This window comes from Burkholderia sp. lig30, assembly GCF_000687455.2.
In the GTDB taxonomy this organism is placed as follows: domain Bacteria; phylum Pseudomonadota; class Gammaproteobacteria; order Burkholderiales; family Burkholderiaceae; genus Burkholderia.
On record NZ_JGVW01000096.1, the window covers coordinates 1 to 57,308 of the forward strand.

Consider the following 57,308-nt stretch of genomic DNA (forward strand, 5'->3'; position numbering starts at 1 on the left):
CTGCCTGCGCGCGCAGGCAGCGCGTGCGCGTTACTGCGCGGGCGTGTCGAGCTGCTTCTTCAGCGCGGCGAGGCGATCCTCGACCGACGGGCCCTTGTTCAGCGCGGCGAGCTTGTCGTCGAGCGCCTTGCCGCTCGCGGTGTCGGCCGAATTCAGGCGCGCGTCCGAGCGCGCGTTCTCCAGCGCGACCTTGTCCTCGAGCTTCTGGAAGTCTTCCGACAGGTTCTTGCCGCCGATGCCGCCGAGCGCGGTCGCTGCGACGTCCTTCGCCTGCGCGATTTCCTGTTTCGCCTGAAGGATGTTCGAGCGCGCGTTCAGCTCGTTGCGGCGCTGGCGCATGTCGGCGATCTGCGCCTTGAGCTTGTCGACCGACGGCTCGAGCGTCGCGAGCTCGGATGCGAGCGCGTCGCGTTCCGATTCCGCGTTGGCCTGCGCGGCGAGCGCCTCGCGCGCGAGCGATTCGTCGCCGGCCTGCAGTGCGCGCTTCGCGCCGTCCTCATACTTCTTCACCTTGTCGTTCGCCGCATCGCACTTGCTGCGCTGGGTCGCGACCTGCGCCTCGATCTCGATCAGCGAATTCTCGGCGCGGCTGACGCTGTCGTCGAGCTCCCGCACGATCTGGCGTGCATCGCGCGACGGATCCTGCACCGAGTCGGCCGCGTCATTCATCAGGCCTTTGATCGTGCGCGAAATAGAGTCGAAAAGCGACATGAAATCCTCCGTGTATGAAAGGCGCCGCGTCGCGGCGGCTTGGCGCATCGGCAGGTGGTTTCCCGCTTGCCGATGCCGGCGGATATTACACCACCGGTTCCCTTAAATACGGCTTAAACGCGCGATATCAAGTGGCGCCGCGGCGCACCCGGACGGGCTCCGGGTGCGGGTGTCTTTCAGGATTGAAAGGCGTGGTGCGGTCGGCGGGCGTGTGGTGTCCATGATAGGCCGCGAGGAGGGCGGAATGCCTCGCAGCGACACGCGATGCGGGAATTTTTACAAAAAATCGCGAAGCTAATCGGTTGATTTCATTAAAATGCGCTGTCACGTCGCGGGAACGGATCGCCGCGCGGCGGGGTCTGTCGACGTGACACGTTGCACAACGCATCCTCTCTCGATTCATTCGCGCATGCGTGCCGCATGCGTCCGAGGGCGCTGCGCGCCCGCCATTCCGACATGCCAATTATCAAACGACCGTCTTCCTCCCGCGCCACGAACGACCATCATTACACGTTGCGCCGCTCGCCTTCGGGGGCCTTTTACACCGACGATGACGACCGCGACGCGCACCGCATGCCGCGCGGCGGCGATGACGACGGCGGCCGCTCGTTCGGCTCGCGCGTCGCGCTCTGGTTCGCGGGCCTGTTCGTCACCCTTGTCGTCGTTGGCGCGCTGATCGTCGGCTACGCGCTCGTCGTCATGGCGCCGCAGCTGCCGCCTCTCGACGCGCTGACGAACTACCAGCCGAAGGTGCCGCTGCGCGTCTACTCGGCCGATCACGTGCTGCTCGCCGAATTCGGCGAGGAGCGCCGCAGCCTCGTGCGCTTCCAGGAGATTCCGGACGTGATGAAGAAAGCGGTGCTCGCGATCGAGGACTACCGCTTCTACGAGCACGGCGGCGTCGATTTCCTCGGCATCATGCGCGCCGGTGTCACCGACCTGCTGCATGGCGGCTCGCGGCAGGGCGCGAGCACGATCACGATGCAGGTTGCGCGCAACTTCTTCCTGTCGAGCGAAAAGACCTATACGCGCAAGATCTACGAGATGCTGCTCGCGTACAAGATCGAAAAGGCGCTGACGAAGGACCAGATCCTCGAGCTGTACATGAACCAGATCTATCTGGGGCAGCGCTCGTACGGCTTCGCGGCTGCCGCGCGGGTGTACTTCGGCAAGGACCTGAAGGACATCACGCTCGCCGAGGCGGCGATGCTCGCCGGCTTGCCGAAGGCGCCGTCCGCGTACAACCCGGTCGTCAATCCGAAGCGCGCGAAGGTGCGTCAGGAGTACATCCTCAAGCGGATGCTCGAGATCGGCTACATCACGCAGCCGCAGTACGAGCAGGCCGTCAGGGAGGAGATCCACACGCGCACGTCGGGCAACCAGTATGCGGTGCACGCCGAGTACGTCGCGGAGATGGTGCGGCAGATGATGTACGCGCAGTACAAGGACGAGACGTACACGCGCGGGCTGACCGTCACGACGACGATCAACGCGGCCGACCAGGAAGCCGCCTACCAGGCGGTGCGACGCGGCATTCTCGATTACGAGCGCCGTCACGGCTATCGCGGGCCGGAAGGCGCCATCGCGCTGCCGGCGCCGGGCGACGATCGCGACGAGGCGATCGACGACGCGCTCGCCGATCATCCGGACAACGGCGACCTGCAGTCGGCGGTGGTGCTGGCGGTCGCGCCGAACGCGGTGCAGGTGCAGTTCGTCGGCGGCGCGACCACGACCATCGGCGCGGGCGGCCTGCGCTTCGTCGCGGGCGCGCTGTCGCCGCGCGCGGCCGACGCGCAGCGCATCAAGCCCGGCTCGATCGTGCGCGTGATGAAGGACGCGAAGAGCGACTGGCAGGTGGTGCAGCTGCCGCAGGTCGAGGGCGCGCTCGTCGCGGTCGCGCCGCAGGACGGCGCGATCCGCTCGCTGGTCGGCGGCTTCGACTTCAACAAGAGCAAGTTCAACCACGTCACGCAGGCGTGGCGTCAGCCGGGCTCGTCGTTCAAGCCGTTCATCTATTCGGCATCGCTCGACAAGGGCATGGGGCCGGCGACGATCATCAACGACGCGCCGCTGTACTTCCCGCCGAGCGTGCCGGGCGGCACCGCCTGGGAGCCGAAGGACGACGACCAGCCCGACGGCCCGATGTCGATGCGTACCGCGCTGCAGCGCTCGAAGAACCTGGTGTCGATCCGCATTCTCGCGTCGATCGGCACGCAGTACGCGCAGGACTACGTGACGCAGCGTTTCGGTTTCGATCCCGCGAAGACGCCGCCGTATCTGCCGATGGCGCTCGGCGCCGGCCTCGTCACGCCGCTGCAGCTCGCGACCGGCTACGCGGTGTTCGCGAACGGCGGCTACAAGGTCGACCCGTACCTGATCGCCGAGGTTGACGACGCGCGCGGCCAGGCGCTGCAGAAGGCGCAGCCGGTGATCGCGGGCAGCACGGCGCCGCGCACGATCGAGGGCCGCAACGCGTACGTGATGAGCAGCCTGCTGCACACGGTCGCGACCGCGGGCACCGGCGCGGGCACCAACGCGCTCGGCCGCGGCGACCTGCAGGGCAAGACGGGCACGACCAACGAGGCGAAGGACGGCTGGTTCGCCGGCTATCAGCAATCGCTCGTCGCGGTCGCGTGGATGGGCTTCGACCAGCCGAAGAGCCTCGGCGGCCGCGAGTTCGGCGCGCAGCTCGCGCTGCCGATCTGGGTGAACTACATGCGCACCGCGCTGCAGGGCGTGCCGGAGCAGCCGATGCCGCTGCCGGATGGCGTCACGACGATCGACGGCGAACTGTATTACGCCGACCGGACGCCGGGCGAGGGCTTCGTCGCGAGCGTCGACATCAACCCGGCGGCCAACGCGATGAGCGCGAACGACGCGCTCGGCTCGGCCGGCTCGGCGGGCCTCGCGCCGCCGCCCGTGACGGCGTCGGAGAAGCAGCAGATCATGGACATGTTCGAAAGCAACAAGCCCTGATCGGGCAGGACCGGGCGCGCAGGCGCCCGGTTGCCGGACGCAGCGGCGGCCGCCTTGGGCGGCCGCTTTTTTTTGATGCCGGGACGGGCGCGATCGGTAAAGCCTTCCGCATCAAGGACTTGGCATGTCGCTCCCGGCGTTATCAACATCCCTGTCAACAAAAATTGTGGATAACCCGCGAGCCTGCGCGGCGCTGCCGCTGGTGCGGTACGCGCTCGCGCAATGAGGAATTTCCATTCAAAAACAATGGCTTGGCCTGCTTCTCGGCAAGTTCTCCACAATCCTGTCAACAAAAATTGGGGATAACCCTGCGGCGATGGCGCCGCGCCGCCTCATCTTGCATCGCGCAAGCAAAAAGGCATCCAATCAATGGGTTATCGCGCTTTTCAGAAAGTTTTCAACAGGTTATTCAACACGAACTGGGGATAACCCTAGCGTCCCAGTCATCGCGGTGTGCGCGCATGCGCGAGGTGCATGCCGAGCGTGACCGGGTCGGTGTTCGTGCCGGACAGCAGCACGCCGACCCGCCGGCCCTGCAGCGTTTCGCGCAACGGGCCGAGCAGCGCGGCGATCGCCGCCGCGCACGCCGGCTCGACCGCCAGCTTCAGCTGCGAGAACAGATAGAGCATCGCCGCGCGCAACGCGTCGTCGGAGACGGTGACGATCCGGTCGACGTGCCGCCGGCACAGCTGATAGCTGTATTCCTCGGTATGCGGCGCCATCAGCGAATCGGCGATCGTGTGCATTGCCGTCATCGTGACCGTGTGGTTCGCGGCGAAGCTGCGGTACATCGCGTCGGCGCCTTCCGGTTCGACGCCGAACACGTGCACGCGCGGATTCGCGAGGCGCAGCGCGGTCGACACGCCGGCCGCGAGGCCGCCGCCGCCGATCGGCACGATCACCGCATCGAAGTCCGGCACCTGCGTCGCCCATTCGTAGCCGAGCGTCGCGGTGCCGAGAATCGTGTGATAGCCGTTGAACGGATGGATGAAGAAGCGGCCTTCCTCCGCTTCGATGCGCCGCACGAGGTCGAAGGCCTGCGCCGCGCTCGCCGCCAGCACGACTTCCGCGCCGTACTGTCTGCATTGCGCGATGCGAGTCGGGCTCGCGGTGTTGAACATCACGACCTTCGCGCTGCTGCCCAGCCGCATCGCCGCATACGCGACCGCCGCCGCGTGGTTGCCCGCCGACACGCAGGTCACGCCGGCGCTCCTGCGCGCCTCGTCGAGCGCGAGCAGGTGCGTGAACGCGCCGCGCGCCTTGAAGCTGCCGCTCGCCTGCAGCAGCTCGAACTTGAAGTTCACGTGCGAGCCTTCGAGCGACGGCAGGTCGGTACGCTCGAATATGGGCGTGCGGGCGACCCATGGCGACAGCGCGAAGTGTTGCGCGGCGATGTCGTCGAGCGTGGGGATCGGCTCGCCGTCGATCGTATGAGCGGTGCTCTGTTGTGTGGTCGCCATGGCCTTGCGTGTGGGTGGGCCGGCCCGCGCGCAGGCCGGCGTGGCGTGGGGCCGGCTCAGTGATCGCCGGCGTCGACGGACATGCTGCGGATCAGCTTGCGCAGGAACCGTTCGCACTCGGCAAGCTGCGCGAGTTCGACGTATTCGTTCGGCTTGTGCGCCTGCTCGATGTTGCCCGGCCCGCACACGACGCTCGGAATGCCGGCGCGCTCGAACAGGCCGGCTTCGGTGCCGTACGCGACCTTGCGCTTTTCCTGGTCGGCGGTCAGCGCGCGCACGAGCTGCGTGATCGCGGCGTGTTCGGCCGAGTCGAGGCCGGGCGCGGCGGAGATCTTCGAGAATTCGATCGCGGCGTCTGGATGCTCGCGGCGCATCTGCGGCAGCAGCGTTTCGTTCGCGTAGGCTTCGATGCGCGCGAAGATCCGCTCGGGGTCGAGGGTCGGCAGGTTGCGGAACTCGAACGCGAAGCGGCATTCGGCCGGCACGGTGTTGATCGCGTTGCCGCCTTCGATCGTGCTCGTCTGCGCGGTCGTGAACGGCACGTCGTAGAGCGCGTCGAACGGGCCTTCCGTACGGAAGCGGTCGGCGACGTCGCGAATGTGGCAGATGAGGCGCGCCGCGTACTCGATCGCGTTCAGGCCCTTTGGCGTCAGCGACGAGTGCGCCGCATGGCCGCGCACGCAGCAGCGGTAGGTGTTGATGCCCTTGTGCGCGATGATGGGCCGCATGCCGGTCGGCTCGCCGACGATGCAGCCGGTCGGCATCACGCCGCGCGCCTGCAGGTCGGCGATCATCAGCGGCGCGCCGGCGCAGCCGACTTCCTCGTCGTACGACAGCGCGAAATGGATCGGCTTCGCGAGCCGGGCCGCCTGCATCTCGGGCAGCAGCGCGAGCGCGGCGCCGATGAAGCCCTTCATGTCGCAGGTGCCGCGACCGTACAGGCGGCCGTCGCGGATCTCCGGGCGGAACGGGGCGCTGTCCCACGCCTGGCCATCCACCGGCACGACGTCGGTGTGACCGGACAGCACGATGCCGCCGTTCGTCGTGCCGTCATGCGCGGGCACCGTCGCGAACAGGTTCGCCCAGCCTTCGCGTGGATCGTGCGTGAGCGTCGACGCGATGCCCTTCGCGGCGAGCGCGTCGCGGACCGTCTCGATGAGGCCGAGGTTCGGCACGCGGCTCGTCGTGTCCATCGACACGAGACCCCTGACCCAGCCCAGGCTGACGGGGGAGGCGGCGCCCGGGCCGGCGGCGGATGCCGCCGTCGCGTCGAGGGTGGACATGGCTGAACTCCGTCTGATGAATGGGAAAATCATACTCAAAAACGATGCGGCCCGCCTGCGCGGGCCACGGTGCAGCGCAACATGCGCGCCGATCGTACGGAGTCCTGCGGCCGTCGCCCGCTCGCGCGCGAAGCGCGGCGGGGCCTAGCGCGGCGCGGCGGCCGTGCCTTCGCGGATCGGGTGGCCGAGCGCGCGCAGCGTCTCCTTGACCGTCGACACGCGGACCGCGAGGTCGGGCGTGCGCGTCTCGATGCGCAGCTTGTCCTGGCCGGCGAGCTTGATGTGGCGGTGCTTCTGGACCATCTCGATGATGCGCATCGGATCAATCGGCGGGTTCGGCACGAACTGCAGCCCGATCGCAACCTCGCTCGCGTCGATCTTGACGATGCCGAGCGGCTTCGCGGCGAGGCGCAGCCGGTGCGTCTCGACGAGCGCATGCGCTTGCGGCGGCATCTTGCCGAAGCGGTCGATCAGCTCTTCCTGGATGCCGTCGATCGCGTCGCCGTGCTCGCAGTTCGCGAGACGCTTGTAGAGCGACAGGCGTTCCTGCACGTCGACGCAATAGTCGGCAGGCAGGATCGCGGGCGCGTGCAGGTTGATCTCGGTCGTCGCCGCGAGCGGGGCGGTGAGGTCGGGCTCCTTGCCGTTCTTCAGCGCCTTCACCGCGTCGTTGAGCATCTCCGTGTAGAGCTGGAAGCCGATCTCGTGGATCTCTCCGGACTGCTTGTCGCCGAGCACCTCGCCGGTGCCGCGGATCTCGAGGTCGTGCATCGCGAGATAGAAGCCCGAGCCGAGCTCCTCCATCTGCTGGATCGCCTCGAGGCGGCGCTGCGCCTGCTTGGTCAGCGCCTGCGGATCGTGCACGAGCAGGTACGCGTACGCCTGGTGGTGCGAGCGGCCGACGCGCCCGCGCAGCTGGTGGAGCTGCGCGAGGCCGAACTTGTCCGAGCGGTGCATGATGATCGTGTTCGCGCTCGGCACGTCGATGCCGGTCTCGATGATCGTCGTGCACAGCAGCACGTTCGCGCGCTGCGCGACGAAATCGCGCATCACGCGCTCGAGCTCGCGCTCGTGCATCTGGCCGTGCGCGATCGCGATGCGCGCCTCGGGCACGAGCGCTTCCAGCATCGCGCGGCGGTTGTCGATCGTCTCGACCTCGTTGTGCAGGAAGTAGACCTGGCCGCCGCGCTTCAGCTCGCGCAGCATCGCCTCGCGAATTACGCTTTCTTCCTCGCGCCGCACGAAGGTCTTGATCGCGAGGCGCTTTTGCGGCGCGGTCGCGATCACCGAGAAGTCGCGCAGGCCTTCGAGCGCCATCCCGAGCGTGCGGGGGATCGGCGTCGCGGTCAGCGTCAGCACGTCGACCTCCGCGCGCAGCGCCTTCAGCGCTTCCTTCTGGCGCACGCCGAAACGGTGCTCCTCGTCGATGATCACGAGGCCGAGCCGCTTGAACTGCACGTCCGACGACAGCAGCTTGTGCGTGCCGATCACGATGTCGACGCTGCCTTCGTTGATCTGGCCGATCGCCGCGTTGACCTCCTTCGCGGACTTGAAGCGCGACAGCTCGGCGACCCGCACCGGCCAGTCGGCGAAGCGGTCGATGAAGGTTTGCGTGTGCTGCTCGGCGAGCAGCGTCGTCGGCGACAGCAGCGCGACCTGCTTGCCGCCCATCACCGCGATGAACGCGGCACGCAGCGCGACCTCGGTCTTGCCGAAGCCGACGTCGCCGCACACGAGCCGGTCCATCGGCTTGCCGCTCGTCATGTCGCCGATCACGGCCGCGATCGCCGCGGCCTGGTCAGGCGTTTCCTCGAAGCCGAAGCTCTCGGCGAACTTCACGTAGTCGCGTGGCTCCAGCCCGAACGCGTGGCCCTCGCGGGCGGCGCGGCGCGCGTACAGGTTGAGCAGCTCGGCGGCGGTGTCGCGGATCTGCTGCGCGGCCTTGCGCTTTGCGCGCTCCCACTGGCCCGAGCCGAGCGCATGCAGCGGCGCGCTGTCCGGATCGGCGCCGCTGTAGCGCGAAATCACGTGCAGCTGGGCGACCGGCACGTAGAGCTTGCTGTCGCCCGCATATTCGAGATGCAGGAATTCGGTCTCGCCTTCGCCGAGATCCATCGACACGAGGCCCATGTAGCGGCCGATGCCGTGCTGCGCATGCACGACCGGGTCGCCTTCCTTCAGCTCGGACAGGTCGCGCACCATCGCGTCGACGTTGCTCGCCTGTTCCTGGCGGCGGCGTCCCGCACGGCGGCCGAGCGCGCCGTACAGCTCCGTCTCGGTGACGATCGCGTAGCCTTCGCCCGGCACCGCGAAGCCGCCCGCGAGCGGCGCGACGCCGAGCGCGAAGGTCTCGTCGCTCGCGAGCCAGCCGGCGAAGTGGTCGCTCGACGCGGGCTTCAGCCGGTGCTCGGCGAGCAGCTGCGAGATCGTCTCGCGGCGGCCCGCCGATTCGACGGTCAGCAGCACGCGCTTGCCGGAGCTGCCGACGAACGCGCGCAGCGCGGCGAGCGGATCGTCGGCGTGACGGTCGATCGACAGCTCGGGGAGGGCGCTCGCCCAGCCGCCCTCGGGCTGCGCGGGCAGCACGACGCGCGCGAACGGCTTCGCGAACGTGTAGAAATCGTCGTCCGACAGGAACAGCCGCTGCGGCTCGAGGATCGGCCGCTCGCGGTCGTGCGACAGGAACGCGTGGCGCTGCCGGGTGTCGGCGGTAAAGCGCCGGATCGCGGTGTCGAGGTCGCCCGAGAACACCAGGTGCGCGCCGGCGGGCAGATAGTGGAACAGGGTCGCCGTGTCGTCGAAGAACAGTGGCAGGTAATACTCGATGCCGGCCGACGGCACGCCGTTGCCGATGTCCTTGTAGATCGTCGCGCGGCTCGGGTCGCCTTCGAAGGTCTCGCGCCAGCGGCTGCGGAATGCGGTGCGCGCCGCTTCGTCGAACGGGAATTCACGGCCCGGCAACAGGCGCACGTCGCGCACCGGATAGAGGCTGCGCTGCGTGTCCGGATCGAACGCGCGGATCGAGTCGACCTGGTCGTCGAACAGGTCGATCCGGTAAGGCAGCGGCGAGCCCATCGGGAACAGGTCGATCAGCGAGCCGCGCACGCAGTATTCGCCGGGGCGCACGACCTGGCTCACGTGCTCGTAGCCGGCGAGCGTCAATTGCGCCTTCAGCTTCGCCTCGTCGAGTCGCTCGCCCTGCGCGAACGCGAACGTGTAAGCGGCCATGAAGGACGCGGGCGGCATCCGGTACAGCGCGGTCGTCGCCGGCACGAGCAGGATGTCGCAGCGGCCTTCGCCGAGATCGTGCAGCGTCGCGAGACGCTCGGAGACGAGATCCTGGTGAGGCGAGAAGGTGTCGTACGGCAGGGTTTCCCAGTCCGGCAGCAGGCGCACGCGCGCGTCCGGCGAGAAGTAGCCGATTTCCTGCGCGAGGCGTTGCGCGTCCACCGCGTTCGCGCAGATCACGGCCAGAAGCGGCACGTCCTGACGGTAGGCGGCGAGATAGCGGGCGATGGCGAGCGCGTCGGCGGAGCCGTGTGCGCCGTCGAAGGCAAAGCGCTGGCCCGGCTTGACGAGCGCGACGGGCGAGGCGGACGGGGTGGAAGCGTTGTCTGGCATAAGGACGGCAGTGGGGTGCGTGCGGCGGCCGCGGTGCGGCCGTCCGGTCGAGACGAAAGACCTATTATAAAATCCGCTTTTCGATTTCACCTTTCCGGCGTTTCTTCTCGTGACTCCCCGACTCTTTGCCTTGATTCCCTGCGCCGGTACGGGCAGCCGCTCCGGCTCCGCGCTGCCGAAGCAATACCGCACGCTCGCGGGACGCGCGCTGCTGCATTACACGCTCGCCGCGTTCGACGCGTGCAGCGAATTCGCGCAGACGCTCGTCGTCATCGCGCCCGACGACACGCATTTCGATGCGCGCCGCTTCGCGGGCCTGCGCTTCGCGGTGCGCCGCTGCGGCGGCGCGTCGCGGCAGGCATCGGTGCTCAACGGCCTGATGGAGCTCACGGAATTCGGCGCGACCGACAGCGACTGGGTGCTCGTGCACGACGCCGCGCGGCCGGGCATCGCGCCGCCGCTGATCCGCACGCTGGTCGCGGCGCTGAAGGACGATCCGGTCGGCGGCATCGTCGCGCTGCCGGTCGCGGATACGCTGAAGCGCGTGCCGGCCGGCACCGACGCGATCGCGCGCACGGAATCGCGCGACGGCCTGTGGCAGGCGCAGACGCCGCAGATGTTCCGCATCGGCATGCTGCGCGACGCGATCCTGAGCGCGCAGCAGCAGGGGCACGACCTGACCGACGAAGCGAGCGCGATCGAGTGGGCGGGCCATACGCCGCGCGTCGTGCAGGGCAGCCTGCGCAATTTCAAGGTCACCTATCCGGAAGACTTCGACCTCGCGGAAGCGATCCTCGCGCGCACCGCGAATCCCTCCTGACTCTTACTCAATCGGAACACGCATGGATTTCAGAATCGGACAAGGCTACGACGTGCATCAGCTCGTCGAGGGACGGCCTCTCATCATCGGCGGCGTGACGATTCCGTACGAGCGCGGCCTGCTCGGCCACTCGGACGCGGACGTGCTGCTGCACGCGATCACCGACGCACTGTTCGGCGCGGCGGCGCTCGGCGACATCGGTCGCCATTTCTCCGATACCGATGCGGCGTTCAAGGGTGCGGACAGCCGCGTGCTGCTGCGCGAATGCGTGGCGCGCGTGAAGGCGGCGGGCTTCACGATCCAGAACGTCGACAGCAGCGTGGTCGCGCAGGCGCCGAAGCTTGCGCCGCATATCGAAGCGATGCGCGCGAACATCGCCGCCGATCTCGGCCTGCCGATCGAGCGCGTCAACGTGAAGGCGAAGACCAACGAGAAGCTCGGCTATCTCGGCCGTGGCGAGGGCATCGAGGCGCAGGCCGCTGCGCTGCTCGTGCGCACCGTCGCGGGCTGATGCGCGCGGCACGCGGCCGCCCGCCGTTTCGCGGCGGCCGCGCGATGCATCGGGGGCGGCGCGGGGGCATGCCGTCGATGAACGGCTGCCGTCCGCCGGCTCCATGAACGAACGCCACGCGGCAACGGCGCGTGGCGTTTGTTCTTTCCGGCCGCGAACCGGCCGGCGCGCGGGGCTTACTCGGCCTCGGCGGCGATCACCTGCGCGGCGGCATTGATCACGGCGGCGATCCGGCCGACGTCACGCAGCTGCGTAACGGTCATGCCCTGTTCGTTCTTCAGCAGCGCATAGTGCGACTTCACGCAGAAGTGGCACTTGCCGACGATCGACGCGGCGAGCGCATACATTTCGAACTTGCGCTTGTCGACGCCGCCATGCGACGCATACGCGCCCATGCGCAGCTCGGCGCGCTGGGTCTTCAGGTCGGCGTCGTCGGCCATCTCGACATACGGATACCACGCGTTGTTCATCCCCATCAACGCGGCCGCCGTCAGCGCGGCGTTCGTTTCCTCCGGCGACAGCACGCCGGCTTCGCGGATCGCCTTCACGAGCACGGTGCTCTTCGCCGCGAACGCGGCGGCGAGCGCAACGCCCACCGCGTCGGTGCCTTCGAGCGCCGAGCGCGTGATCGTGCCGTCGAGGTTCAGGCGGATGTCCTTCGCGTAGTCGGGAATACGCGCCTTAATCGATTCGATGAATTCCATTGATATCTCCTATGGGTTGGCCGTTAAAAAAGCCCGCAGGCAGGACGTGCGCTGCGGGCTTTCGTGCATCGACGCTTACAGCGTCGCGCCGCCGACTGCGCGGTTGCACGGGCAGAGCTCGTCCGTTTGCAGGCCGTCGAGAATACGCAGGACTTCTGCCGGGCTACGGCCGACGTTCAGGTTGTTGACCGAAACGTGCTGGATCGTGTTGTCCGGATCGACGATGAACGTCGCGCGCAGGGCCACGCCGGCTTCCTTGTCGCGCACGCCGAGCTGGTCGATCAGCTCGCCCTTGACGTCGCCGAACGAGTAGTGGTTCAGCTTGTCGAGGTCCTTGTGCTCGCGGCGCCATGCCAGCTTCACGAACTCGTTGTCCGAGCTGCCGCCGAGCAGGACGGCGTCACGCTCTTCGAATTGCTTGGTCAGCTTCGCGAATTCGACGATTTCCGTCGGGCAGACGAACGTGAAGTCCTTCGGGTAGAAGTAGATGACTTTCCACTTGCCCGGGAACGATGCTTCGGTGATCGTCTCGAAAGCCGACTGGCCGTTTTCTTCGTGGTGGTTGAAGCCAGGCTTCGCGGCTGCAACGGTAAAGGCTTCGAGTTTATCGCCGACGGTTTTCATGCGGATACTCCTGTATGAGTTGGGAAGGACTGCTTGAGTCACGCTACCTCGTTGCTGCAACGTCGATGTGACAGCATGTCGAAAACTATAACTCTATTGACTGATATTTTCAATAGATTTTAACTAACGATCCTCATAGGAATTTTCTAACGCGTCGATAGCGTAAGCCCGGGTTGCATGCCGCGCGTGCGTCATGCGGTCGCGCGGGATTTGCCGCCCGGGAATTCGAGTGTGACTTCGAGCCCGGGTTCCGGCTTGCGGTTGCGCAGGCGCAGTGCGCCGCGATAGCGGTTGACGAGGCGCAGCACGATCGCCATCCCGAGGCCCGTGCCGTCCGCGTTGCTGCGCGCGGCGTCGACGCGATAGAACGGACGCATCACGAGCGGCAGCTGATCGTCCGGAATGCCCGGGCCTTCGTCGCTCACCGACAGCTCGACGCGCGCATGCGACACGCGCGTCTCCAGCGTGATGCGCGCGATGCCGTCCGCCGTGCTCTGGCCGTACTTGCGCGCGTTCTCGACGAGGTTGCCGATCACGCGGCGCATGTCGGTCTCGTCGGCCTCGATCACCGCGGCGGGCGCGAGGCGCGTGCGGATCTCGACGCCGTCCTCGCTCGCGACGCGCGCGGCCACTTCCTGCACGATCGTCGACAGGTCGACCGGCTCGGGCCTGCGCTGGGTCGGGCGCGCGTAGTCGATGAACGCGGCGATGATGCGGTCCATCTGCTCGATGTCGTCGACCATCGCATCCTTGGTTGCCTGGTCGGACGGGCTCATCTCGGTTTCGAGGCGCAGCCGCGCGAGCGGCGTGCGCAAGTCGTGCGAGATGCCCGCGAGCATCAGCGCGCGGTCGGCCTCGAGTTGTTCGAGATCGCGCACCATCTGGTTGAAGCTGCGGTTGGTGTCGGCGGCGACGCCCATGCCGCGCTCCGGCAGCGGCTCGGGCGCCTGGCCGGAGCCGACCTGGCGCGCGGCGAGCGCGAGGCGCGAGAACGGCCGGTTCACGAGGCTCGTGATGAACGCGGAGCCGAACAGCGACAGCGCGAGCGCGAACAGCCCCCAGCCGGCCCACTGCAGGCCGGTGACGGTGTCGAGCTGCTCGCGGTCGAGCGCGACCCAGTAGTCGTCGTCATCGATCTTGAAGCTGATCCACACGCCGGGGATGTCGTTGACCGTCTGCGCGATCACGGTGTCGTCGCCGAGGCGGCTGCGGATGTCGTGCTCGATCAGGCGGTTCAGCGATTCGTCGGGCTGCAGCCGGAACTTGTCGGTTTTTTCGCGCGGATACACGCGCACGCCTTCATTGCTCTCGAGGTCCTGCAGCAGCGCGCGCCGCAGGTCGGGATCGGAATAGAGCAGGGCGGTGCGCGTGAGCTTGACGATCGCGACGAGCTGCAGCGCGACGCGCTGCGCGCGCGGCTCCCGTTCGATCACGCGAAAGCTCTGGAACCACGCCGCGAGGCTGACCGAGATCAGCAGCGCGATCAGCAGGAAAGTGCGCCAGAACAGCCCGCCGAAGGCGAGCGTCAGGAGGCGCCGGTCGATACGCATGAGACGGGCTGGTTAACTGGCGATGCCGGCACCGGGGCGCGTCAGGCCGCGCCGTCGGGGATGAACACGTAGCCCAGGCCCCAGACGGTCTGGATGAAGCGGGGGCTGCCCGGGTCCGGCTCGATCAGCTTGCGCAGACGGGAGATCTGCACGTCGAGGCTGCGGTCGAACACTTCGTATTCGCGGCCGCGCGCGAGCTCCATCAGCTTCTCGCGCGACAGCGGCTGGCGCGGATGGCGCGCGAACACCTTCAGCACCGAGAATTCGCCTGTCGTCAGCGGGATCTCCTGGCCGGACTTGGTCAGCGTGCGGGTGGCGAGATTCAGCGAGAATTCACCGAACTCGAACACCTCGGTCGTCTCCGACGGCGCGCCCGGCAGTTCCGCGGGCGCCTGGCGGCGCAGCACCGCGTGAATGCGCGCGACGAGCTCGCGCGGATTGAACGGCTTCGGCAGGTAGTCGTCCGCGCCCATCTCGAGACCGACGATGCGGTCGACGTCCTCGCCCTTCGCGGTCAGCATGATGATCGGCGTGCGGTCGTTGCTGCCGCGCAGACGGCGGCAGATCGACAGGCCGTCTTCGCCCGGCAGCATCAAGTCGAGCACGAGCAGGTCGAAGCGCTCGCGCACCCAGAGCTTGTTCATCGCGGTCGCATTCTCCGCGACGTACACGTTGAAGCCTTGCTCGCCGAGATAACGGCGCAGCAGATCGCGCAGGCGCGGATCGTCGTCGACGACGAGAATCTTGGAGGGGTTTTTCGTTTCCATGACTGGCATCTTATCGCGAATGGGAAATGGCGCGCGGCCGGGTATTTTGGTGCGTTACAGTCGCTTACAAAATTTACCCGCGTCGCCGCGCGGAGTAAAGGCAGGCTATAGGCTGGTCTGTATCCCGATATAGACTTTCCTTTACTTGGGTCGGAGATTCGGTGGATACTCCATCCCACTCAACTTTCCACGGTTTGCACACTCGATTTTCGCAGGGTGTTTCAAGTACCAGAGGTAGCCGGTTGCCGCGTGACGAAGGGAACAAATCGACCAAACAAGCGAGGACGGTCATGCGATCTGCGCGGATTGCACTGATGCTGACGCTCGCGCTTGGCGGTCTGCATGCGTCGAACTTCGCCCATGCGCAGCGACAGGAGCCTGGTGCTTCGGCGCGCAAGATGTCCCGCGGCAAGGGTGCGCAGCCACCGGATCACGGCGCCGACGCCGCACGCTCGTCAGTGCCGCCGGATCTCGAGCAGCGCCGCCGCGACGGGCACATGACGCCCGAGGAGCGGCACCTGCTGCGCCAGCACATCGAGGACGCGGTTCGCGACCTGTACAAGCGCTGATCGTCACGCGCGCCGCACCGAAAGATTCCGTAGCAATTTACCCGTCAACGCCCGCCCGCCGCGCGCCGTTGAACCGGCACATGCGCGCATCGCGCGACAGTTCGATCTTCTGACGGCGGGAGCCTCCGACGATGAGTCACGACAACGCTGCCGGGCAGGCGCTGCCGCCAGCCATGCGCACGCCCCTCGATGCGGACGACGCACTCTTTTTCCTGACGCGCACCGGCTTTTCGCCGGCCCCGGCCGATGTCGCGCGCATCGTCGGCATGAGCCGCGCGCAGGCGGTCGCCGACGCCCTCGGCAACGTCAGGCAGGAACCCGTCACCGCATGGCCGGCATGGACGGTCGAGCTGCCGCCGTCGCGCGCCGAGCGCCAGGCGCTCGCCCCGGATGCGCGGCGCGATGCACAGCGCGAGCGCAACCAGCGTTACGACGCGTTACGCGCGGCATGGCTCAACGAGATGGTCGTGACGCCGTCGCCGCTCACCGAGCGGATGACGCTGTTCTGGCACGGTCACTTCACATCCGGGCAGGACAAGGTGCCGTTTCCGCAGACGATGGCCGCGCAGCATGCGCTGCTGCGGCGCGAGGCGCTCGGCAACTTTGGCACGATGCTGCACGGTGTCGCGAAGGATCCGGCGATGCTGCAGTACCTCGACGGCGCGAGCAACCGCAAGGGGCGCCCGAACGAGAATTTCGCGCGGGAAGTGATGGAGCTGTTTACGCTCGGCGAAGGCCACTATTCGCAGCGCGACGTGACCGAGGCGGCACGCGCGCTGACTGGCTGGAGCATCGATCCCGACACGCTGCGCTTTGCAGTGCGGCCGGACTGGCACGACACCGGCGACAAGACGATTCTCGGCGTCACCGGGCCGCTCGACGGCGACGGCTTTCTCGACATCCTGCTCGCACGGCCGGAAACGGCGGGCTTCATAGCGGGCAAGCTCTGGCGCGAGTTCGTGTCGGACACGCCGGACCCGACCGAACTGGACACGGTCGCCGCGCGCTTTCGGGCGAGCGGCTACGACATCCGCGCGGCGCTGTCGGCGCTCTGGTCGACCGACGCGTTCTGGGACGCGCGCAACCGCGGCGTGCTCGTCAAGTCGCCGGTGGAGTTCGTGGTCGGCTCGGTGCGGCTGTTCGACGTCGGCTACGGCGATCCGGCGATGCTGGCGAACACGGTGCGCGCGCTCGGGCAGAACCTGTTCTCTCCGCCGAACGTCAAGGGGTGGCCGGGCGGGCCTGCCTGGATCAACAGTGCGACGCTGCTGGCGCGCAAGCAGTTCGTCGAGCAATTGTTCCGCGCGACCGAAACGGCCGTCATGCGCCCGGTGCGGGCGGGGATGCAGGCGAGGCCTGGGCGGGGCGGGATGCACTTCGACCTCGAACGCTGGCTCGCGCAGTTCCGGGCACGGCCGCAGGCGCCGGCCGGCCTGACGACGGAGCTGCAGCTGCAGCACGCGGTGTTGCCGCTGTCGCCGGTCGCGGCGATCGACACCGGATCCACGGGCAGCGCGTATCTCGAAGCGCTGCTGATGGACCCGGCCTACCAATTGAAATGACGACGAAACGACAGGCCGGCGCGCAGCGCATGCGCGGTGGCCGCCCAAGGGATGCACGATGAACCGACGCGATTTCCTCGCACTGACGGGCGCCGCCGCGACGGCGGGCGTCTCGCTCTGGCTGCCGCGCGCGGCGGCCGCGCCGAAGCCGGGCGCGGCCGTCGCGGGCTATGCGAACGTCCTGATCCTCGTCGAGCTGAAAGGCGGCAACGACGGCCTCAATACCGTGGTGCCGTACGCGGACCCGCAGTACTACGCGTTGCGGCGAAGCATCGGGATCAAGCGCGACCAGGTGCTGCAGCTCGACGAGCGCAGCGGGCTGCATCCGTCGCTCGCGCCGCTCGTGCCGCTCTGGCATGACGGGCAGCTCGCGATCGTGCAGGGCGTCGGCTACCCGCAGCCGAACCTGTCGCACTTCCGGTCGATCGAAATCTGGGACACCGCGTCGCGCTCGGACCAGTACCTGCACGAGGGCTGGCTGACGCGCGCGTTCGCGCAGGCGCCGGTGCCGGCCGGTTTCGCCGCGGACGGCGTCGTGCTCGGCAGCGCCGAGATGGGGCCGCTCGCGAACGGCGCGCGCGCGATCGCGCTCGTCAATCCGGCGCAGTTCATCCGCGCGGCGCGGCTCGCCGAGCCGGTCTCGCTGCGCGAACAGAACCCGGCGCTCGCGCACATCATCGAGGTCGAGAACGACATCGTGAAGGCGGCGGATCGCCTGCGACCGCGCGACGGCATGCACCCGTTCAGGACCGCGTTTCCGAACGGCGCGTTCGGCACCGCGGTGAAGACGGCGATGCAGGTGCTCGCCGCATGCGAGACGCCGCGCACGCCGGCGGCGTCTGTGCAGAATGGCGTCGCGGTGCTGCGGCTCACGCTCAACGGCTTCGATACGCACCAGAACCAGCCGGGGCAGCAGGCGGCGCTGCTCAGGCAGCTTGCCGAAGGGATGGGCGCGATGCGCGCCGCGCTGACCGAGCTCGGGTACTGGGACCGGACGCTCGTGATGACGTATGCGGAATTCGGCCGGCGCGCGCGGGAGAATCAGAGCAACGGTACCGATCACGGGACCGCTGCGGCGCATTTCGTGATGGGCGGGCGTGTCGCGGGCGGGCTGTATGGCGCACAGCCCGCGCTCGGGCAGCTCGACGGCAACGGCAACCTTCCGGTCGCCGTCGATTTCCGTCAGCTTTATGCGACCGTGCTCGGCCCGTGGTGGGGCATCGACGCGACCCGCGTGCTGCAGCAGCGCTTCGAGCCGCTGCCGCTGCTGCGGGTGTAGGCGCGCGCCGGCGTCAGCGGCGGCGTGCAGCGCGCCACGCGATCCACAGCTTGCGGATCGGCGTGAGTGCGATGCGTTGATGCAGGACCTGGTAGCCGTCCCGTTCGATTTCGTCGAGGAGCGCGAGCGAGAGTGCGATTTGCGCGCGCAGCGTCCGCTGTGCGCGGCGCGCCGGGGCGGGGATCGCGGCATCGGCGGCCGACAGCGCGTCGCGTGCCCGCGAGGTCTGGAATTGCAGCAGCTCGGTGAAGGCCGGGCTGTAGCGCCGGTTCAGCAGGTCGGCCGCGGTGACGTTGTAGCGCTGCAGCTCGTCGATCGGCAGATAGATGCGCCCGTGCCGCGCATCGTTGCCGAGCTCCTGTACGAACTGGGCGAGCATCAGCGCGTGCCCGACTGCATTCGCCCACGGTTGCGGCTCCACGGGCTTCAGTGCGCTCGCGCGTGCGACGAGCGCCGAGAAGCTCCCGCCGACCTGCGCGACATAGCGCTGCAGATTCGCGAAATCGAGGTAGCGTGCCTGCTCGAGATCCATGCCGAAGCCGCCGACGAGTGCGCGCAGCGTGTCGCTTTCGTCCGCGATCGACGGATGGTGCGCGGCGAGCGCCTGCGTGACGGGGTGCGATGGCTGTCCGGCCGCGAGCGCGGCCAGCTCCTTGTGCCACCACGCGAGCTTGGTGTGCCCGACCGTCGGGTCGCTCGTTTCCTTGGCGGTTTCCTCGAGTTCGCGGCGCAGCGCGAAGAGGGCCGCGAGGCGAGGCTGAACGGCGAGCGGCGCCTGCCGCAGCGCGTAATAGACGCTGGAGCCGGGCGGCGCGGCTTTCTGCTGACAGTAGTCGTCGAAATTCACGTGCGGAAATGGGTCGAAGGCGGTATGAGGGGACGCGCTTGCGCGCACCGCCGGAATCAAGCGCGAAATTCTAGCACCGGCGCGCGCAGCCCGTCGGCTGGTGGAGACAAGGGGGCGCGGATCGGGTAGAATCTCGCGCTTGCCCGTTCTGGGCGCGCCGCCGCTGGCGGCTGGCATGCGCGACGCGCGTGCGGCACCGGAGCGGCGAAGGACATCCGCGTGAGTGGCGAAATTGGTAGACGCACCAGGTTTAGGTCCTGACGGGAGCGATCCCGTGCCGGTTCGAGTCCGGCCTCACGCACCAAATAGTAATCCGTTGGTATCCACCAACTTCCTGAAACCCGCGACAGCATTGAGCTTCGTGGGTTTTTTGTTTCCGTCGTTGTCCGGCTTGCATCGTGGGCAGCCGGTGGTATGTGTGGAGTTTTCGGTGGGATCAGGCCGGCTTATTTTGCTTGGGCTGGCGGTATCTTCGATCCCGCTGGATTCGACGTGAATGCAGTCAACGCAAAATTGAAGGGGATTCGTTAAATCAAGACCTTCAAGCTCGGCTGGAGCAATGCCCTAGCGTTATCGGGGCGTTACATTTTCAGCTTACGGATTGCCAGTTGCCAGCGAACGCAAGTACGTCGGAACCTTCGCCTTACTGGTCGCCTGCAATCGAGTCATGAGCTCGTGATCGACACGATCCAGGCGGTAAGTCTTCGTAATGTCGTGCTGTAATCTGCACCAGAGGTGACTGGCCATCTCGGCGTCGGCCATTGCCCGGTGGGCAGGCCCCGTCTTCGGCAATCGCAGCATCTCGGCCAAGCTTGATAGGCGGTGACTCGGGGCGTGCGGGTAGATTCGTCTTGCCACGAGCATCGTGCAGGCAAAGGACTGCTCCGCCGCCACACCAAGAAGCTCGAGTTCGGCCTGCCAAAACCGTTTATCGAAGCCGGCGTTGTGGGCCACGAGGGGATATCTTCCGACAAACGCTACAGCGTCCTTCATGACTTTCGACGCCGGGGGAGCCAATGCGATCATGTCGTTTGTTATCCCGGTGAGGGCGACGACATCGGACGGAATGCGTCTTCCTGCGTTCATCAGGCACTGGTAACGGTCGATGATTTTCCCGTCACGCAAAAGAATGACAGCAATTTCGGTAGCTCTGTCGCCATGAGTGGGGGAGAGTCCGGTTGTTTCGAAGTCCAGAACTGCAACGGTTTGCATTTTTTGTGTCGAAAATATTTGAATTTAAAGCGTGGTGCTACAAACGCTCACTCGCCATAAATTCCGAGTTTCTCTATTATTGGATTCGTATTGACGAGAACATCGGCCAATGGCCATTTAAACAAAATGGCCTGCATGTGTTCTCCGACCGTTTCGATTTGCCCGCTATCACCGCTCGGATCGTCGGTTGTTCTCGTAATTGATCAGAACATCGGGTTCAACAAACGATCGCTTGGCATGGCCGGTCAGCCTAGGCCAGAACGAGATGGATTTCATCGGCCCGAGGGATTCTGTAAATCCGGGAGTCAGTAGCTTCAATACCCGTTGCTTACCCACATCGGAGAGATACGCCAATCGTCCAAGGAAGGCGGCAGTCAGCAGATCCTCTCGCTGCCGGAATATTTCTCGCCAGCTCTGTTCGACTCCTCCGGCCAGAACTGCTCTTCCGGCCTTCCCGTGCAAAATCGCTTTTAGCATCTCATGCCATAGGTTTATTTATCGAAGCAAGACCAACTCCGCCACCGCTTCTGCCAACCACGTAGTTCGCGCGTTTGGCAGTCAATCGCCAGCGCCAACGTAGCCCAATCGTCGCGACCGGCCCAGACGCGGCACACATCTGTCGACCATCGCTCGTTCGGAGTGTAGCGACCGACGGCATGGCCTGAACGCGAGGCCGAAAGCCAATCGGTCGCTTGCAAACCTGCCAGCCCTTCAGCTGGAAGATCCGCCGCACTGTGTTCTTGTTGAACCCCAGCAGGTGCGCCACGGTCCGGTAGCCAAATGACGGTGATTCCTCGATCAGCGCTTTGATCGGTTCGGCAAAACACGCCTGAACCTTCGGTGCGGACTTGACCGGCCGGTAATACACGGACACCGCGCGGTGCGGCACCTTGAACCAGCGGCACAGCTTCGAGATCGAGATGGTACTACCGTCAGCTTGCAGTCCCTAGCGGATCGTCTTGATCACTTGTCGTCTGCGCCCAGCAGGGCCTGCAATTAATAAGATGGTCAGCCCCGCTTCCGGCAGCGGCACACTCTGGTTTTCGCAATCCGGAATGAGAGAGTCACCATGCGTATTCAGCCAGCGCCAGCGCGCTCTTGCTTTTCTGCCCGTCCAGGCTCGCTGATCGTCGCGATGTTCGGGATTCAGCCCCGACCCTTCTCCAGGATGCCTCACACCAGCGCCAGATCGCGCCGCGCGTGGGTGACCGCGCATGTGTGCGTCGTGGCTCGACCGAAACGAAAAAAACGCCTACCCGGTGACGAGTAGGCGGGGAAGCGGGGACAACCCGTGTTACTGCTGGAGATTGCGCGACACGAATTTGTCGCGCGATCAAAGTGTACGGATAACGAGTGCCGTCATAAATGCGGCTTATAGCAAAGTAGAGTTTCATCAGCCGTTCGACTGCGCGCGTCGAGAACAGTCGCGTGATGTGCGAGGACGTGGTGGCGTATCAGTCGACGCCGACACAAACGAAAAAGCCCGCCTACTTGGGGGGGCGTAGGCGGGCAAGTCCTCGTGGACGCGAGGACGACTTGCGAATGATGCGACTTGCGACATTGCGACAGGCAATCGCGAGCTCGAGTGTAGGGAGCTGTCGGTCGCGCGTAAACGTTGCATATCGCAAAAAACGATTTCGTATTTTGATATAAACGGGCGCCGATCCGTCGCTACTCCCACAAACTCCGGATGGCGACCGCGACGATCACGGGGACGGAGAACACCAGCGGAATCGCGAAATACTGGGCCTCGCGGTCGACGATCCAGCTATAGACCAGCCAGCATGCGCCGGCGGCGAACGTCACGAGACCGACAAGCACGGCGATGATGTTCAGCGTCAGATTGGAGGGGCGGCGGCGCGTCTTGGCCGGCGTGGGCGATTTCATCGTAAGTAAGGATGTGGCGCGAGCGCTTGGCGCATGCAAGGACATAGAAAGACGTAGGAGAGCGCATTCCGCCCGATCGCGCAAGCGGAACGGGCCCGCCGCATGATGGCGCGCCCGCCGGCCCCACGCCCGCAGGTTTCCTAATATGGTTGTACGTGCAACCATTTGCTTCTATCCTCGACATCTCTCTCAAGGGACGGGATCAATCATGAACGACTCGAATTTCCTGCCGGCACGCGTGGCGATCGTCGGCGTCGGCGCGATCGGCGGGTTGCTCGCGGCCGCGCTGTCGCGCGCCGGGATGCACGTGAGCGCGTTTGCGCGCGGCGCGACGCTCGACGCGCTCCGGTCGCACGGCGTGCGCGTGCTGGACGAGCACGGCGCGCCGCTGTCGTCGGTCGCCGTCGACGCGAGCGACGATGCGGCGGCGCTCGGCGTGCAGGATTACGTCGTGATCGCGCTGAAGGCGCAGGCGCTGCCGGGCCTCGCGGCCCGCCTGGCGCCGCTCGTCGGGCCGCGCACGGTGATCGTTGCGGCGATGAACGGCCTGCCGTGGTGGTTCACGCATGGCTTGGCCGGGCCACTCGACGGCACACGGCTCGACGCGGTCGACCCGGACGGCGCGGTCTCGGCGGCGCTGCCGCCTGCGCGGGCGGTCGGCTGCGTGGTTCACCTGTCGGCGAGCACCGAGGCGCCGGGCGTGGTGCGGCGCGGGCGCGGCAATCGTCTGATCGTCGGCGCGCCGGATGCAGCCCTCGAGACGGGCGCCGCGCGCGTGGCGGCGGCGCTCGCCGCCGGCGGCTTCGAGGTCGAGGCGACGCGCGAGATCCGCACCGACATCTGGGCCAAGCTGTGGGGCAACATGAACATGAATCCGCTGAGCGCGCTGACGGGCTCGACGGCCGACCGGCTGCTCGACGATCCGCTGACGCACGCGCTGGCGCTGCGGATGATGGAGGAGGCGGCCGCGATCGGCGAGCGGCTCGGGCTGAGCACCGGCATGAGCGGCCCGGAGCGTATCGCGGTGACGCGCCAGCTCGGTGCGTTCAAGACGTCGATGCTGCAGGACTTCGAGGCCGGGCGCCCGCTCGAGATCGGACCGATTCTCGGCGTATTTCCGGAACTGGGGCGCAAGCTCGGCCTGCCGACCCCGTATTGCGACGCAGTGCTCGGGCTGCTGCGGCAGCGCGCCGCGAACAGCGGGCTGTAGGGCCGGGCCGCGGGCTTGCGCCGGCCCGGTCCGTGCGGCTCAGTCGTCGCGCGCGATCACGCTTGCGACGACCTTGTCGAGCAGCCGTTCGAAGGTCTGGCGCTCGCTGTCGCTCAGGCATGCGAGCAGTCCGTCGTTCCATTTGCGCGCGATCGGCAGGATCTTGCGATACAGCGCGCGGCCGTCGGGCGTCAGCGCGATCAGCACGATACGGCCGTCCTCCTCGCTCGCGCTGCGCGCGAGCAGCCCCTGCCGCAACAGCGCCTCCGCGGCGCGGCTCGCCTGGCTCTTGTCGAGATGGGTGTGGCGGGCGAGATCCATGATCGAGAACGGGCCGAACGCGCCGACGGACGCGATCACGCGTGCCTCGGGCAGCGAGATGTCGAGCCTGTGCCGGTACATCTCGCCGATCCCGCGATCGGAGCGCTTGGTGAGCACATGCAGGCGGTAGGTCAGAAACTGATCGAGCCCGGCTTGTCGGCCTTTCATGTCGGATCCTGAAGGAAAAGGGCGGGATCGATTGTTCCCGTAACGTGTGCCCGGGTCAACGGGCCGCGGTGTGTCGGCGCGCGCCGTACTTCAGGCGCGTGAGCTGCTCTGCCTCGTTCTCGAGCAGGCGCGCGGCGTCGCGGATCGCGGCGTCGAGCGTGATCGGCCCGGGCGCGGGCGAGAAGCAGCCTGAAAAGTGTTCGGACAGGCGCGGCAGCGCGGCGGGGTCGACGGCGCCCGACAGCAGCGACGCCGGCACGCCTGCCGCCTGCGCGTGCCGGCACGCGACGAACGGTGCCTTGCCATGCAGCGTCTGCAGGTCGGAACGGCCTTCGCCGGTAATGAGCCAGTCGGCGCCGTCGAGCGCGCCGTCGAGCCCGATTTCGCGCGCGACGACTTCCGCGCCGGCCTCGAAGCGCGCGCCGAGCATGTGCAGCGCGAAGCCGAGCCCGCCCGCCGCGCCGGCGCCGGGCAGGTCGCGGCCGCGGCCTGCGGAAGCCCCGGCGGGACGCCGGTCGAGCGCGGCTTCGAGCAGCGCGGCGAAGTGGCCGAGCGCAGCATCGAGCGGGCCGACCTGTTCGGGCGCGACGCCCTTTTGGGGGCCGAACACCGCGGTGGCGCCGTGCGCGCCGGTCAACGGGTTGTCGACGTCGGACATCGCAATGAACTCTGCCTCCGCGACGCGCGGATCGAGCCCGGTCGCATCGATCGACGCGATCGCGGCCAGCCGCGCGGGAACCGGTTCGACCGGCTGGCCGGCGGCGTCGGCGCAGCGCAGCCCGAGCGCGGCGAGGAGCCCCGCGCCCGCGTCGTTGGTGCTGCTGCCGCCGAGCGCAACGAAAAACCGGCGCACGCCGTCGTCGAGCAGCATGCGGATCGCCTCGCCGATGCCGCGCGTGCTGCGTGCGTCGACCGGTACGCGCATGCCGGCCGGATCGGTGATGCCGACGATTTCCGCCGTCTCGACGACCGCGGTGCGTGCGTCGAGCAGGCCGACCGCGGCGTTGCGTGCCGCCAGCGCCGCGCCAACCACCGTCAGCGTGCGCCGCGTGCCGCCGTTCGCGAGCATCGCGTCGAGCGTGCCCTCGCCGCCGTCCGCCATCGGGCGGCAACGCACCTGCGCATCCGGCCGCGCGCGGCGGATGCCCGCGGCGATCGCGTCCGCGACTGCGGCCGCGGACAGCGAGCCCTTGAACGAATCGGGCGCGACGACAACGACGGGCGCAGGCGGGTGGTGCGGCATGGCGTCTCCGGGGAGCGATGGCGGGTCTGACGAATCGCCGCCGGCGGCGCCGGCGCGATCCACAGCAGCTTATCAGGATGGCGCGCGCGGATGGATGCGCGGCGCGGCGTCGCGCGATCGGCCGCCGCGCGGCGGCGGTTTGGCGCGCGCGCCCGGCAATCTCGCGGCACGGGCAGCGGTGCGGGGAAAATTGTTTGCTAGAATAGTCGATTCTTCCGGCCAAAGCCGTGCATAGAGCTACCTGCGCGAGCCGCTTGCTTGTCCATCCGGCGACTGCACGGATGGCGCGGCGCCCCGGCGCGGCGTATCACGCCGCCAGGCAGGCACGGCAAGGAAAACCCGATTCGCTCGAATAATTTTAGGACGATTGAAGCCATGGCTAACGTTGTTGAAAACCTCGGCAAGCTTGAACGCCGCGTGACGATTTCCCTGCCGAAGGAAGCGGTGCAGAAGGAAATCGACGCCCGTATCCAGAAACTCGCGAAGAACGTGCGCATGCCGGGTTTCCGCCCGGGCAAGGTGCCGCTCAAGATGGTGGCGCAGCAGTATTCGGGTCAGGTCGAAGCGGAAGTGCTGAGCGACAAGATCGGCCAGGAGTTCTTCACGATCAGCCGCGCGGAGAACCTGCGCGTCGCGGGCCAGCCGAGCTTCGAGCCGAAGCAGGAGCAGGCGGAAGACGCATACGCGTTCGACGCGACCTTCGAGGTCTACCCGGAAGTGACGATCGGCGATCTGGCGACGGCTGAAGTCGAGCGCTCGACGACGACGATCGGCGACGCCGAGATCGACCGCACGCTCGACATCCTGCGCAAGCAGCGCGTGCACTTCCACGCACGCGGCGAAAGCGGCGAGCACGGCGACGGCGGCGCGGACACGGCCGCTCAGAACGGCGACCGCGTGACGGTCGACTTCGTCGGCAAGCTGGACGGCGTCGCGTTCCAGGGCGGCACCGCGGAGGATTTCCCGTTCGTGCTCGGCGAAGGCCGCATGCTGGCGGAATTCGAAACGGCAGCGCTCGGCCTGAAGGCTGGCGAGTCGCGCGAGTTCGACCTGAAGTTCCCGGACGACTATCACGGCAAGGACGTCGCCGGCAAGACGGCGCAGTTCACGGTCACGATGAAGAAGATCGAATGGCCGCACATGCCGGAAATCAATGCCGACTTCGCAAAGTCGCTCGGCATCGAGGACGGCGATCTCGCCAAGATGCGCAACGAGATCAAGGACAACCTCGAGCGTGAAGCGAAGCGCCGCACGCAGTCGATCGTGAAGAACCAGGTGATGGACGCGCTCCTGAAGATCTCCGAACTCGACGTGCCGAAGGCGCTGATCGAGCAGGATCAGCAGCGCCTCGTCGAAATGGCGCGTCAGGACCTCGCGCAGCGCGGCGTGCCGAACGCGAAGGATGCGCCGATCCCGGCCGAGATGTTCACCGAGCAGGCCGAGCGCCGCGTGAAGCTGGGCCTCGTGCTGGCCGAGCTGGTGAAGGCCAACGGCCTCGAGGCGAAGGCAGAGCAGATCCGCGCGGAAGTCGACGAATTCGCGAAGAGCTACGAAGACCCGAAGGAAGTGGTCCGCTGGTATTATTCCAACCAGCAGCGCCTCGCCGAGATGGAAGCGTTCGTCGTTGAGAGCAACGTCGTCGATTTCGTGCTGGGCAAGGCGAAGGTGACGGATAAGGAAGTGAGCTTCGAGGCACTGGCAGGCGCAACGGCGCAAGCGTAAGTGTCGCTCTAGCGGCGTGCCGGCTGTCGGAGCGACGGCCCGCACGCCGTTTTTACGTCAGGCGCACGGTTGCCATTAATATGGCGATTGAGCGGGCGGCTTCCCTCCGTTCAATTTTCATTTCGAACAAGGCTCATTGAATGATCACTCGCGCTGAATTGCTTGACACGCTCGCATCGAACGCGCCGCGGGACTTCGAGGCGCAAGCGCTGGGGCTGGTTCCGATCGTCGTCGAAACGAGCGGTCGCGGCGAACGTTCGTACGACATTTACTCGCGCCTTCTGAAGGAGCGCGTGGTGTTCATGGTCGGCGAGGTCAACGACCAGACCGCCAATCTCGTGGTCGCGCAGCTGCTGTTCCTCGAGAGCGAGAATCCCGACAAGGACATCAACCTCTACATCAACAGCCCGGGCGGCTCGGTGTCGGCCGGCATGGCGATCTACGACACGATGCAGTTCATCAAGCCGGACGTGTCGACGCTGTGCATGGGGCTCGCCGCCAGCATGGGCGCGTTCCTGCTCGCGTCCGGCGCGAAGGGCAAGCGCTATGCGCTGCCGAACGCGCGGGTGATGATCCACCAGCCGCTCGGCGGCGCGCGCGGCCAGGCTTCCGATATCGAGATCCAGGCCCGCGAGATCCTCTACCTGAAGGAGCGGCTCAACCAGCTGCTCGCGCATCACACCGGCCAGGACGTCGAGCGCATCGCGCGCGACACCGATCGTGATAACTTCATGTCGAGCGATGACGCGAAGGCGTACGGGCTGATCGACCAGGTCGTGCAAAAGCGTCCGTAAGCTTAGTGGGGTGCCGCCCCCGTCAAGGGCCGCACCCGCTACGCCCCGAGCATCTGCGGCAAGCACATCCAGCCGGCTCCGGTGGCGCCCCGACTCGTGGGGCGCGGAGCAAACGGCGTATCATGTAATTTACGTGTCCGGAGGCTCATACATTCATGGCGGACAAAAAAGGTTCGAACAGCGAGAAGCTGTTGTATTGCTCGTTTTGCGGCAAGAGCCAGCATGAGGTGAAGAAACTCATCGCGGGCCCGTCGGTCTTCATCTGCGATGAATGTATCGACCTGTGCAACGAGATCATTCGCGACGAAGCGGCAGCCGCAGGCGTCGAGGCTAGCCTGTCCCGGTCGGATCTGCCGAGCCCGCAGGAAATTCGCGACATCCTCGATCAATACGTGATCGGGCAGGAGCGTGCGAAGAAGATCCTCGCGGTGGCCGTCTACAACCACTACAAGCGTCTCAAGCATCTCGACAAGAAGGACGACATCGAGCTGTCGAAGAGCAACATCCTGCTGATCGGCCCGACCGGCTCCGGCAAGACGCTGCTCGCGCAGACGCTGGCGCGCCTGCTGAACGTGCCGTTCGTGATCGCGGACGCGACGACGCTGACCGAAGCGGGCTACGTCGGCGAGGACGTCGAGAACATCATCCAGAAGCTGTTGCAGAACTGCAACTACGAGGTCGAGAAGGCACAGCGCGGCATCGTCTACATCGACGAGATCGACAAGATCAGCCGCAAGTCGGACAACCCGTCGATCACCCGCGACGTGTCCGGCGAGGGCGTCCAGCAGGCGCTGCTGAAGCTCGTCGAGGGCACGATGGCGTCGGTGCCGCCGCAGGGCGGCCGCAAGCATCCGAACCAGGATTTCATCCAGGTCGACACGACCAACATCCTGTTCATCTGCGGCGGCGCGTTCGACGGCCTCGAGAAGGTCATCACCGACCGCACCGAGAAGACGGGCATCGGCTTCGGCGCGACGGTCAAGAGCAAGCAGGAGCGCGATGCCGGCGAGGTGCTGCGCGAAGTGGAGCCGGAAGATCTGATCAAGTTCGGTCTGATCCCCGAGCTGATCGGCCGTCTGCCGGTCGTCGCGACGCTCGGCAAGCTCGATGAAGCGGCGCTGATGAAGATCCTCGTCGAGCCGAAGAATGCGCTCGTCAAGCAGTATCACAAGCTGTTCGCGATGGAGCGCGTCGAGCTGGAGATCCGGCCGGCGGCGCTGCAGGCGGTGGCCCGCAAGGCGATCCGCCGCAAGACCGGTGCGCGCGGCCTGCGTTCGATCATCGAACAGGCATTGCTGGACGTGATGTACGAGCTGCCGGCGATGAAAGGGGTCAGCAAAGTCATCATCGACGAGAATGTGATCGATGGGGACGGCAAACCGTTACTGATCTATGAGGACACGCCCAAAGTGGCGGGTTCGAATTGACCGGCTTTACGATGTCCCGAGCAAAAAAGCCGTTCATGGAACCGTGAACGGCTTTTTTTCGTTTATCTTGTGGGTAACTCTGACTCGACACGCAGCGGCTACTTTCTTACCGAATATTTCCCACGCGCTGAAGGCTTGCAATCCGACGTTCAGGCCTCAATTACCGAACAATTGATTCCACTCATGGGGAAATGAAATGTCAGGCACCCAACTTCTCCCGCCGGAACGCATCACGCTCCCGCTGCTGCCGCTGCGGGATGTCGTCGTTTTCCCGCACATGGTGATTCCGCTCTTCGTGGGCCGGCCGAAATCGATCAAGGCCCTCGAAGCGGCGATGGAAGGCGGCAAGCACATCATGCTGGTCGCCCAGAAAACCGCGTCCAAGGACGAGCCGACCGAAAAGGACATGTACGAGGTCGGCTGCGTCGCCAACATCCTGCAGATGCTGAAGCTGCCGGACGGCACCGTGAAGGTGCTGGTCGAGGGCCTGCAGCGCGCGAAGGCGCTGACGATCGAGGAACAGGAGACCCAGTTCTCCTGCGAGGTGATGCCGCTCGAGCCCGACCACGCGGACAGCGCGGAGACGGAAGCGCTGCGCCGCGCGATCGTGTCGCAGTTCGACCAGTACGTGAAGCTGAACAAGAAGATCCCGCCGGAGATCCTCACGTCGCTGTCGGGCATCGACGAGGCCGGCCGGCTCGCGGACACCATCGCCGCGCACCTGCCGCTCAAGCTCGACCAGAAGCAGCACATCCTGGAGATGTTCCCGGTCGTCGAGCGCCTCGAGCACCTGCTCGCGCAGCTCGAAGCCGAGATCGACATCCTTCAGGTGGAAAAGCGCATCCGCGGGCGCGTGAAGCGCCAGATGGAGAAGAGCCAGCGCGAGTACTACCTGAACGAACAGGTCAAGGCGATCCAGAAGGAACTGGGCGAGGGCGAGGAAGGCGCGGATCTCGAGGAACTCGAGAAGCGCATCAACGCCGCGCGCATGCCGAAGGAAGCGAAGAAGAAGGCCGATGCCGAGCTGAAGAAGCTCAAGCTGATGTCGCCGATGTCGGCGGAAGCCACCGTCGTGCGCAACTACATCGACACGCTGATCGGCTTGCCGTGGCGCAAGAAGAGCAAGGTCAACAACGACCTGTCGAACGCCGAGCAGGTGCTCGACGAGGATCACTTCGGCCTCGAAAAGGTCAAGGAACGCATTCTCGAGTATCTCGCGGTGCAGCAGCGCGTGGACAAGGTCAAGGCGCCGATCCTGTGCCTCGTCGGGCCTCCGGGCGTCGGCAAGACCTCGCTCGGCCAGTCGATCGCGCGCGCGACGAACCGCAAGTTCGTCCGCATGGCGCTCGGCGGCGTGCGTGACGAAGCCGAGATCCGCGGCCACCGCCGGACCTACATCGGCTCGATGCCGGGCAAGATCCTGCAGAGCCTCACGAAGGTCGGCGTGCGCAATCCGCTCTTCCTGCTCGACGAAGTCGACAAGATGGGCATGGATTTCCGCGGCGATCCGTCGTCGGCGCTGCTCGAGGTGCTCGATCCGGAACAGAACCACACGTTCGCCGATCACTACATCGAGGTCGATTTCGACCTGTCGGACGTGATGTTCGTCGCGACGTCGAACTCGCTGAACATCCCGCCGCCGTTGCTCGACCGGATGGAGGTGATCCGCCTGTCGGGTTACACCGAGGACGAGAAGGTCAGCATCGCGCAGCGCTACCTGCTGCCGAAGCAGAAGAAGAACAACGGCCTGAAGGAAGGCGAGATCGAGGTCGCCGAGCAGGCGATCCGCGACATCATCCGCTACTACACGCGCGAAGCCGGTGTGCGTTCGCTCGAGCGCGAAGTGTCGAAGATCTGCCGCAAGGTCGTGAAGATGCTGCTGCTCAAGAAGGCGTCGGGCGCGGTCAAGGTCGACGGCGACAACCTCGATACGTTCCTTGGCGTGCGCAAGTACGACTTCGGCCTCGCGGCGAAGGAAAACCAGGTCGGTCAGGTGACGGGCCTCGCGTGGACCGAGGTCGGCGGCGATCTGCTGACGATCGAAGCCGCGGTGATGCCGGGCAAGGGCAACGTGATCCGCACCGGCTCGCTCGGCGACGTGATGAAGGAGTCGGTCGAGGCTGCGCGCTCGGTCGTGCGTTCGCGTTCGCGCCGTCTCGGCGTGAAGGACGAGGCGTTCGAGAAGCAGGACATCCACATCCACGTGCCGGAAGGCGCGACGCCGAAGGACGGTCCGTCCGCCGGCATCGCGATGACGACCGCGCTGGTGTCGGTGTTGACGGGCATCCCGGTGCGCGCCGACGTCGCGATGACGGGCGAAATCACGCTGCGCGGCGAAGTCTTGCCGATCGGCGGCCTGAAGGAGAAGCTGCTGGCCGCGCACCGTGGCGGCATCAAGCTCGTGCTGATTCCGGAAGAGAACTTGAAGGATCTCGCGGACATTCCGGACAACGTGAAGAATGCGATCGAAATCGTGCCGGTCCGCTGGATCGACAAGGTGCTCGAACTCGCGCTCGAGCGTGTGCCGGCCCCGCTGCCGCCGGAAGAGGAAGCCAAGGCGGCGGCTCCGGTCGCCGAAGCGGCGAAGGATGCCGGCTCGACGGAAGTGGTCAAGCACTGAGGCTGCCAGCGTCCGTGTTCACGGTCGTTGAAGAACCCGCGGCATGTCCGCGGGTTTTTTTTCGTCCGTGCGCGGCGCGCCGCACGTCGTGGCGTGCGGGTTGCGGCTGCGTCGTCGTCATCGGATCGGTGCCGTAAAAATTTCGCGTTTCAGGCTTGGCAAAACGCTCGAAGATGACTTAAACTAGCGGGCTCGCTGGTTGTTGATGCGGATACGTGAAACAGCCAGAACATGAGTCCGGAACGGGTGCTTAGCTCAGTTGGTAGAGCGGCGCCCTTACAAGGCGTAGGTCGGGAGTTCGAGCCTCTCAGCACCCACCAGTTTCGTGATTCAGCAAGACCAAGGAGCGGTAGTTCAGTCGGTTAGAATACCGGCCTGTCACGCCGGGGGTCGCGGGTTCGAGTCCCGTCCGCTCCGCCAAACATTAAATGCCCGCCTCGTGCGGGCATTTTTGTTTTCGATCGCTGGCACACCATCCGCGGTCTGCGGGCGTCGGCCAGCTCCGTCCGCATTGAGATCGTTCTGAAAGCGGAAGGCCGGTTCGCCTTTTTTCCTGTCCGCTGTTGTAATATCGGACGTTTTGTCCAATACACCCATCACGCATGCTCGATTTCTTCCGTAATCACCAGCGCCTGATGATGGCTCTCCTGATCCTGATCGTGTTGCCGGGGTTGGGGATCGTCGGGATTCAGGGTTTCCGCGGCTTTTTCGACGAGAGCGCGAACGTCGCGGCGATCAACGGGCACAAGATCACGCGGGTCGAGTTCGACGGCGCGTTCCGCGAGCAGATCGACCGCGCGCGGCAGATGCTCGGCGCGCAGTTCGACATGAAGGCGTTCGACACGCCGCAGCACCGCAAGGAAGTCCTCGACGGCCTGATCCAGCAGCGCGTGCTCGCCGACGAAACGCAGCGCCTTCATCTGACCGCGTCCGACAGCGCCGTGCGCGACGCGCTGCTCGGCGATCCGGTGATCGGTTCGCTGAAGAAGCCGGATGGTTCGATCGACGTCGAGCGCTATTCGCAGCTGCTCGCGATGCAGGGCATGACGCCCGAGCAATACCAGGAGCGCGTGCGCTACAGCCTCGCGCTGCAGCAGATTCCGTCCAGCATCGTGTCGAGCGCCTTCACGCCGAAGAGTCTCGCGCAGCATCTGTCGGAGCTTGCCGCGCAGCAGCGTGAAGTGCAGGAGCTGGTGCTGAAGACGGGCGATTACGCGTCGAAGGTCCACCCGACCGACGCGCAGCTCACCGCGTATTACGACGCGCACAAGCAGAGCTTCGCGACGCCCGAGACGGCGACGATCCAGTACCTCGTGTATTCGCCGGCCGCGGCTACCGCCAGCGCGCAGCCGACCGATGCGGACATCAGGAAGTACTACGACGACAACCCGACCCATTACCGCACCGACGCGCAAGTGCGCGTGAGCCACATCTTCATCGCGGCGGCGAGCGATGCGAGCGCGGCCGACAAGGCGGCGGCGAAGGCGAAGGCCGAGCAGCTGCTGGCCGAGGTGAACGCGCATCCGGACCAGTTCGCGAAAATCGCCGAGAAAAGCTCGCAGGACGCGCCGTCGGCGGCGAAGGGCGGCGACCTCGGCTTCATCACGCGCGGCTCGACGGCGGGCGGCCAGGCGTTCGACGACGCGGCATTCGCGCTCAAGCAGGGTGCCGTGAGCGGCGTCGTGCGGTCGGATCTCGGCTTCCACATCCTGAAGGCGACCGACGTGAAGCCCGCTGCGGTCAAGCCGTTCGCGGAAGTGAAGGATGCGATCGCGGCGGACCTGAAGCAGCAGTACGCGGCGAAGGCATTCTCGGACAACAGCGAGGGCTTCTCGTCGATCGTGTATGAGAAGGCGAAGAGCCTGCAGCCGGCGGCGGACAAGTACAAGCTGACGATCCAGACGGCGACGGTCACGCCCGCGGCGAATCACGCGTTGCCGCCGGACAGCCCGCTCAACAACGCGAAGTTCCTCGCGGCCGTGTTCGCGAGCGACTCGGCGAAGAACCGCAACAACACGCAGGCGATCGACATCGGCAACAACACGCTGATCGCGGCGCGCGTGGCCGACTACAAGCCGGCCGCCGTGCCGGCGCTCGACGCGGTGAAGGATGCGGTGCGCCAGCAGGTGATCGCCGAGCAGGCGGCGGAGCTGGCGAAGAAGGACGGTGCGGCGAAGCTGGCCGAGCTGCAGAAGTCGAAGTCGACGGTCGGCTTCGGGCCTGCGGGCACGATCTCGCGCGCGCAGTCGCATGGCGTGCCGCCGGTCGCGATGAGCGCGATCTACAAGGTCGACGCGAAGACGCTGCCGGCCTACGTCGGCGTCGATCTCGGCGCGGGCGGCTACGCGATCTATCGCGTGAACGCGGTGATCCCCGGTTCGGCGGTCGATCCGCAGCAACTCGCGGCCGCCCAGCAGCAGATGGCGCAGGTGGACGCGCAGAGCGAAGGCGAGGCCTATCTCGCCGCGCTGCGCGCCCGCTCGAAAGTGAAGCTGTTCGGCTCGACGGCCGACGCGTCGCAAGACGGCGCGAACTGAGCGCCCGGTCTTCGTGCCAGCAAAAGCCCCGCCTTCGAGCGGGGCTTTTGCTTTGAAGCGGGCCGACGGCGCGGTCAGCCGCGCGGCTTGCCGAGCAGCGGCCTGAGCGACGGCCAGACGTTGTCGAGCAGCACGCGTTGCGCCTGCTGCGTCGGATGGATCTGGTCGGCCTGGAACATGTCCGGCCTGTTCTCGATGCCGGCGAGGAGGAACGGCACGAGCGGCACGCGGAGATCCTTCGACAGCCGCGTATAGATGCCGTGGAACCTCTGCGTGTAGTCCATGCCGTAGTTCGGCGGAACGTACATGCCGACCAGCACGACCTTCGCGTGAGCACGCTGCGCGTCGCCGACGATCTCGCGCAGATTGCGCTCAGTGATCGCCAGCGGCACGCCGCGCAACGCATCGTTGGCGCCGAGCTCGACGACGATGACGGCCGGTTTCAGCCGCTGCAGCACCGCAGGCAGGCGGGCGAGCCCGCCGCTCGTGGTGTCGCCGCTGACGCTCGCGTTGGCGACGCTATAATCGATCCGCTCGGCCGCGAGCCGCTGGCGCAACAGTGTCACCCACCCAGTGTCGCGCGGCAGGCCGTATTCGGCCGACAGGCTGTCGCCCAGCACGACGATCACGGGCGCCTCTGGCGGTGTCGCGCCGATGGCGAGCCCGCTCGCCGCGGCGAGCGCGCCGCCCAGCAGTGCGATCGCCGTGCGTCTTTTCCTGCGGAATGTCGTGTCCATGCTCAAGATTACCGATCCGATCATCGAAGTGCGAGACGTATGCAAGCGTGTCGCGGACGCGACGGGCGAACTGACGATCCTCGACGGCATCGACCTCACCGTGCGGCCCGGCAGCAGCCTCGCGATCGTCGGTGCGTCCGGCTCGGGCAAATCGACGCTGCTCGGCCTGCTTGCGGGGTTGGACAGCGCGACGAGCGGCTCGGTTCGGCTGCTCGGCCACCCGCTCGGCGAACTCGGCGAGGACGCGCGGGCTGCGCTGCGCAACGGCGCGGTCGGCTTCGTGTTCCAGTCGTTCCAGTTGATGCCGCATCTGACCGCGCTCGAAAACGTGATGCTGCCGCTCGAACTGCAGGGCGGCGTCGGCGCTCGCGAGGCCGCCGGACGCGCCCGCGCGCTGCTCGCGCAGGTCGGGCTCGGCGCACGCACCGGGCATTATCCGAAGCTGCTGTCGGGCGGCGAGCAGCAGCGCGTCGCGCTGGCGCGCGCGTTCGTCACGCATCCCGCGGTCCTGTTTGCCGACGAGCCGACGGGCAGCCTCGACGCGGCGACCGGTCACGCGATCATCGACCTGATGTTCGAGCTCAATCGTACGCAGGGTTCCACGCTGGTGCTGGTCACGCACGACCCGGAGCTGGCGCGCCGCTGCGAGACGACGGTGACGCTCGAGGCGGGGCGGATCGTGGCGCCGCGCGCATCGCGGCGCGGCGCCTGACGATCCGGCCGCGTACCGGCCAACCCGGCGCGGGTCAGTGCTTGAGCGCGGCGCGCGCGCGCGCGATCAGCGCTGATGTCGACGAATCGTGCCGGGCCGGGTCGAGCGTGTTCGCCGTTAGATCCGCCTCGATCGCCTTGCCGAGGATCTTGCCCAGTTCGACGCCCCATTGATCGAACGGATTGATCTGCCAGACCGAGGCCTGCACCAGCACCTTGTGCTCGTAAAGCGCGATCAGCGCGCCGAGCGAGCGGGCCGTCAGCGCGTCGACGAGCAGCGTCGTCGACGGACGGTTGCCGGGGAACGTCAGGTGCGGCGCGAGCGCTTCCTTGCCGGGGCCGGCGATCTTGCGCGCCTCGTCGAGCGTGCGGCCGAGCATCAGCGCCTCGCTCTGCGCGAAGCAGTTCGCGAGCAGCTTCGGATGATGGTTCGCGAGCGGATGCTCGGGTGTCAGCACCGCGATGAAGTCGACCGGCACGATCGTCGTCCCCTGGTGCAGCATCTGGAAGAACGCATGCTGGCCGTTGGTGCCCGGCTCGCCCCAGGTGATGGCCGAGGTCGGGTAGTCGACGAACGCACCGTCGAGGCGCGTCGACTTGCCGTTGCTTTCCATCTCGAGCTGCTGCAGATACGACGGCAGGAAGTGCAGCGCTTCCGAGTACGGCGCGACGAGATAGCTCTGCGAGCCGAAGAAATTGCGGTACCAGATGCCGATCAGGCCGAGCAGCACGGGCAGGTTGCGCTCGAGCGGCGCCTCGCGGAAGTGGAGGTCCATGTCGTTCGCGCCGGCTAGCAGCGCGTCGAACTGCTCGGGGCCGATCGCGATCATGATCGACAGCCCGACCGCCGACCACAGCGAGTAGCGGCCGCCGACCCAATCCCACATTTCGAACACGTTGTGCGCGTCGATGCCGAACCGGACGACCTCGGCCGGATTCGCGGATACCCCGACGAAGTGCTTCGACAGCGCGTTTTCCGGGCAGCCGTTCGCGACGAACCAGTCGCGCAGCGAACGGGCATTCGTCATCGTCTCGAGCGTCGTGAAAGTCTTCGATACGACGATCGCGAGCGTTTCCTCCGGGTCGACCTGTTCCAGCACGCGCGCGAGATCGGCGCCATCGACGTTCGACACGAAGTGGCTCGACAGGTCGTGCGCCGCCAGATGGTGCAGTGCGTGCACGACCATCTTCGGCCCGAGGTCGGAGCCGCCGATGCCGATGTTGATCACGTGGCGGATGCGTTTGCCGGAATGGCCCGTCCACGCGCCGCTGCGCACCGCGCGCGCGAAGGTCGCCATCTTCGCGCGCTCGGCGCTGACCTGCGCGTGGCAGGGCGCGAGCGGGTCGGTCGCGCGCAGTGCGGTGTGCAGCGCCGCGCGTCCTTCCGTCGGGTTGGCGATCTCGCCGGCGAACATCGCGTCGCGGCGTGCTTCGACGCCGGCTTCGCGCGCAAGCTGCGTGAGCAGGCGCACGGTTTCGTCGGTGACGCGGTTCTTGGAGAAATCGGCGGCGAGACCGCCGCCGGTGAACGTGAAGCGCTCGGCACGAGTGGGGGCGGGGTCGTTTCGTGATGCGAACCAATCGCGCAACTGCGCGTCGCGGATCTGTTCGTAGTGTGCTTGAAGAGCAGTCCAGGCGGGAAGCGAGTTCAGCGTCATGTCGTGTATGGCGAAGCGTAAACCGGGGCGCGCCGCGCTGGCGGATCCGGACAGGATGCGCCAGCGGACGCGGACGGGCGCCGTTCGGCAGGCAAGTCAGTATAGCGGCGTTACGTGTCGGCGCGCGGATAAATAAGACGATTGATCAGCGCCCGCACGGCCGGCGCCAGCTCGCCCGCGGCGACGCCGGCCGGCCCGGTGCCGTTCGCGGTCAGCATGTCGGCCGCGAGACCGTGCAGGTAGACGCCTGCCTGCGCGGCTTCGTGGCGCGGCACGCGCTGCGCGAGCAGCGCGCCGATCAGCCCGCCGAGCACGTCGCCCGTGCCGCCGGTGGCGAGTGCGGCGTTACCGGTCGGGTTGACGGTCAGCGTGCCGTCCGGTGCGGCGATCACGGTGCCGGTGCCCTTCAGCACGACGACGCTCGCGAAGCGCGCCGCAAGCGCGCGGGCGGCCGCGAGGCGGTCGCGCTGCACGGCGCCGGTGTCGCAGCCGAGCAGCCGGGCGGCTTCGAGCGGATGCGGCGTCAGGATGCAGGGATCGCCCTGCGCGCCGCGCGCGGCGACGGCGGCCGCCAGTTCGGGGCGCGCGGCGATCAGGTTCAGCGCGTCGGCGTCGAGCAGCTTGGCGGCGTCGGCGCTCAGCACCTCATGCACGAGCCGGGCCGCAGGCTCGCGCGTGCCGAGGCCGCAGCCGGCCGCGATCGCGGTCATCGCGGCGAGCTGCAGGCCGTCGGCCGGATGCAGCATCAGCTCGGGAAACGGCGGATCGTAGGGCGGCGCGCCGGTGCCCAGGAACCCGACGTGCACCTTGCCGGCGCCCGCGAAGAGTGCGGCGCGCGCGGCGAGGATCGGCGCGCCGCACATGCCGGTGTCGCCTCCGACGACGGCGAGGCTGCCGAACGTGCCCTTGTGCGACACGAAGCGGCGCGCCGGGAATGCCGGCGCGAACAGCGCGGGCGCGTTCAGCCGGATGGCCGGCGCGACCGGCGGGGCGACGTCGAGCGATGCGACGTCCACGTCACCGGCCAGGTCGCGGCCGTCGCCCATGTAGAGCCCGGGCTTGGCGGCGAGGAAGGTGAGCGTGTGCGTGGCGGCGACGGCGGCGCCCGCGCCGACGGCCGCGCCGTTGTCGCTGTCGAGGCCGCTCGGCACGTCGAGCGCGAGCACGCGGCCCGCCGCGCGCGCGCGCGCGGCGATGCGCTCGGCCATCGCCGCATAGGCGCCGTCGAGCGGCCGCGCAAGGCCGATGCCGAACAGGCCGTCGACGACCCATGCGTAACCGTCGAGCGACGCAGGCGGCTCGGCCGAGATCGGCACGCCGGCCGCGCGGGCGACGCCAAGCGCCCATTGCGCGTCGTCCGGCTTCACGGTAACGGGCATCCACGCTTGAGTCGCGACCCCGAGCTGCTGCAGGCCGGCGGCCGCGACCAGCGCGTCGCCGCCGTTGTTGCCGGGGCCTACCGCGAACCACACCGGGCGGTGGTCGTTCGCGAGCCGCTCGCACAGCCAGCGCGCCGCGGCGGCGCCGGCGCGGCCCATCAGCGTGTGCGGCGGCAGCGAGGCTGCCGCGCCGGTTTCGACGGCGCGCAGGTCGGCGACGCGCAGCAGCGCAATGGGGTGATGATCGGGAAGCGGGCGGGCGACGGTCATGGCGGCTCGGATGGAAGCGCCGCGCGCGGCGGCGCGCGGCGTGTCAGGCAGCAAAGCGCTCGGCGCGCAACGCGGCGAGCGTGTCGGCGGGCCAGCGCGCCGCGCTGCCGCCGAGGTAATCCGCCACCACTTTAGCAGAGCCGCACGCGAGGCCCCAACCGGCGGGCCCGTGCCCGAAATTGACGAACACGCGCGGATGCGGGGTCGGGCCGACGACCGGCAGGCCGTCCGGCGACAGCAGCTTGATGCCTTGCCACGACAGCGCGGCGGAAATTTTCGCGGTGCCGGGAATCCAGTCGTGGCTGGCCTGGCCGAGCAGCGTGAGCGCCATCTCGGACAGCGGCTCGGCGAGCGGCCGGGCGGTGTCCTGCATGCTTTGCAGCACGCCGCCGCCGCTGATGCGCAGGCGCTGGTGGAGGCGGGTCATCGCGATCCGCTTCACCGAATCGACGACGGTCAGGTGCGGCGCATGGCCTTCGAACGCGAGCGGCGCGGTCAGCGTATGGACGCGCACCGGGTGCAGCGGCAGCTGCCAGCCGAGGCGCTCGAGCAGCACGAGGCTGCTCGCGCCCGCGGCGACCACCACCGCGTCCGCGGAGATCACGTCGACTTCGTCCGGCTTCCCGGCGCGCCGCTCGCCGCGGGATGGCGCGAGCTCGACCGCGGCCCGCCCGGCTTCGGCGCGGATCGCCGCGACCTCGGCGCCGAAGCGGAATTGCACGCCGTGGTCGTCGAGCACGTGCTTCAGCAGCTTGGTGAAGAGCGGGCAGTTCGCCGCGCGCTCGCTCTCGAGCAGCACCGCGCCCGCGAACGCCGGGTCGGCGGGCACGGTCGGCTCGATGGCCGCGCATTCGTCCGCGCCGAGCACGCGGTGCGGCACGTCGAGCGTGCGCAGCAGCTCGCGCGCGGGCTGAGCCGCCTCCCAGTCCTGCGCGTGGCGGATCACGTGCAGCACGCCCGCGTGCTGCTCGAATTCGAGGCCGAAGCGGGTTTCGATGTCGGCGATCGTGTCGCGCGACGCGTCGATCAGCGGGCGCAGGCGCGCGAACTGTGCGGCGAACGCGTCGGGGGCGCGCAGCTCGGCGAGGCGCCGCACGAAGCGGCGCACCTGGCCGTTCAGGCCCGGCTTGTAGACGATGCCGCTGTCGTGCGGCTGGCGCTGGCGCATGAAGGTCGGGCCGAACCACACGTCGAGCGGGCTCGGCAGCATTGCGCCGCCGTCGCCGTAGGTCGCGCCTTGCGCGACGGTGGCGTGCCGTTCGACGACGCACACGCGATGGCCGGCCGCGCGCAGCTGATAGGCGGTGGCGACGCCGCTGATTCCGCCGCCGATGACGATGACATCCATGGAAGTGACTGGCTGGCGGGCGGCGACTCGGCCGCCCGGTTGTGACTGCGCGACGGGCCGCGCGCGGCCCGGTGAACCGGCAATGATAGCGCCAAACCGGCCGCCGGGCGGCATCTCTGGCGGCAGCGCGCGGCCGCCGGGCGATTGCCCGGCCTTGGCCGGTCGACTTCCGGGTATAATTACGGCCTTCCTTTCGCCCCACGTCGCCATCTCGCGCGACTCATCGACGTCAGTCCAGTCCATGGCTCACTTCTCGTGCTTTCCCGGTGCTTCGGCCCTTTCCGATTTCCGTCAAACCCGTCTGCTCGACGCGCTCAGGCAAATCGACGGCAACATCGTCGCGATCCGCGGCCAGTTCCTGCACTTCGTCAACGCCCATGAGGCGCTCACGGCGGACGACAGCGCGCGCATCGACGCGCTGATGCACTACGGCGCGCCGTTCGAGCCGGCCGCCGAGCGCGGCACCACCGAGACCTTCGTCGTGCTGCCGCGTTTCGGCACGGTGTCGCCGTGGGCGAGCAAGGCCACCGACATCGCGCTGCACTGCGGCCTCGCGCACGTGCGCCGCATCGAACGCGGGGTCGAATACACGGTGACGCTGAAATCGGGCCTGCTCGGCGGCAAGAAGGCGCTGTCCGACGATGCGCGCGCGGCCGTCGCGGCTGCGCTGCACGACCGGATGACCGAGAGCGTCGTCGCGTCGCGCGACGACGCGCGGCACCTGTTCGACGAGCTGCCGGCCAAGCCGCTCGGGACGGTCGATGTGCTCGCGCAGGGCCGCGGCGCGCTCGAGCGCGCGAACGTCGAGCTGGGCCTCGCGCTCGCCGACGACGAAATCGACTACCTGGTCGACGCGTTCCGGAAGCTCGAGCGCAACCCGACCGACGTCGAGCTGATGATGTTCGCGCAGGCGAACAGCGAGCACTGCCGCCACAAGATCTTCAACGCGCAGTGGACGATCGACGGCGAGGCGCAGGACATCTCGCTGTTCCAGATGATCCGCAACACCGAGAAGCTGAGCCCGCAGGGCACGATCGTCGCGTATTCGGACAACTCGTCGATCATGATGGGCGCGCAGGCCGAACGCTGGTTCCCGCGCGGCGCGGGCGCGGGCGAGGGCGAGCCGGGCGAGCGCTACGGCCGCCACACCGAGCTCACGCACACGCTGATGAAGGTCGAGACGCACAACCACCCGACGGCGATCTCGCCGTTCGCGGGCGCGGCGACGGGCGCGGGCGGCGAGATCCGCGACGAAGGCGCGACCGGCCGCGGCGCGCGTCCGAAGGCGGGCCTGACGGGCTTCACGGTGTCGAACCTCGACCTGCCCGACGCGCGCGAGGCGTGGGAAAACGCCCGCGACGCCGCGCAGCCGGTCGCGCAGCGCAACCCGGGCGAGCAATACGGCCCGTACGGCCGGCCGGACCGCATCGCGTCGCCGCTGCAGATCATGACCGACGGCCCGCTCGGCGGCGCCGCGTTCAACAACGAATTCGGCCGTCCGAACCTCGGCGGCTACTTCCGCGTCTACGAGCAGAACGTCGGCGGCCAGGTGCGCGGCTATCACAAGCCGATCATGATCGCGGGCGGCATCGGCAACATCTCGGACGCGCACACGCACAAGCACGACCTGCCGGCCGGCTCGCTGCTGATCCAGATCGGCGGCCCGGGCATGCGGATCGGCATGGGCGGCGGCGCGGCCAGCTCGATGGCTACCGGCGCGAACACCGCGGAACTCGATTTCGATTCCGTGCAGCGCGGCAACCCGGAAATCGAGCGGCGCGCGCAGGAAGTGATCAACAGCTGCTGGCAGCTCGGCGACGCGAACCCGGTCCTGAGCATTCACGACGTCGGCGCGGGCGGCCTGTCGAACGCGTTCCCGGAGCTCGTCGACGGCGCGGACAAGGGCGCGCGCTTCGAGCTGCGCCGCGTCCAGCTCGAGGAGTCGGGCCTGTCGCCGCGCGAGATCTGGTCGAACGAGGCGCAGGAGCGCTACGTGCTGGCGATCGCGCCGGCCGAACTCGCGCGCTTCGAGGCGATCTGCGCGCGTGAGCGCTGCCCGTTCGCGGTGGTCGGCGTCGCAACCGCCGAGCGCCAGCTTCAGCTCGTCGACGACCAGGCCACGGGCGCCGACGAGTATCCGGTCGACATGCCGATGGAAGTGCTGCTCGGCAAGCCGCCGCGCATGCACCGCGACGTCACGCGCGTCACGACCGAGCGCGCGCCCGTCGAGGTGACGGGCATCGCGCTCGCCGACGCGGCGATGAGCGTGCTGAAGCACCCGACGGTCGCGAGCAAGTCGTTCCTGATCACGATCGGCGACCGCTCGGTCGGCGGCACGTCGGTGCGCGACCAGATGGTCGGCCCGTGGCAGGTGCCGGTGGCCGATTGCGCGGTGACCGCGCTCGACTACGCCGGCTTCAAGGGCGAGGCGATGACGATGGGCGAGCGCACGCCGCTCGCCGTCATCGACGCGCCGGCGTCGGGCCGCATGGCGGTCGGCGAGGCGATCACCAACATCGCGTCGGCGCCGATCGCGTCGCTCGACAAGCTGAAGCTGTCGGCGAACTGGATGGCCGCGTGCGGCACGGCGGGCGAGGACGCCGCGCTGTTCGACACGGTGAAGGCGATCGGCATGGAGCTGTGCCCGGCACTCGGCATCGGCATTCCGGTCGGCAAGGATTCGCTGTCGATGAAGACGAAGTGGGACGACGCGGGTGTCGCGAAGGAAGTCGTGTCGCCGGTGTCGCTGATCATCTCGGCGTTCGCGCCGGTCGAGGACGTGCGCCGTCATCTGACGCCGCAACTGCAACGCGTCGCCGACGCCGGCGCCAGCGTGCTGATCGCGATCGACCTGGGCCGCGGCAAGAACCGCATGGGCGGCAGCATTTTCGCGCAGGTCACGCAGCAGGTCGGCGACACGGTGCCGGACGTCGACGATCCCGAAGACCTGAAGCGCTTCTTCTCGGCGATCCAGGCGCTGAACGCGGACGGCAAGCTGCTCGCGTACCACGACCGCTCGGACGGCGGCCTGTGGGCGACCGTCTGCGAAATGGCGTTCGCGGGCCACGCGGGCGTGTCGCTGAACGTCGACATGCTGACGCTCGACGCCGAACACGAATCCGACTACGGCGACGCGAAGGACTGGGCGAAGCAGACGAGCGGCCGCCGCGAGGACCGCACGCTGCGTGCGCTGTTCTCCGAGGAGCTCGGCGCCGTCGTGCAGGTGCGCGCGGCCGACCGCGACGCGGTGCTCGGCACGCTGCGCGAATTCGGCCTGTCGGTCTGCTCGCACGTGATCGGCTCGGTCAACGAGCGCGACACGATCGAAGTGTTCCGCGATGCGAAGAAGATCTTCGACGCGCCGCGCGTCGACCTGCATCGCGCATGGAGCGACGTCAGCTGGCGCATCGCGCGCCTGCGCGACAACCCGGCCTGCGCGGACGCCGAATACGACGCGCTGCTCGACGCGGCCGATCCGGGCATCTCGCCGGTGCTGACGTTCGATCCGGCCGAGGACATCGCCGCACCGTTCATCGCGACGGGCGCGCGCCCGCGCGTCGCGATCCTGCGCGAGCAGGGCGTGAACTCGCACCTCGAAACCGCGTATGCGTTCGACCGCGCGGGCTTCGACGCGCATGACGTTCACATGAGCGACCTGCTTGCGGGCCGCGCGACGCTCGCGGACTTCGCCGGCGCGGTCGCGTGCGGCGGCTTCTCGTACGGCGACGTGCTGGGCGCGGGCGAGGGCTGGGCGAAGACGGTGCGCTTCAACCAGGGGCTCGCCGACATGTTCTCGGCGTTCTTCGCGCGTAGCGACACGTTCGCGCTCGGCATCTGCAACGGCTGCCAGATGCTGTCGAGCCTCGCGTCGATGATTCCGGGCGCGGAGGCGTGGCCGAAGTTCACGCGCAACAAGTCCGAGCAGTTCGAGGCGCGCTTCTCGTTCGTCGAGGTGCAGCAGTCGCCGTCGATCTTCTTCGCGGGGATGGAAGGCTCGCGGATTCCGGTCGCGGTCGCGCACGGCGAAGGCTATGCGGACTTCTCGCAACAGGGCGACGCGAGCCGCGTCGCGGTCGCGATGCGCTACGTCGACCATCGCGGCGAAGCGACCGAGCGCTATCCGTTCAACCCGAACGGCTCGCCGGCCGGCATCACGTCGGTGACGACCGCCGACGGCCGCTTCACGGTGCTGATGCCGCACATGGAGCGTGTGCACCGCACGGTCACGATGAGCTGGCACCCGGAAGGCTGGGGCGAGGCGAGCCCGTGGCTGCGCGTGTTCCGCAACGCGCGCCGCTGGATCGGCTGACGCGATGTTCGTATCGCCGTTCGCCGCGGTGCGGTGTGCGGATAGCCGGAACGGTTGTCCGCGCAACGTCCGCCGACGCGTGAGCCCAAAGAAAAAGCCGCTCCCCGGAGCGGCTTTTTTGCGTTGCGCGCAGCGCGGCGTTACTGGATCTTCGCCTGCTGACGCAGCGTTTCCTCGAACGCCTGCAGCTTCTGCTGAACCATCTGCTGGGCGATCTGCGCCTTGACCTGCTCGAACGGCGGCGGGGCGATGCTGCGGATGTCGTCGACGCGGATGATGTGCCAGCCGAACTGGGTCTTGACCGGTGCGTCGGTCATCTGGCCTTTCTGCAGATTCTGCGCGGCCGTCGCGAACTCCGGCACGTATGCCTTCGGATCGGACCAGTCGAGGTCGCCGCCGTTCTTGCCCGAGCCCGGGTCCTTCGAGTATTGCTTCGCGAGATCCTCGAACTTCGCGCCGCCCTTGATCTTCGCGATCAGGTCCTTCGCCTGCTGCTCGTTGTCGACGAGGATGTGGTGCAGGTGATATTCGCGGTTTGCTGCGCCCTTCGCCAGTTCGTCGTAACGCGCCTTCACGTCGGCGTCGGTCGGCTGGTTCTTCTTCAGGAAATCCTCGATCAGTGCGCGCAGCACGACGGTCTGCTGCGCGACGGCGATCTGCGCCTTCACGTCCGGGCGATTCTGGATGCCGCGGCGGAGCGCCTCCTGCATCAGGATCTCGCGGTTCACGAGTTCCTGGCGCACGGCTGCCTGCAGTTGCGGGCTGTCGGTCTGGCCTTGCTGGGCCAGCTGCGCGACCATCGCGTCGGCGCGGGATTTCGGGATCGGCGTGCCATTGACGACAGCGATGTTCTGGGCGAATGCCGGTGCCGCTGCGAGAGCGGCCGTCACGGCCCACAGGCGGGGGGATTTCAGGATCATCGGGAATTCCTAATGAGACGACTTGATTGAAGATTCGTTGAATTCTTCGGGCGTGTACGCCACGATCGCGAGCGCGTGGATGCCACGCTGCATTGCGTCGGCGAGCGCATCATACACCAGCCGGTGCCGCGCGACGCGCGAGACGCCTGCGAATGCGGCCGACACGATCGTGACCGTGTAATGGCCACCGGCTGAGGCGCCGGCATGGCCGGCATGCTGCGCGCTGTCGTCGCGCACCGCGAGCGACACCGGCGCGAGCGCGGCGGCAAGGCGTGCCTCGATCAGCGCAATGCGAGCGTCGGGCGACGCGTCGAGAAAAGCGTCCGTCATCGTCATTCGTCCTTCATGTATTTGGTGAGCCACAGGCTCTGCAGGATGATGAACACGACCATCGCGCCGGTGGTGCCGAACAGCTTGAAGTTCACCCACTGCGACTCGGTGAAGTTGCGCACGACATACAGGTTCGCGACGCCGAGCGCGGCGAAGAACAGCGCCCACGCGACGTTGAGCTTGTCCCACACGGGATGCGGCAGCGTGAGCTGCTTGCCCATCATCTTCTCGATCAGGTTGTTGCCGAACGCATAGCGCGCGGCGAACAGCCCGACCGCAAACAGCCAATACAGCACAGTCGGTTTCCATTGAATGAATTTCTCGTCGTGCAGGACGAGGGTGGCGCCGCCGAATACGACGATCACGCCGAGGCTGACCCACAGCATCGTGTCGACTTTCCGGTGGCGGAACGCGACCCAGGCGACTTGTGCGAGCGTCGCGGCGATCGCGACGGCGGTGGCGGTAAAGATGCCCCACACCTTGAAGGCGGCGAAAAACAGGATGATCGGGAACAGATCGAACAGAAATTTCATGGTGATCGCAGCTGCGTGAAAGGCGCGCTTGTGCGGCCTTTCACCGTTGTAGGGCCCCTGCGGCGCGGCTGTCGCGAATCGGGATTCGCGTGCGCCGCGCTTATTTGTCGTCGGGTCGGGACTCGAAGTTTAACGCAGCCGAGTTGATGCAGTAGCGCAATCCGGTCTTGTCGCGCGGGCCGTCCTCGAAGACGTGGCCGAGGTGTGCGCCGCAGTGGTTGCAGCGCACCTCGACGCGCACCATGCCGTGCGTGTAGTCGATCCGCTCGTCGATCACCTCGCCGTCGATCGGCTTGAAGTAGCTGGGCCAGCCGCAGCCCGAGTGAAACTTCGCGCCGGACTCGAACAGCGGCGTCGCACAGACGACGCACCGGTAGATGCCGTCGTCTTCCTTGTCGGTGTACTCGCCGGTGAACGCGCGCTCGGTCGCCGCATGCTGCGTGACTTCGTATTGCATCGGCGTGAGCCGGCGGCGCAGCTCGGCGTCGTCCTTCGGGTACGGGTAGGACTTGTCGGATTGGTCTTGGGACATGTCTCGAATCTCCTGATGGATCGGTCGGTACGCGTGCGTCACGACGAGCAGCTCACTTCGAGCGAGCCGGCCCAGTCGGGCGGCAGCGCCGCGTACGCTTCATTTTCCGGCTGGTCGTCGAACGGGCGGCGCAGCACGCGCGCGAGCCGCTCGACTTCGGAGAAATCCTTCTCCTTCGCACGCCGGATCGCGACTTCGGCGAGGTGATTGCGCAGCACGTACTTCGGGTTCACGCGGTTCATCGCGTCGGCGCGCGCCGCATCGTCGCGCGCTTCTTCAGACAGGCGCGCGCGGTAACGGTTCGCCCACTGGTCGAATGCGTCGCGGTCGATGAACAGGTCACGCGCTGGCGCGTCGCCGCTCGCGTCGTGCTTCGACAGGCGGGACAGATGGCGGAACGTCAGCGTGAAATCCGCGTGGCTCGCGTGCATCGTTTCGAGCAACTGGTTGGCAAGCGCCGCGTCGTCGTCGCGCTCCAGCTCGAGGCCGAGCTTCGCGCGCATCGCGCGCTCCAGCGCCGGGCCGAAACGTTCGGGGAAGCGCGCGAGCACGGCCTGCGCGTCGTCGACCGCGCGCTCGGCGCGCGCATCGTCGTCGACGATGCCGTGCTGCAGCCCGATCAGCGGCAGCAGCGCCTGCGCGAGGCAGTAGCAGTTCCAGTGCGCGATGCGCGGCTGCATCCGGTACGCGTAGCGGCCATGCGTGTCGGAGTGGTTGCAGATGTGGTTCGCATCGAACGCGTCGACGAAGCCGAACGGGCCGTAGTCGATCGTGACGCCGAGGATCGACATGTTGTCGGTGTTCATCACGCCGTGGCAGAAGCCGACGGCCTGCCATTGCGCGACGAGGTCCGCGGTGCGCAGCGTCGCCGCTTCGAGCAGCGCGAGATACGGATCGTCCGCGTCGCGGCATGCCGGATAGAAGCGGTCGATCACGTGATCGGCGAGCGCGCGCAGCAGGTCGGGCCGGTTGTTCGAAAAGAAATGCTCGAAGTGGCCGAAGCGCACGAAGCTCTCGGCGACGCGCGTGACGACGGCCGAGGTCTCGATTTCCTCGCGGATCACCGGCTGGTCGGAGCCGATCACGGTCAGCGCGCGCGTGGTCGGAATGCCGAGATGATGCATCGCCTCAGAGCACAGGAATTCGCGGATCGACGAGCGCAGCACCGCGCGGCCGTCGCCCATGCGCGAATACGGCGTGCGGCCGCTGCCCTTGAGCTGCAGTTCGTAGCGGCGGCCGCCGTGCTCGAGCTCGCCGATGTTCAGCGCGCGGCCGTCGCCGAGCTGGCCGGCCCAGACGCCGAACTGGTGGCCCGAATAGACGGATGCGTACGGCATCGCGCCCGCCGGCCAGTCGCGCGTCAGGTTGCCGCTGAACAGCTCGGCGAAGCCGGGCTGCGCGACGAGCGATGGCGGCAGCCCGACGAGCCGCGCGACTTCGTCGGAGAACCCGACCACGTAGGGCTCGGGCAGCGGCGCCGCCGGCAGACGGGTCAGGAACGCGTCTCCGAGCTGCAGGAACGCACCGTCGTCGGGCGCGCCGAGCGTGCGGGCAAGGTCGGGGAGAGTGTCAGCCTGAGCGGCTGCGCTTCGGGAAAACGACATGTTGAGCGCCTCTTGGTTAGCCGATATTGTAAGGCGGCGCCGCGCCGGCCGCAGGGCCGCCCGCGCGCGCGACGCCCCGGGGGCGCGGCCCCTGCAGCACATCGATGAGCACGTCCTTCACGGAGAACAACACGATGGGTAAGCCGTTGCTGGGCCAGATGATGGAATGGCCGCTGCTGGTGTCGTCGCTGATCACGCATGCCGCGCGGCATGCGGGCGACGTGGAGATCGTGTCGAAGCGGGTCGAGGGCGATCTGCATCGCTACACGTACCGCGATTGCGAGCGCCGTTCGAAGCAGCTCGCGCAGGCGCTCGGCGGCCTCGGCGTCGCGCGGGGCGAGCGCGTCGGCACGCTGGCCTGGAACGGCTACCGTCATCTCGAAGCGTATTACGGCATCAGCGGGATGGGCGCCGTCTGCCACACGATCAATCCGCGCCTCTTTCCCGAACAGATCGCCTACATCGTCAATCACGCGGACGACCGGTACGTGTTCTTCGACATCACGTTCGCGCCGCTGGTCGACACGATCGCGCCGCGGTGCCCGAACGTGAAGGGCTGGATCGCGATGACCGACGCCGCACACCTGCCGTCGGGCGCGACGCCGTATCTCTGCTACGAGACGCTCGTCGAGTCCGGGGACGGACACTACGACTGGCCCCGCCTCGACGAGCAGCAGGCGTGCGGGCTGTGCTACACGTCGGGGACGACCGGCCATCCGAAGGGCGTGCTGTATTCGCACCGTTCGACCGTGCTGCACGCGTACGGCGCGGCGTTGCCCGACGCGATGAACCTGTCGGCGATGGACGTGGTGCTGCCCGTCGTGCCGATGTTCCATGTGAACGCGTGGGGACTGCCGTACGCGGTGCCGCTGACCGGCGGCAAGCTCGTGCTGCCCGGCAAGGATCTCGACGGCAAGTCGCTCTACGAACTGATGGAGGCGGAGCGCGTCACGTTCTCGGCCGGCGTGCCGACCGTCTGGCTCGGGCTGCTCAACTACATGCGCGACGCGGGCGTGCGCTTCTCGACGCTCGACCGCACGGTGATCGGGGGCTCCGCCTGCCCGCCCGCGATGCTGCGCACGTTCGAGGAGGACTACGACGTGCGCGTGATCCATGCGTGGGGCATGACCGAACTGTCGCCGCTCGGCACGCTCGCGAAGCTCAACCGCGCGCAGTCGCAGCGCCCGCTCGACGAGCAGCGGCGCCTGCTGCAGAAACAGGGGCGGGTGATCTGCGGCGTCGACATGCGGATCGTCGGCGAGGACGGCCGCGAGCTGCCGTGGGACGGCGTCGCGTTCGGCGAGCTGCAGGTGCGCGGGCCGTGGGTGATCGACCGCTACTTCGAGAGCGACACGTCGCCGCTCGTCGACGGCTGGTTCCCGACCGGCGACGTCGCGACGATCGATCCGGACGGCTTCCTGAACATCACCGACCGCAGCAAGGACGTGATCAAGTCCGGCGGCGAGTGGATCAGCTCGATCGACATCGAGAACGTCGCGATCGCGCATCCGGCCGTCGCCGAAGCCGCATGCATCGCGTGCACGCATCCGAAGTGGACCGAGCGTCCGTTGCTCGTCGTGGTCAGGCGGGCGGGCGCCGACGTGAGCCGCGATGCGCTGCTTGGCTTCTACGAGGGCAAGGTCGCGAAATGGTGGATCCCCGACGACGTCGTGTTCGTCGACGCGCTGCCGCATACCGCGACCGGCAAGCTGCAGAAGCTGAAGCTGCGCGACATGTTCCGCGATTACGTGTTGCCGACGGCGGCCGCGCAGGCGTAGGCCGGCGCACCATACCCCGATCCGACCCTGAGAGTCGGGGTTTTTTCAAATTGAACGATCGTTCTTTTTCGTTGTATCCTGCCTGCGTTCGTTTGGACAAGCGGCCGTTCGACCGCGCACAATGAAGCGCAGCCATCCTGGCGCGCGCGACGCATGGAGGCAGGCAGATGGCAGTGGATTACACGACTCGCGACGGCGTTGCCGTCATCACGCTCAACAATCCGCCCGTCAACGGGCTTGGCCTGTCCACCCGGGCCGGCATCATGGAAGGGCTCGACCGCGCCGCGCAGGACCCGTCGGTGACGGCGATCGTGCTGACGGGCGCGGGGCGCGCGTTCTCGGGCGGCGCGGACATCACCGAATTCAACACGCCGAAGGCCGTGCAGGAGCCGACGCTGCACACCGTGATCCGCGCGGTGGAGGCGAGCGGCAAGCCGGTCGTCGCGGCGATCCACAGCGTCGCGATGGGCGGCGGGCTCGAACTGGCGCTCGGCGCGCATTACCGCATCGCCGCGCCCGGCGCGCAGATCGCGCTGCCGGAAGTGAAGCTCGGCCTGCTGCCGGGCGCGGGCGGCACGCAGCGGCTGCCGCGCGCGGTCGGGCTCGAGACCGCGCTCAACATGATCGTGTCGGGCGCGCCGGTGCCGTCCGAGCAGCTCGCGGCGAGCGGCCTGTTCGACGCGATGGCGGACGGCGACCTGCTCGACGCGGCGCTCGCATTCGCCCGCAAGGCCGGCGCGCAAGCCGGCCCGCATCCGCGCGTGCGCGACCGCGAGATCGTCCACGACAACGCCGCCGGCTTCATCCAGTTCGCGCGCAATTCGGTGAAGGCCGCCGCGCCGCATTTCCCCGCGCCGCACAAGTGCATCGACGCGATCGAGGCCGGCGTGCTGCACGGCTTCGACAAGGGCAGCGCCGCTGAACGCGAGGGCTTCGTCGCGCTCGTGCAGACACCTGAAAGCCGCGCGCTGCGCCATGCGTTCTTCGGCGAGCGCGCGGCGAGCAAGATCGCCGACGTGCCGGCCGACACGCCGGTGCGCGAGATCCGTCGGGTCGCGGTGATCGGCGCGGGCACGATGGGCGGCGGCATCGCGATGAACTTCGTCAACGCGGGCGTGCCGGTCACGCTGCTCGAGACCAGGCAGGACGCACTCGACCGCGGCCTCGCGACGATCCGCAAGAACTACGACGCGCAGGTGAAGAAGGCCAAGCTCACGCAGGAGAAGCTCGACGCGCGCATCGCGCTGATCCGGCCGACGCTGTCCTGGGACGACCTGGGCGACGCGGACCTGATCGTCGAGGCGGTGTTCGAGGAGCTGGGCGTGAAGGAGCAGGTGTTCCGGCATCTGGACGAAGTCGCGAAGCCGGGCGCGATCCTCGCGTCGAACACGTCGACGCTCGACGTGAACCGGATCGCGGCGTTCACGAAGCGGCCGCAGGACGTCGTCGGCATGCACTTCTTCAGCCCGGCGAACGTGATGAAGCTGCTGGAGGTGGTGCGCGGCGACGCGACCGCGAAGGACGTGCTCGCGACGGTGATGGCGACCGCGAAGAAGATCCGCAAGACGGCGGTGGCGTCGGGCGTGTGCGACGGCTTCATCGGCAACCGGATGATCGAGCAGTACATCCGCCAGGCGTTCTTCATGCTCGAGGAGGGTGCGTTGCCGGCACAGGTCGACCGCGCGATCGAGAAGTTCGGCTTCGCGATGGGCCCGTTCCGGATGAGCGACCTCGCGGGCAACGACATCGGCTGGGCGATCCGCAAGCGACGCTACGTCGAGCAGCCGGACCTGCATTACTCGAAGATTGCCGACCGGCTGTGCGAAGCGGGTCGCTTCGGCCAGAAGACCGGCGCGGGCTGGTACGACTACCAGCCGGGCGAGCGCAGCGCGAAGCCGTCGGCGCTCGTCGACGAGATGGTCGTCGCGTATTCGAAGGAGATCGGCGTCGAGCGGCGCACGGTCGGCGACGACGAGATCGTCGAGCGGCTCGTGTTCGCGCTCGTCAACGAAGGCGCGAAGATCCTCGAGGAAAGGATCGCGTCGAAAGCTTCCGACATCGACATGGTGTACCTGACCGGCTACGGCTTCCCGCTGTGGCGCGGCGGGCCGATGCTGTACGCCGATACGGTCGGCCTCTACAACGTCGAGCGCGCGATTCGCCGCTTCGCGGCCGGCGTGAACGGCGACGCGTGGCGCATCGCGCCGTCGATCGCCGAACTGGCGAAGGCCGGGCGCGGATTCAACGGATGAGGGCGCTGCCGCGCGGCGGCATGAACGCTTTGCATGGGACCAGTGTGCGAAGCATGGGACTGGAGTAAGCGCTGAAGCGCTTGCTCCGGTCGACAGGAGAGGCGATGAAACGCACCGACGACATTTTGCTCGTGATCGATGTCCAGAACGACTTCATGCCCGGCGGCGCGCTCGCGGTGCCGGACGGTGACGCGGTCGTGCCGGTCATCAACGCGCTCGCCGCGCGTTTCGATCAGGTGGTGCTGACCCAGGACTGGCATCCGCGCGACCACGTGTCGTTCGCGGCGAACCATCCGGGGCATGCGCCGTTCTCGACGCTCGCGCTGCCGTACGGCGAGCAGGTGCTGTGGCCCGTGCATTGCGTGCAGGGCACCGAAGGCGCGGCGCTGCACCGCGACCTCGACATCCCGCACGCGCGCGTCGTGATCCGCAAGGGCCACGATGCGCAGGTCGACAGCTACTCGGCGTTCGTCGAGGCCGACCGCAAGACGCCGACCGGGCTCGCCGGCTACCTGCGCGAACTCGGCGCGAAGCGCGTGTGGTGTTGCGGGCTCGCGACCGATTACTGCGTCGCGTGGTCGGCGCTCGATGCGCGCGCGGCGGGCTTCGATGCCGCGGTGATCGACGATGCGTGCCGCGCGATCGACCTGAACGGGTCGCTCGCGAATGCATGGCAACAGATGCAGGCGGCGGGCGTGACGCGCGTCACGTCCGGCGGCGCGCGCCCGAACGCGTAGCGCGCGCATTCACACAATTCAGAACGCTTTGCATGGGACAGGAGACTCGCATGACCGAAGCCGTAATCGTATCGACCGCGCGCACGCCGCTGGCGAAATCGTGGCGTGGCGCCTTCAACATGACGCACGGCGCGACGCTCGGCGGCCACGCAGTCGCGGCCGCGCTCGAACGCGCGAAGCTGGACCCGGCGCGCGTCGAGGACGTGCTGATGGGCTGCGCGAACCCGGAAGGCGCGACGGGCGGCAACATCGCGCGGCAGATCGCGCTGCGCGCGGGGCTGCCCGTCAGCGTGCCGGGCATGACCGTCAATCGCTTCTGCTCGTCGGGCCTGCAGACGATCGCGCTCGCCGCGCAGCGCATCATCGCCGGCGAAGGCGACGTGTATGTCGCGGGCGGCGTCGAATCGATCTCGTGCGTGCAGAACGAGATGAACCGGCACATGGCCTATGAAGGCTGGCTGCTCGAACATAAGCCGGAAATCTACTGGAACATGCTGCAGACCGCGGAAAACGTCGCGAAGCGCTACGGGATCGCGAAGGAGCGGCAGGACGCATACGGGGTGCAGTCGCAATTGAGGGCCGCTGCCGCGCAGGTGGCGGGATTGTTCGACGACGAGATCGCGCCGATCACCGTGCGCGCCGGCATCGCCGACAAGGCGACCGGGCGGCTCTACACGAAGGAGGTGACGGTGTCGGCCGACGAAGGCATCCGGGCCGACACGACCCTCGACGGCGTGTCGAAGATCCGCTCGGCGCTGCCGGGCGGCGTGATCACCGCCGGCAACGCGAGCCAGTTCTCCGACGGCGCGGCCGCGTGCGTCGTGATGCGCGCGGACCTCGCGCAAAAGGAAGGGCTGCAGCCGCTCGGCGTGTTCCGGGGTTTCGCGGTCGCGGGCTGCGAGCCGGACGAGATGGGGATCGGCCCGGTGTTCGCGGTGCCGAAACTGCTGAAGCAGGCCGGGCTGACAGTCGACGACATCGATCTGTGGGTGCTGAACGAGGCTTTCGCGGTGCAGGTGCTGTATTGCCGCGACACGCTCGGAATTCCTGACGATCGCCTGAACGTCAACGGCGGCGCGATCGCGGTCGGCCATCCGTACGGCGTGTCGGGCGCGCGCCTGACCGGCCATGCGCTGATCGAAGGCAAGCGGCGCGGTGCGAAGCACGTGGTCGTGACGATGTGCATCGGCGGCGGGCAGGGCGCGGCGGGGCTGTTCGAAATCGTCTGAGGTTTTCCGGCGGACGACGGGCGGCGCGCGGCCGCCCGTCGTGGCGCGGTTTCCCCTAACTTGTCAAACGAATCGCCGCACCTATACTTGGCTCTGACATTTGCCTTTCGGCAGCACGGGCCCGCACGCGGATCGCGTCGACGGGCGCGGGACGTTCGTCGACGCCGGCGTATCCAGCGGGTTGTCGCAGGGCGTCTTCCAGATTCGAACATGAAGTGAATTGACCGGGGGCCGGATTGAGCACGACTATTGCAGCCGGCGAGCCGCCGCGCGTGGTGAGCGCTGTCGCCAGCGTTTACGCGAAGTGCCTGCTGACGGGTTTCGCGCTGCTGCCCGCGTATCTCATCGCGTATCTGTGGTTCTTCGGCGATCCCCGCCTGACCTTCGAGCATCACGCGTTCCATGAAATCGCGATCGCCGCGGCGACGCTCGAGGGGGCGTTCGTCACGTACGTGACGTGGGTCTGTTACCGCTCGTCCGGCGAGCCGCTGCTGCGCTGGCTTACGCTCGGCTTTCTCGGCTTCGCGCTCGTCTACGCGCCGCACGGTGCGTTCACCGGGATGGCGCATCACAATATCTGGCTGTTCCTGCTGTACGGGCCGGCGTCGCGTCTCGTGATGTCGATCCTGCTGCTGGTCGGCCTGATGTCGTATTCGCGGCCGTCCGACCGCGCCGAGACGCGCACGCGCTGGCGCACGTGGCTGCCGTGGATCGCGTTTTTCGTCGCGATCGACGTCGCGGTCGCGTATCTCGCGTATTCGCCCGTCGCCGGCGCGCCGGCAACGCGCCTGTCGATGGAGGGCGGCGCGCTGGTGTTCTCGCTGCTCAACGTCGCCGTGCTGCTGGCGCGGCGGATCCGTTCGCCGCTGATGGTGATCTACGGGATGTCGATCATGGCGTTCGCGCTGTCGTCGCTCGCGTTCATCCTCGGCAAGCCGTGGAACCACATGTGGTGGCTCGCGCACGCGATCTTCGCGGGCGGATTCTTCCTGCTCAGCTACGGTGTCGTGCAGGCGCTGCAGACGACGCGCTCGTTCTCGGCGATCTACAGCCAGCAGGACCTGATGAGCCGCCTGTCCGAGTCGATGACGCGCACCGAGAGCGCGCTGCAGGAGCTGCGGCGCACCAACCAGAAGCTCGAGTATCTGGCCGCGACCGATCCGCTCACCGGCGCGTCGAACCGCCGCCAGTTCATCGCGCAGGTCGAGCGCGAGATCGTGCGCGCGGAACGCGACGGCACGCCGTTCTGCCTGCTCGCGCTCGACCTCGACAATTTCAAGAACATCAACGATGCGTACGGGCATCAGATCGGCGACGAAGTGCTGCGCGGCGTGGTGCGGCATTGCCTTGCGGCGATCCGGCCGCAAGGCGCGATGGCGCGGGTCGGCGGCGAGGAGTTCATGGCGCTGCTGCCCGAGATGCCGGTCGAAAGCGCGCGCATGACCGCCGAACGGGTGCGCTCGACCGTCGCGAGCGCGCCGTTCGGGCTCGACTTCAGGCGCGTGCAGGTGACGGTCAGCGTCGGCGTCGCGCAGTACGGGCTCGACGGCAGCACCGTCGATACGCTGCTGCAGGCCGCCGACGACCGCCTGTACCAGGCCAAGCGCGAAGGGCGCAACCGCGTCGTCGCGCATTGACGGGGCGCGATCCCGCGATCCCGCGATCCTGTTCGCGCTGGCCCGACAGCGCGCCCGAACCCGAATAGAATAGAGCGCTGGGCCGCGGCGCCATTGCGCTTGCCGCGGCTTTCGTCCAACCCAATCGAACAAGGTGAACACGTTGATTCGTCATATCGTGATGTGGAAGCTGAAGGAGTCGGCCGGCGGCGCGACGCGCGCGCAGAACGCGCTCAAGCTCAAGGAGATGCTCGACGCGTGCCGCGACATCGTGCCGGGCATTCTTCATCTCGAAGTGGGCCTCGCGACGCCGGGCCTCGAAGCCACCTACGACGTCGTGCTCGTGTCGGACTTCGCGGACAAGGCTGCGCTCGACGCCTACCAGGTGCATCCGCAGCACGAGCAGGTGAAGCAGTTCATCGGCGTCGTGCGCGAAGCGCGCGAGTGCGTCGATTACCTCGTCGACGAGGCGTGATGAGCGAGTCGTCTTCTTCGGCCGGCGGCCTGACGATCGAAAGCCCGTTCGTCGACATGCTCGGCGTGCAGCTCGTCCTCGCGAAGGACGGCAGCAGCGAAATCGTGCTCCCCCTCGACGAGCGGCACATGAACACGTGGAGCATCGCGCACGGCGGCGTGACGATGACGCTCGCCGACGTCGCGCTCGCGATGGCCGCGCGCAGCCTGACCGACGAAGGCGTCGGCGTCGTCACGGTCGAAATGAAGGTCAACTTCATGCAGCCCGGGCGCGGCGAATTGCGCGCGTACGGCCGCGTGATGCACCGCTCGACGACGATGGCGTACTGCGAAGGCGAAGTGCGCGACAGCGACGGCAACTTCGTCGCGAAGGCGCTCGGCACCTTCAAGTACATGAGGCGGCTCGCGGTGGGCCGCGACATCAAGCGGCAGCGCAGCCGCACGGCGCCGGACCTGCATCCCGGCC

44 protein-coding genes and 3 tRNA genes (1 of these 47 running past the window's edge) are annotated in these 57,308 nt (G+C 67.5%); 24 read left to right on the forward strand and 23 right to left on the reverse strand.

Annotated elements, in window-relative coordinates; translation table 11 throughout:
• Nucleotides 1–30 precede the first annotated feature (30 nt).
• Complete coding sequence (locus tag LIG30_RS19390) at nt 31–711, reverse strand: PspA/IM30 family protein (protein WP_038714778.1); 681 nt, start codon at nt 709–711, stop codon at nt 31–33.
• Between the two features lie 456 nt (nt 712–1,167).
• Here LIG30_RS19390 and LIG30_RS19395 point away from each other — a divergent pair, with 456 nt between their 5' ends.
• A complete protein-coding gene (locus tag LIG30_RS19395) occupies nt 1,168–3,687 on the forward strand; it encodes a penicillin-binding protein 1A (protein WP_038714779.1) in 2,520 nt (839 codons plus the stop codon).
• Between the two features lie 443 nt (nt 3,688–4,130).
• Here the strand turns inward: LIG30_RS19395 and LIG30_RS19400 are convergent, their stop codons facing one another.
• From LIG30_RS19400 to mfd, 3 genes are all read right to left on the reverse strand, one after another.
• Nucleotides 4,131–5,147, reverse strand: coding sequence for a threonine/serine dehydratase (locus tag LIG30_RS19400; RefSeq protein WP_038714611.1), 1,017 nt, complete (start codon nt 5,145–5,147; stop codon nt 4,131–4,133).
• A gap of 56 nt (nt 5,148–5,203) precedes the next feature.
• A complete protein-coding gene (gene argE / locus LIG30_RS19405; protein ID WP_038714613.1) occupies nt 5,204–6,430 on the reverse strand; it encodes an acetylornithine deacetylase in 1,227 nt (408 codons plus the stop codon).
• A 144-nt stretch (nt 6,431–6,574) separates the two neighbouring features.
• On the reverse strand, nt 6,575–10,051 hold the full coding sequence (gene mfd / locus LIG30_RS19410) for a transcription-repair coupling factor (protein ID WP_038714615.1): 3,477 nt from the start codon (nt 10,049–10,051) through the stop codon (nt 6,575–6,577).
• Between the two features lie 109 nt (nt 10,052–10,160).
• Between mfd and ispD the strand changes: the two genes are divergently transcribed.
• Nucleotides 10,161–10,871 (forward strand): 2-C-methyl-D-erythritol 4-phosphate cytidylyltransferase, encoded by a 711-nt coding sequence (gene ispD / locus LIG30_RS19415; RefSeq protein WP_038714616.1) that lies wholly within the window; start codon nt 10,161–10,163, stop codon nt 10,869–10,871.
• A 22-nt stretch (nt 10,872–10,893) separates the two neighbouring features.
• On the forward strand, nt 10,894–11,382 hold the full coding sequence (gene ispF, locus LIG30_RS19420; protein ID WP_038714618.1) for a 2-C-methyl-D-erythritol 2,4-cyclodiphosphate synthase: 489 nt from the start codon (nt 10,894–10,896) through the stop codon (nt 11,380–11,382).
• Between the two features lie 176 nt (nt 11,383–11,558).
• On the opposite strand, the gene LIG30_RS19425 is transcribed toward ispF, so the two are convergent.
• From LIG30_RS19425 to ompR, 4 genes are all read right to left on the reverse strand, one after another.
• A complete protein-coding gene (locus tag LIG30_RS19425; RefSeq protein WP_038714619.1) occupies nt 11,559–12,086 on the reverse strand; it encodes a carboxymuconolactone decarboxylase family protein in 528 nt (175 codons plus the stop codon).
• 75 nt (nt 12,087–12,161) lie between these two features.
• Complete coding sequence (locus LIG30_RS19430) at nt 12,162–12,710, reverse strand: peroxiredoxin (protein WP_038714620.1); 549 nt, start codon at nt 12,708–12,710, stop codon at nt 12,162–12,164.
• Nucleotides 12,711–12,901: 191 nt separating this feature from the next.
• A complete protein-coding gene (locus tag LIG30_RS19435; RefSeq protein WP_038714622.1) occupies nt 12,902–14,260 on the reverse strand; it encodes an ATP-binding protein in 1,359 nt (452 codons plus the stop codon).
• Between the two features lie 41 nt (nt 14,261–14,301).
• Nucleotides 14,302–15,036 carry an osmolarity response regulator transcription factor OmpR gene (ompR, locus tag LIG30_RS19440; protein ID WP_442856873.1) on the reverse strand — a complete coding sequence of 245 codons (735 nt, stop codon included), beginning with the start codon at nt 15,034–15,036 and terminating at the stop codon, nt 14,302–14,304.
• Between the two features lie 281 nt (nt 15,037–15,317).
• Between ompR and LIG30_RS19445 the strand changes: the two genes are divergently transcribed.
• The 3 genes from LIG30_RS19445 to LIG30_RS19455 all read left to right on the forward strand — a co-directional run bounded on the left by LIG30_RS19445 (nt 15,318) and on the right by LIG30_RS19455 (nt 18,437).
• Nucleotides 15,318–15,596, forward strand: coding sequence for a hypothetical protein (locus LIG30_RS19445; RefSeq protein WP_038714624.1), 279 nt, complete (start codon nt 15,318–15,320; stop codon nt 15,594–15,596).
• A 131-nt stretch (nt 15,597–15,727) separates the two neighbouring features.
• On the forward strand, nt 15,728–17,158 hold the full coding sequence (locus tag LIG30_RS19450; protein ID WP_038714626.1) for a DUF1800 domain-containing protein: 1,431 nt from the start codon (nt 15,728–15,730) through the stop codon (nt 17,156–17,158).
• Between the two features lie 58 nt (nt 17,159–17,216).
• Nucleotides 17,217–18,437: a DUF1501 domain-containing protein gene (locus tag LIG30_RS19455; RefSeq protein WP_038714627.1), complete on the forward strand. Its 1,221-nt coding sequence runs from the start codon at nt 17,217–17,219 to the stop codon at nt 18,435–18,437.
• 13 nt (nt 18,438–18,450) lie between these two features.
• On the opposite strand, the gene hpnD is transcribed toward LIG30_RS19455, so the two are convergent.
• Nucleotides 18,451–19,284 carry a presqualene diphosphate synthase HpnD gene (gene hpnD / locus LIG30_RS19460; RefSeq protein WP_038714629.1) on the reverse strand — a complete coding sequence of 278 codons (834 nt, stop codon included), beginning with the start codon at nt 19,282–19,284 and terminating at the stop codon, nt 18,451–18,453.
• A gap of 217 nt (nt 19,285–19,501) precedes the next feature.
• On the opposite strand from hpnD, the gene LIG30_RS19465 reads away from it, so the two are divergent.
• A tRNA-Leu gene (locus LIG30_RS19465) sits at nt 19,502–19,588 on the forward strand.
• A gap of 290 nt (nt 19,589–19,878) precedes the next feature.
• Here LIG30_RS19465 and LIG30_RS19470 read toward each other — a convergent pair.
• The 3 genes from LIG30_RS19470 to LIG30_RS19475 form a co-directional block, all read right to left on the reverse strand.
• Nucleotides 19,879–20,496: a 3'-5' exonuclease gene (locus LIG30_RS19470; protein WP_038714631.1), complete on the reverse strand. Its 618-nt coding sequence runs from the start codon at nt 20,494–20,496 to the stop codon at nt 19,879–19,881.
• A 168-nt stretch (nt 20,497–20,664) separates the two neighbouring features.
• Nucleotides 20,665–20,973 (reverse strand): hypothetical protein, encoded by a 309-nt coding sequence (locus LIG30_RS26555; protein WP_152986159.1) that lies wholly within the window; start codon nt 20,971–20,973, stop codon nt 20,665–20,667.
• Between the two features lie 1,194 nt (nt 20,974–22,167).
• Nucleotides 22,168–22,383, reverse strand: a complete 216-nt coding sequence (locus LIG30_RS19475) for a hypothetical protein (protein WP_038714633.1) — start codon at nt 22,381–22,383, stop codon at nt 22,168–22,170.
• 208 nt (nt 22,384–22,591) lie between these two features.
• Here LIG30_RS19475 and LIG30_RS19480 point away from each other — a divergent pair, with 208 nt between their 5' ends.
• Nucleotides 22,592–23,593, forward strand: a complete 1,002-nt coding sequence (locus LIG30_RS19480) for a 2-dehydropantoate 2-reductase (RefSeq protein ID WP_038714634.1) — start codon at nt 22,592–22,594, stop codon at nt 23,591–23,593.
• 39 nt (nt 23,594–23,632) lie between these two features.
• On the opposite strand, the gene LIG30_RS19485 is transcribed toward LIG30_RS19480, so the two are convergent.
• Together LIG30_RS19485 and LIG30_RS19490 are read right to left on the reverse strand one after the other, a co-directional pair.
• A complete protein-coding gene (locus LIG30_RS19485; protein WP_038714636.1) occupies nt 23,633–24,082 on the reverse strand; it encodes a MarR family winged helix-turn-helix transcriptional regulator in 450 nt (149 codons plus the stop codon).
• Between the two features lie 55 nt (nt 24,083–24,137).
• Entirely contained in the window at nt 24,138–25,325 is a 1,188-nt protein-coding gene (locus LIG30_RS19490) for a glycerate kinase (RefSeq protein ID WP_038714638.1), read from the reverse strand.
• 375 nt (nt 25,326–25,700) lie between these two features.
• Here LIG30_RS19490 and tig point away from each other — a divergent pair, with 375 nt between their 5' ends.
• From tig to LIG30_RS19525, 7 genes are all read left to right on the forward strand, one after another.
• Complete coding sequence (gene tig / locus LIG30_RS19495) at nt 25,701–27,047, forward strand: trigger factor (RefSeq protein WP_038714640.1); 1,347 nt, start codon at nt 25,701–25,703, stop codon at nt 27,045–27,047.
• A gap of 140 nt (nt 27,048–27,187) precedes the next feature.
• Nucleotides 27,188–27,841, forward strand: a complete 654-nt coding sequence (gene clpP, locus LIG30_RS19500; protein WP_038714641.1) for an ATP-dependent Clp endopeptidase proteolytic subunit ClpP — start codon at nt 27,188–27,190, stop codon at nt 27,839–27,841.
• A 155-nt stretch (nt 27,842–27,996) separates the two neighbouring features.
• Nucleotides 27,997–29,268 carry an ATP-dependent Clp protease ATP-binding subunit ClpX gene (gene clpX / locus LIG30_RS19505; protein WP_038714643.1) on the forward strand — a complete coding sequence of 424 codons (1,272 nt, stop codon included), beginning with the start codon at nt 27,997–27,999 and terminating at the stop codon, nt 29,266–29,268.
• A 196-nt stretch (nt 29,269–29,464) separates the two neighbouring features.
• Nucleotides 29,465–31,888 (forward strand): endopeptidase La, encoded by a 2,424-nt coding sequence (gene lon / locus LIG30_RS19510; RefSeq protein ID WP_038714645.1) that lies wholly within the window; start codon nt 29,465–29,467, stop codon nt 31,886–31,888.
• 244 nt (nt 31,889–32,132) lie between these two features.
• Nucleotides 32,133–32,208: transfer RNA gene (locus tag LIG30_RS19515), tRNA-Val, on the forward strand.
• A gap of 23 nt (nt 32,209–32,231) precedes the next feature.
• Nucleotides 32,232–32,308: transfer RNA gene (locus tag LIG30_RS19520), tRNA-Asp, on the forward strand.
• Nucleotides 32,309–32,490: 182 nt separating this feature from the next.
• Entirely contained in the window at nt 32,491–34,425 is a 1,935-nt protein-coding gene (locus tag LIG30_RS19525; RefSeq protein WP_038714647.1) for a SurA N-terminal domain-containing protein, read from the forward strand.
• Nucleotides 34,426–34,499: 74 nt separating this feature from the next.
• Here the strand turns inward: LIG30_RS19525 and LIG30_RS19530 are convergent, their stop codons facing one another.
• A complete protein-coding gene (locus LIG30_RS19530) occupies nt 34,500–35,162 on the reverse strand; it encodes an arylesterase (RefSeq protein WP_038714649.1) in 663 nt (220 codons plus the stop codon).
• Here LIG30_RS19530 and LIG30_RS19535 point away from each other — a divergent pair.
• Nucleotides 35,161–35,874, forward strand: coding sequence for an ABC transporter ATP-binding protein (locus LIG30_RS19535; RefSeq protein ID WP_038714650.1), 714 nt, complete (start codon nt 35,161–35,163; stop codon nt 35,872–35,874). The two genes, LIG30_RS19530 and LIG30_RS19535, sit on opposite strands and share 2 nt — an antisense overlap.
• Before the next feature lie 34 nt (nt 35,875–35,908).
• On the opposite strand, the gene pgi is transcribed toward LIG30_RS19535, so the two are convergent.
• The 3 genes from pgi to LIG30_RS19550 form a co-directional block, all read right to left on the reverse strand.
• Nucleotides 35,909–37,531: a glucose-6-phosphate isomerase gene (pgi, locus tag LIG30_RS19540; protein ID WP_038714653.1), complete on the reverse strand. Its 1,623-nt coding sequence runs from the start codon at nt 37,529–37,531 to the stop codon at nt 35,909–35,911.
• A gap of 110 nt (nt 37,532–37,641) precedes the next feature.
• Entirely contained in the window at nt 37,642–39,180 is a 1,539-nt protein-coding gene (locus tag LIG30_RS19545) for an NAD(P)H-hydrate dehydratase (protein WP_038714656.1), read from the reverse strand.
• A 43-nt stretch (nt 39,181–39,223) separates the two neighbouring features.
• Entirely contained in the window at nt 39,224–40,528 is a 1,305-nt protein-coding gene (locus LIG30_RS19550; protein WP_038714657.1) for an FAD-dependent oxidoreductase, read from the reverse strand.
• Between the two features lie 241 nt (nt 40,529–40,769).
• On the opposite strand from LIG30_RS19550, the gene purL reads away from it, so the two are divergent.
• Nucleotides 40,770–44,837 carry a phosphoribosylformylglycinamidine synthase gene (gene purL / locus LIG30_RS19555; protein ID WP_038714658.1) on the forward strand — a complete coding sequence of 1,356 codons (4,068 nt, stop codon included), beginning with the start codon at nt 40,770–40,772 and terminating at the stop codon, nt 44,835–44,837.
• 140 nt (nt 44,838–44,977) lie between these two features.
• On the opposite strand, the gene LIG30_RS19560 is transcribed toward purL, so the two are convergent.
• From LIG30_RS19560 to LIG30_RS19580, 5 genes are all read right to left on the reverse strand, one after another.
• Nucleotides 44,978–45,757: a peptidylprolyl isomerase gene (locus LIG30_RS19560; protein WP_038714659.1), complete on the reverse strand. Its 780-nt coding sequence runs from the start codon at nt 45,755–45,757 to the stop codon at nt 44,978–44,980.
• A gap of 9 nt (nt 45,758–45,766) precedes the next feature.
• Nucleotides 45,767–46,087, reverse strand: coding sequence for a BolA family protein (locus LIG30_RS19565; RefSeq protein WP_038714660.1), 321 nt, complete (start codon nt 46,085–46,087; stop codon nt 45,767–45,769).
• Nucleotides 46,088–46,089: 2 nt separating this feature from the next.
• A complete protein-coding gene (locus LIG30_RS19570) occupies nt 46,090–46,620 on the reverse strand; it encodes a septation protein A (RefSeq protein WP_038714662.1) in 531 nt (176 codons plus the stop codon).
• Nucleotides 46,621–46,720: 100 nt separating this feature from the next.
• A complete protein-coding gene (gene msrB / locus LIG30_RS19575; protein ID WP_038714664.1) occupies nt 46,721–47,152 on the reverse strand; it encodes a peptide-methionine (R)-S-oxide reductase MsrB in 432 nt (143 codons plus the stop codon).
• Nucleotides 47,153–47,190: 38 nt separating this feature from the next.
• Complete coding sequence (locus LIG30_RS19580) at nt 47,191–48,756, reverse strand: protein adenylyltransferase SelO (RefSeq protein WP_038714665.1); 1,566 nt, start codon at nt 48,754–48,756, stop codon at nt 47,191–47,193.
• A gap of 134 nt (nt 48,757–48,890) precedes the next feature.
• On the opposite strand from LIG30_RS19580, the gene LIG30_RS19585 reads away from it, so the two are divergent.
• The 7 genes from LIG30_RS19585 to LIG30_RS19615 form a co-directional block, all read left to right on the forward strand.
• Nucleotides 48,891–50,534 (forward strand): 3-(methylthio)propionyl-CoA ligase, encoded by a 1,644-nt coding sequence (locus LIG30_RS19585; RefSeq protein ID WP_038714668.1) that lies wholly within the window; start codon nt 48,891–48,893, stop codon nt 50,532–50,534.
• Nucleotides 50,535–50,701: 167 nt separating this feature from the next.
• Nucleotides 50,702–52,786 carry a 3-hydroxyacyl-CoA dehydrogenase NAD-binding domain-containing protein gene (locus LIG30_RS19590; protein ID WP_038714669.1) on the forward strand — a complete coding sequence of 695 codons (2,085 nt, stop codon included), beginning with the start codon at nt 50,702–50,704 and terminating at the stop codon, nt 52,784–52,786.
• Between the two features lie 104 nt (nt 52,787–52,890).
• Complete coding sequence (gene pncA, locus LIG30_RS19595) at nt 52,891–53,523, forward strand: bifunctional nicotinamidase/pyrazinamidase (RefSeq protein ID WP_038714670.1); 633 nt, start codon at nt 52,891–52,893, stop codon at nt 53,521–53,523.
• 50 nt (nt 53,524–53,573) lie between these two features.
• The gene (locus LIG30_RS19600; protein WP_038714671.1) at nt 53,574–54,752 is read left to right on the forward strand and encodes an acetyl-CoA C-acyltransferase; all 1,179 of its coding nucleotides are present in this window, start codon (nt 53,574–53,576) and stop codon (nt 54,750–54,752) included.
• A 236-nt stretch (nt 54,753–54,988) separates the two neighbouring features.
• Entirely contained in the window at nt 54,989–56,389 is a 1,401-nt protein-coding gene (locus LIG30_RS19605) for a GGDEF domain-containing protein (RefSeq protein ID WP_038714672.1), read from the forward strand.
• A gap of 142 nt (nt 56,390–56,531) precedes the next feature.
• Nucleotides 56,532–56,843: a Dabb family protein gene (locus LIG30_RS19610; protein ID WP_038714782.1), complete on the forward strand. Its 312-nt coding sequence runs from the start codon at nt 56,532–56,534 to the stop codon at nt 56,841–56,843.
• Nucleotides 56,843–57,308, forward strand: the 5' portion of a protein-coding gene (locus LIG30_RS19615) for a PaaI family thioesterase (RefSeq protein ID WP_038714673.1). Its footprint extends 14 nt past the window's final position; the window shows 466 of its 480 coding nt (coding positions 1–466); its start codon is at nt 56,843–56,845; the stop codon falls past the right edge of the window. The genes LIG30_RS19610 and LIG30_RS19615 overlap by 1 nt, the downstream gene beginning before the upstream one ends.

Excerpts from the sequence above, each read along its gene's own strand:
- LIG30_RS19390 (WP_038714778.1), bottom strand. The coding sequence starts at position 711 with ATGTCGCTTTTCGACTCTATTTCGCGCACGATCAAAGGCCTGATGAAT.
- LIG30_RS19395 (WP_038714779.1), top strand. The coding sequence starts at position 1,168 with ATGCCAATTATCAAACGACCGTCTTCCTCCCGCGCCACGAACGACCAT.
- LIG30_RS19400 (WP_038714611.1), bottom strand. The coding sequence starts at position 5,147 with ATGGCGACCACACAACAGAGCACCGCTCATACGATCGACGGCGAGCCG.
- argE (WP_038714613.1), bottom strand. The coding sequence starts at position 6,430 with ATGTCCACCCTCGACGCGACGGCGGCATCCGCCGCCGGCCCGGGCGCC.
- mfd (WP_038714615.1), bottom strand. The coding sequence starts at position 10,051 with ATGCCAGACAACGCTTCCACCCCGTCCGCCTCGCCCGTCGCGCTCGTC.
- ispF (WP_038714618.1), top strand. The coding sequence starts at position 10,894 with ATGGATTTCAGAATCGGACAAGGCTACGACGTGCATCAGCTCGTCGAG.
- LIG30_RS19425 (WP_038714619.1), bottom strand. The coding sequence starts at position 12,086 with ATGGAATTCATCGAATCGATTAAGGCGCGTATTCCCGACTACGCGAAG.
- LIG30_RS19430 (WP_038714620.1), bottom strand. The coding sequence starts at position 12,710 with ATGAAAACCGTCGGCGATAAACTCGAAGCCTTTACCGTTGCAGCCGCG.
- LIG30_RS19435 (WP_038714622.1), bottom strand. The coding sequence starts at position 14,260 with ATGCGTATCGACCGGCGCCTCCTGACGCTCGCCTTCGGCGGGCTGTTC.
- ompR (WP_442856873.1), bottom strand. The coding sequence starts at position 15,036 with ATGCCAGTCATGGAAACGAAAAACCCCTCCAAGATTCTCGTCGTCGAC.
- LIG30_RS19445 (WP_038714624.1), top strand. The coding sequence starts at position 15,318 with ATGCGATCTGCGCGGATTGCACTGATGCTGACGCTCGCGCTTGGCGGT.
- LIG30_RS19450 (WP_038714626.1), top strand. The coding sequence starts at position 15,728 with ATGAGTCACGACAACGCTGCCGGGCAGGCGCTGCCGCCAGCCATGCGC.
- LIG30_RS19455 (WP_038714627.1), top strand. The coding sequence starts at position 17,217 with ATGAACCGACGCGATTTCCTCGCACTGACGGGCGCCGCCGCGACGGCG.
- LIG30_RS19470 (WP_038714631.1), bottom strand. The coding sequence starts at position 20,496 with ATGCAAACCGTTGCAGTTCTGGACTTCGAAACAACCGGACTCTCCCCC.
- LIG30_RS26555 (WP_152986159.1), bottom strand. The coding sequence starts at position 20,973 with ATGCTAAAAGCGATTTTGCACGGGAAGGCCGGAAGAGCAGTTCTGGCC.
- LIG30_RS19475 (WP_038714633.1), bottom strand. The coding sequence starts at position 22,383 with ATGAAATCGCCCACGCCGGCCAAGACGCGCCGCCGCCCCTCCAATCTG.
- LIG30_RS19480 (WP_038714634.1), top strand. The coding sequence starts at position 22,592 with ATGAACGACTCGAATTTCCTGCCGGCACGCGTGGCGATCGTCGGCGTC.
- LIG30_RS19485 (WP_038714636.1), bottom strand. The coding sequence starts at position 24,082 with ATGAAAGGCCGACAAGCCGGGCTCGATCAGTTTCTGACCTACCGCCTG.
- LIG30_RS19490 (WP_038714638.1), bottom strand. The coding sequence starts at position 25,325 with ATGCCGCACCACCCGCCTGCGCCCGTCGTTGTCGTCGCGCCCGATTCG.
- tig (WP_038714640.1), top strand. The coding sequence starts at position 25,701 with ATGGCTAACGTTGTTGAAAACCTCGGCAAGCTTGAACGCCGCGTGACG.
- clpP (WP_038714641.1), top strand. The coding sequence starts at position 27,188 with ATGATCACTCGCGCTGAATTGCTTGACACGCTCGCATCGAACGCGCCG.
- clpX (WP_038714643.1), top strand. The coding sequence starts at position 27,997 with ATGGCGGACAAAAAAGGTTCGAACAGCGAGAAGCTGTTGTATTGCTCG.
- lon (WP_038714645.1), top strand. The coding sequence starts at position 29,465 with ATGTCAGGCACCCAACTTCTCCCGCCGGAACGCATCACGCTCCCGCTG.
- LIG30_RS19525 (WP_038714647.1), top strand. The coding sequence starts at position 32,491 with ATGCTCGATTTCTTCCGTAATCACCAGCGCCTGATGATGGCTCTCCTG.
- LIG30_RS19535 (WP_038714650.1), top strand. The coding sequence starts at position 35,161 with ATGCTCAAGATTACCGATCCGATCATCGAAGTGCGAGACGTATGCAAG.
- LIG30_RS19530 (WP_038714649.1), bottom strand. The coding sequence starts at position 35,162 with ATGGACACGACATTCCGCAGGAAAAGACGCACGGCGATCGCACTGCTG.
- pgi (WP_038714653.1), bottom strand. The coding sequence starts at position 37,531 with ATGACGCTGAACTCGCTTCCCGCCTGGACTGCTCTTCAAGCACACTAC.
- LIG30_RS19545 (WP_038714656.1), bottom strand. The coding sequence starts at position 39,180 with ATGACCGTCGCCCGCCCGCTTCCCGATCATCACCCCATTGCGCTGCTG.
- LIG30_RS19550 (WP_038714657.1), bottom strand. The coding sequence starts at position 40,528 with ATGGATGTCATCGTCATCGGCGGCGGAATCAGCGGCGTCGCCACCGCC.
- purL (WP_038714658.1), top strand. The coding sequence starts at position 40,770 with ATGGCTCACTTCTCGTGCTTTCCCGGTGCTTCGGCCCTTTCCGATTTC.
- LIG30_RS19560 (WP_038714659.1), bottom strand. The coding sequence starts at position 45,757 with ATGATCCTGAAATCCCCCCGCCTGTGGGCCGTGACGGCCGCTCTCGCA.
- LIG30_RS19565 (WP_038714660.1), bottom strand. The coding sequence starts at position 46,087 with ATGACGGACGCTTTTCTCGACGCGTCGCCCGACGCTCGCATTGCGCTG.
- LIG30_RS19570 (WP_038714662.1), bottom strand. The coding sequence starts at position 46,620 with ATGAAATTTCTGTTCGATCTGTTCCCGATCATCCTGTTTTTCGCCGCC.
- msrB (WP_038714664.1), bottom strand. The coding sequence starts at position 47,152 with ATGTCCCAAGACCAATCCGACAAGTCCTACCCGTACCCGAAGGACGAC.
- LIG30_RS19580 (WP_038714665.1), bottom strand. The coding sequence starts at position 48,756 with ATGTCGTTTTCCCGAAGCGCAGCCGCTCAGGCTGACACTCTCCCCGAC.
- LIG30_RS19585 (WP_038714668.1), top strand. The coding sequence starts at position 48,891 with ATGGGTAAGCCGTTGCTGGGCCAGATGATGGAATGGCCGCTGCTGGTG.
- LIG30_RS19590 (WP_038714669.1), top strand. The coding sequence starts at position 50,702 with ATGGCAGTGGATTACACGACTCGCGACGGCGTTGCCGTCATCACGCTC.
- pncA (WP_038714670.1), top strand. The coding sequence starts at position 52,891 with ATGAAACGCACCGACGACATTTTGCTCGTGATCGATGTCCAGAACGAC.
- LIG30_RS19600 (WP_038714671.1), top strand. The coding sequence starts at position 53,574 with ATGACCGAAGCCGTAATCGTATCGACCGCGCGCACGCCGCTGGCGAAA.